The following is a 49,646-nucleotide window of genomic DNA, read 5'->3' on the forward strand; positions in this document are numbered from 1 at the left end:
GTGCGCTGGTTCTGGCGCTTGCCGCCGTGCAGGCCGCCCGACTTGACGCCGACCCTGGCCAGCTGCTTGCACAGACGGTCGACGCCGTGCTGGGTGCGGACGAAGATGATCGTCCGGCCCTCGCGGTTGGCGATCTCGGCGGTGATGTCGAACTTGTCGTCGCGCGTCACCTGCAGCACGTGGTGCTCCATGGTGTCGACCGGGGAGGTCGCGGGGGCGACGGAGTGCGTGATCGGGTCCTTGAGGAAGCGGCGCACGAGCTTGTCGACGTCGCCGTCGAGCGTGGCCGAGAACAGCAGCCGCTGCCCGTCGGCCGGCGTCTGCGCGAGCAGCTCGGTGACGACGGGGAAGAAGCCGAGGTCGCACATGTGGTCGGCCTCGTCGATGACGCTGACCTCGATGTCGGACAGCGAGCACTCACCCTGGCGGATGAGGTCGCCGAGACGGCCGGGCGTGGCGATGACGACGTCGACGCCGCGGCGCAGCGCCTCGATCTGCTTGCCCATGGACATGCCGCCGACGATGACCTTCATGCGCAGGCCCAGGCCGCGGCCGAGCGGCTCGAGGGCGTCGTGCACCTGCAGGGCGAGCTCGCGGGTGGGGACGAGGATCATGGCGCGGGGACGGCCGGGGGCCGGCCGCACTCCGGCGATGCGGGCCATGGTCGGCAGACCGAAGGCGAGCGTCTTGCCGGAGCCGGTCTGGCCGCGGCCGAGCACGTCGGCACCGGCCAGCACGTCGGGGATGGTCGCGCTCTGGATGGGGAACGGGCTGGCGATGCCCTGCTTGGCCAGCCCGGTGATGAGCGGCTTGGGCAGGCCCAGCAGCTCGAACTCGGACGGGCCCTGCTCGGGGGTGAGCTCGGGCAGGACAGCATCAAGCATGGTCACGAAAGTCGTGCCTTTCAGTCGAAGTGGCGCGTCACTTCTGCGAAAGGACGAGCCGGGGCGTACGGCAGTGCCGTACTTCGTTTGCGTTCGCGGGAATTCGGACCCGCTGGGTGGGGACTGGCCCGAAGTGACGGGCCGTCTACGCGCACCCCATTGCCGGCCGCAGGCGGCGATAACGCACATTGGTGCGCCAGGTGCACGTGGTGCCAACGCGGGGAAAACACCGTGTATTCCCCGGCTAGTCCGATTATCGGACTTTAGCACGCTGACACGGCCGACGCCGAGACGTCAGCCGTTCAGCAAAGATCAGACATTGAAGCCTAGCATACGCAGCTGCTCACGACCCTCATCAGTGATCTTGTCGGGCCCCCACGGCGGCAGCCAGACCCAGTTGATCTTAACGTCGGAGACCATGCCGTCGAGCGCCGAATGGGCCTGGTCCTCGATCACGTCGGTCAGCGGGCAGGCGGCGCTGGTCAGCGTCATGTCGATGGTCGCCACCGGGCGGCCGCCGTCGCAGGGGTCGAGGTTGAGGCCGTAGATCAGGCCCAGGTCGACGACGTTGATGCCCAGCTCCGGGTCGACGACGTCCCTCAGCGCCTCCATGACCTCGTCGACGCTGACGTCGCCGTCGACCCCGGTAGGCGTCTCCACCGGCTTGCTCATGGCATCCTCCTCAAGACGTGAGCGAACTCACGACACCCGCTCATCGGCTCGCTCACAGAGCAGCACTCCTCACAACAGCGTCCTTGTAGGCCATCCAGGACAGCAGCGCGCACTTCACCCGCGCCGGAAACTTCGCCACGCCCGCGAACGCCACCGCGTCGCCCAGCACGTCCTCGTCGGCCTCCACCTGCCCCCTGCCCTGCATGAGGCGGGTGAACTCGTCGACGACCGACAGGGTCTCCTCGACCGTCGAGCCGGTGGTCAGCTCGTGCAGCACCGAGGCGGCCGCCTGGCTGATCGAACAGCCCTGGCCGTCGTAGGAGACGTCCTCGATGCGGCCCGCGGCGCCCACCCTGACCCTGAGCGTGATCTCGTCGCCGCAGGTCGGGTTCACATGGTGAACCTCGGCGTCGTACGGCTCACGCAGCCCCCGGCCCTGCGGGTGCTTGTAGTGTTCCAGGATCAGCTCCTGGTACATCGACTCGCCGATCATGGCTATCCGAACACCTTCTGAACATGATGGAGGCCGCGGACCAGGGCGTCGATCTCGCCCGTGGTGTTGTACAGATAGAACGACGCCCGGGTGGTCGCCGGTATTCCGAACCTCAGGTGCAGCGGGCGGGCGCAGTGGTGACCGACGCGCACCGCGATGCCGAACGCGTCGTCGAGGATCTGGCCCACGTCGTGCGGGTGGATCCCCTCCAGCGTGAACGACAGGGTGCCGCCGCGCCGCTCAAGGGAGTCGGGCCCGATCAGCCGCAGCGTGGGCACCTCCCGCAGCGCCTCCAGCGCGTAGGCCGTCAGCGAGCGCTCGTGGGCCTCCACCGCCTCCATGCCGACTCCCTGGAGGTAGTCGACGGCCGCGCCGAGACCGATGGCCTCGACGATCGGCGGGGTGCCGGCCTCGAACTTGTGCGGGATCGGCGCGTAGGTCGAGTGGTCCATCCAGACGGCCTCGATCATCTCGCCGCCGCCCAGGAACGGGGGCATCGCCTCAAGGAGCTCGCCCCGCCCCCAGAGGACGCCGATGCCCGAGGGGCCGAGCATCTTGTGACCCGTGAAGGCCACGAAGTCGACGCCCAGCTCGGCGATGTTCACCGGGTGGTGCGGCACCGACTGTGAGGCGTCGAGCATCATCAGCGCGCCCACCTCGCGGGCCCGCGCCAGCACGTCGGCGACGGGGTTGACGGTGCCGAGCACGTTGGACTGGTGGGCGATCGACACGATCTTCGTTCGCTCGGTCACCAGCTCAGAGATGCCGGACAGGTCGAGCCGGCCGTCGTCGGTCACGCCGAACCACTTCAGCGTCGCCCCGGTGCGCTGCGCGAGCAGCTGCCACGGCACGATGTTGGAGTGGTGCTCCATCTCGGAGATGACGATCTCGTCCCCGGGGCCGAGCGTGAAGCGGGGATCGGTGTCGGCCGCGCCGCCCCACAGATGCCGCCCGAAGGAGTAGGCGACCAGGTTGAGCGCCTCGGAGGCGTTCTTGGTGAAGATCACCTCGTCGCGCGACGGGGCGCCGACGAAGGCGGCCACCTTGTCGCGTGCTGCCTCGAAGGCCTCGGTCGACTCCGCGCCGAGCACGTGCATCGCGCGCCCGACGTTGCTGTAGTGCATCGCCAGGTGCTCACGGATGGTCTCGACGACCGGCGTGGGCTTCTGGGAGGAGTTGCCCGAGTCGAGGTAGACGAGCGGACGCCCGCCGGGCAGCTCGCGGGAGAGAACCGGGAAGTCCTTCCTGATCCTCTCCACGTCCAAGCTGGTGGAAGTCATGCACTCGCCTTCGTGTACTGCTCGTAGCCCTCGGCTTCGAGCTTCTCGGCCAGCTCCGGCCCGCCTTCCTCGACGATCCTGCCACCGGCGAAGACGTGCACGAACTCGGGCGTCACGTAGCGCAGGATGCGCGTGTAGTGGGTGATGAGCAGCACGCCCGTCTCACCCGAGGCGCGGAAGCGGTTGATGCCCTCGGACACCACGCGCAGCGCGTCGACGTCGAGGCCGGAGTCGGTCTCGTCGAGCACCGCGATCTTCGGCTTGAGCAGCTCGAGCTGGAGGATCTCGTGGCGCTTCTTCTCACCGCCGGAGAAGCCCTCGTTGAGGTTGCGCTGGGCGAACGCGCCGTCGATGGCCAGGGCGTCCATGCCGGACTTGAGGTCCTTGGCGAACTGGCGCAGCTTGGGCGCCTCGCCGCGGATCGAGGTGACGGCCGAGCGCAGGAAGTTGGACACCGACACGCCGGGGACCTCGACGGGGTACTGCATGGCGAGGAACAGCCCGGCCCGGGCGCGCTCGTCGACGGACAGCTCGAGCAGGTCGACGCCGTCGAGCAGCACCTGGCCGCCGGTGATCGTGTACTTGGGATGACCGGCGATGGCGTAGGCGAGCGTGGACTTGCCGGAGCCGTTGGGGCCCATGATGGCGTGGGTCTCGCCCGACTTCACGGTGAGGTTGACGCCGCGCAGGATTTCCTTGTCCTCGACGGCGACCTTCAGGTCACGGATCTCTAGGGTGGACATGCGTTATGACTCCTTCGAGAGCGAGACGAGCACGTCATCGCCGTCGATCTTGACTGTGTAGACGTTCACGGGTTTGGTGGCGGGAGGCCCGGTGGGCTTGCCCGAGCGGACATCGAAGCACGAGCCGTGCAGCCAGCACTCCAGAGTGCCGTCGTAGACCTCGCCCTCGCTGAGCTTCACCTCGGCGTGGGAGCACACGTCGTGCAGCGCGAAGATCTCCTCGCCCTTGCGCACCAGCGCGACCGGCGTCTCCCCCACCTCGACGCCGATGACCCCGCCGTCGGGGATGTCGCCGATGCGGCACACCTTTTCGAAACTCATCGCGCGAGCTCCGCCTCCACCGCGCTCATCACGCGCTCGCGGAGCTCATCGATCTGGATCTTCTCGATGAGCTGGCCGAGGAATCCCCTGATGACCAGGCGCCGGGCCTCGTCGAACGGGATGCCGCGGGCCTGGAGGTAGAAGATGTGCTCGTCGTCGAGGCGCCCCGACGTCGAGGCGTGCCCCGCGCCGGCCACCTCGCCGGTGAGGATCTCCAGGTTGGGCACCGAGTCGGCGCGGGCGCCGTCGGTGAGGATGAGGTTGCGGTTGAGCTCGTAGGTGTCGGTGCCCTCGGCCTCGACCCTGATGATCACGTCGCCGATCCAGACCGTGTGGGCGTCCTCGCCCTGCAGGGCGCCGCGGTAGTCGACGTTGCTCTTGCAGTTGGGCTGCGAGTGGTCGACCAGCAGGCGGTGCTCCAGGTGCTGGCCGGCGTCGGCGAAGTAGACGCCCGACAGGTCGGCGTCGCCGCCGGGGCCGGTGAAGGAGACGCTGGGCGACAGCCGTACGAGATCTCCGCCCAGGGTCACCGCGAAGGCGCGGAACGTCGCGTCCCTGGCCAGCTGGGCGTGGTGGTGGGAGACGTGGACGGCGTCGTCGGCCCAGTCCTGCAGGGTGACGACCTTGAGCGAGGCGCCGTCGCCGACCACGAACTCGATGTTGTCGGCGTAGATCGCGCTGCCCTGGTGCTCGATGACGACCAGCGCCTCGGCGAGCGCCTCGACCTTGACCACGATGTGTCCGTAGGAGGCGCCGTCGGCGCCGCCGCCGCGCACCTCGACGCGGATCGGCTCGCCGAGCAGCGACTCCTTGGGCACGGTGATGACCAGCGCCTTCTCGAAGGAGTTGTACGCCTGCGCGCTGACCCGGTCGGCCGGCACGTACGCCCGGCCGATCCGCGGGTCCTCGCGCCCGACCCACTCGGCGGTCACGCCGGCCGGGGTGTAGGCCTGCACCAGCGCCTGACCGGTGACCTCCGCCTTGCCGTTGTGCAGCCCTCTCAGGCGTGACAGCGGCGTGAAGCGCCACGCCTCCTCGCGCCCGGTCGGGACCTCGAAGTCGTCCAGGTCGTAGGACGCCTTCTCGTGCAGGGTCGACAAGGGCTTCTCGTTCAGGCCCATCAGCCGACGGCTCCTTCCATCTGCAGCTCGATGAGGCGGTTGAGCTCGAGCGCGTACTCCATCGGCAGCTCGCGCGCGATCGGCTCCACGAAGCCGCGCACGATCATCGCCATCGCCTCGTCCTCGTCGAGCCCGCGGCTCATGAGGTAGAACAGCTGGTCTTCGCTGACCTTGGAGACCGTGGCCTCGTGACCCATCCGGACGTCGTCCTCGCGGACGTCGACGTAGGGGTAGGTGTCGGAGCGGCTGATCTGGTCGACCAGGAGCGCGTCGCACTTGACCGTGCTGGCGCTGCCGTGGGCGCCCTCCTCGATCTGCACGAGACCGCGGTAGGAGGTGCGGCCGCCGCCACGCGCGACCGACTTGGAGATGACGCTGGAGCTCGTGTGGGGAGCAAGGTGCACCATCTTCGAGCCGGCGTCCTGGTGCTGGCCCTCGCCCGCGAAGGCGACGCTCAGCGTCTCGCCCTTGGCGTGCTCGCCCATCAGGTAGACGGCGGGGTACTTCATCGTGACCTTGGAGCCGATGTTGCCGTCGATCCACTCCATGGTCGCGCCCTCGTAGGCCACGGCGCGCTTGGTGACCAGGTTGTAGACGTTGTTGGACCAGTTCTGGATGGTCGTGTAGCGGCAGCGGGCGTTCTTCTTCACGATGATCTCGACGACCGCGGAGTGCAGCGAGTCGGACGAGTAGATCGGCGCGGTGCAGCCCTCGACGTAGTGGACGTAGCTGTTCTCGTCGACGATGATCAGGGTCCGCTCGAACTGGCCCATGTTCTCGGTGTTGATCCGGAAGTAGGCCTGCAGCGGGATCTCGACCTCGACGTTCGGCGGCACGTAGATGAACGAGCCACCCGACCACACGGAGGTGTTGAGCGCGGCGAACTTGTTGTCGCCCACCGGGATGACCGAGCCGAAGTACTCCTTGAAGAGCTCCTCGTGCTCCTTCAGGCCCGTGTCGGTGTCGACGAAGATGACGCCCTTCTCCTCGAGGTCCTCACGGATCTTGTGGTAGACGACCTCGGATTCGTACTGGGCGGCGACACCGGCGACGAGGCGCTGCTTCTCCGCCTCGGGGATGCCGAGCTTGTCGTAGGTGTTCTTGATGTCGGCGGGCAGCTCTTCCCAGGAAGCGGCCTGCTTCTCGGTCGAGCGCACGAAGTACTTGATGTTGTCGAAGTCGATGGCCGTGAGGTCGGCTCCCCAGGTCGGCAGCGGCTTCTTGTGGAACAGCCGGAGGCCCTTCAGGCGAAGGTCCAGCATCCACTCCGGCTCGTTCTTGAGCTCGGAGATGTTGCGGACGACCTCTTCGGACAGGCCACGCCTGGCCGTCGCCCCGGCGACATCCGAGTCGGCCCAGCCGAACTTGTAATTCCCGAGGCCTTCCAGCTCCGGGCGGTCGGTGACAGTCACCTTCCGGTCTCCTTGCTCTTGTCTCTATGTGCGGGATCACCCAGCGATTGCGGGCTCACATGTGTCGTGCAGACCCCGTCGCCGTGGGCGATGGTGGCCAGGCGCTGCACCGGCGTGCCGAGCAGCTGCGCGAACGCCTCCGTCTCGGCCTCACACAGCTGCGGGAACTCCGCCGCCGCGTGCGCCACCGGGCAGTGATGCTGGCAGAGCTGGTCGCCGCCGGACTTGGCCTTGCTGGCCGAGGCGGCGTATCCCTCTGCCGACAGCGCCTGCGCCAGCACCTGCACGCGCTGGTCAGCCGGCACCGTCCGCATGACCGGCTCCAGCCGCGTCAGCAGGCCCGAGACCTGTGAGCGGGCGAAGTCGGCCACTGCTTCATGTCCCATGCGCTCGGCCAGGAAACGCAGCGCGCTCCCGGCCAGGTCGTCATAGGCGTGCTCGAAGGCACTGCGCCCCGCGTCGGTGATGGCGAACAGCTTGGCCGGCCGCCCCCGCCCGCGCTGACCGCGCGGTCGTGCCGTGCGAGGCTCGATCATCCCGTCGGTCAGCAGCGCGTCGAGGTGGCGGCGGACGGCCGCGGGCGTGAGCCCGAGCCGCTCGCCCAGCGCGGCGGCCGAGACGGGACCGTGCTCCAGAATCAGCCTGGCGACGCGGGCGCGGGTGCCGCGCTCGCTGCCTGGCTCAATAGTGGGCACGTAGTTCATCGGTCGCTCACCACTCCTCGTTCGCTCGCGGGAAGCTCGTGTGGGCGGCGCCCCCCACTTCGCTCACTGCGTCGGGTTCGCTCCCTGTTTTGACAACATCAGTGTGCCGTAATTCCTTCCCCGCCGACAAACGGATCCGCACACTCAGTCAATGCAATTTCTCACGCAGGTAAGGCTTACCTAACAAAATGCCGGCCGAGAACGGTGAACATCACGGCGGAAAGCGCGAGGAGGCCGAGCATGACCCCGGCCATCGGCACCGCCGTACCCGATCCCGCGAGGCCGACCAGCGGCGCGGCGAACGCGCCCAGCGCGAACTGGAGCACGCCCAGCAACGCCGAGGCGCTGCCCGCGACCTGCGGCGGCTGGCCCGCGAGCGCCAGCGCGCCGGTGCCCGGCAGCACCAGGCCCTGACCGCACATGATGACGAACAGCCCCGCCACGACGCCCGCCAGGCCGATCCCGGTGACCGCGGCGACCAGCAGCGCGCAGGCGCCCACCAGGGAGACGACCAGGCCGATGAGGACCAGGCGCTCCGGCGCCACCCGGCCCGCGAGCCGCCCGCCGACCTGCGCCATGAGGGTCAGGCCGAGCGCGTTCAGCCCGAAGACCAGCGAATACTGCTGCGGCGTGGCGTCGTACACCTCCTGCAGGACGAACGGCGAGCCGGAGATGTAGGCGAACATCGCGGCGAACGACATGCCGGCGGTGAGCGCGCTGCCCATGAACGGCCGGTCGTGCAGCAGGCGCCAGAAGGTGAGCGCGGTGTGCCGCAGGCCGCCGCCCTCACGCTTGCCGGCGGGCAGGGTCTCGCGGACGCCGGGGATCACGGCCAGCAGCAGCGCCAGCCCGGCCAGGCTGAGCGCGACGAACACCCCGCGCCAGGAGGTGAAGGCCAGCAGCTGGGCGCCCGCGATCGGGGCGAGGATCGGGGCCAGGCCGCTGACGAGCATGAGCGTGGCGAAGACGCGGGCGATGGCGGCGCCCTCGTACAGGTCGCGCACCACGGCCCGGACGATCACCAGGGCCGCGCCGCCGAGGATGCCCTGGAGCAGCCGGAACACGATCAGCATCGGCACCGACGGGGCGAAGGCGCACAGCAGGGAGGCGATCGCGAACCCGGCCACACCGACGATCAGCGGCATCCTGCGCCCGCGCACGTCACTCACCGGCCCCGCGATCACCTGGCCTACCGACACGCCGATGAGGCAGGCGGTCAGGGTCAGTTGCACCTGGGCGGGGACGCTGAGCATCTCGTCGGTGATGGCGGGCAGCGCGGGGAGGTACATGTCGATCGAGAGCGGCCCGATGGCCGAAAGGGCCCCCAGGATGAACAGCAGCAGTCCGCGAGGGCGGCCTCTCTCGTTGGTGGCGGCCGGCGCGGCTTCTGCCACGGACATGCGTGAACACCTCTCCCTCGTGGGCTGTGGCCCACGAGGGCCGAGGGATCAAACCGGAATCCGGTCCTCCTAATTCCCGAATATCTGACTTTTCATTCGATTTCGTGAAGTTGGATGACAGAAAGGGCGGCGCCCTGTGGATCCACGAACATCCCGAACCGCCCCGGAGGGGCGTCCGTCGAGTCGACGAGCACGTGCGCGCCGAGACGCCGCGCGGTGCCGACGGTGGCGTCCAGATCGGCGACCGCGAAGTAGACCATCCAGTGGGAGGGCGTCTCCGCCGGGTAGGAGGGGGTCATCTCCATCATGCCGGCGATGCCCCTGCCGTCCACCCGCCACTCGGTGTAGCCGACGCCGTCGAGCTCCTGCAGGTGGGGCGTCCAGCCGAAGACGGCCTGGTAGAACCGCTCGGCGGCGGCGACGTCGCGGGTGACGAGCTCGTTCCAGCAGAACGAGACGGGCTCGTTGACCAGCTCGGCGCCGTGGTGCCGGTCGGCCTCCCAGACCGACACGAACGCTCCGTCGGGCCCCTGGAAGACGGCCATCGTGCCCTCGTCGAACACCCTCATGGGGTCCACGACGACGGTGCCGCCGGAGTTCTTGACCCGGTCGGCGGTGGCGGCGGCGTCCCGGGTGGCGATGTAGGTGTTCCAGGCCGGGGCGCCCTCCTCTCCGGACACGGGTCCCACCCCGGCGACCTTCCTGCCGTCGTAGGTGAACTGGCCGTAGCCGCCGGCTCGGGGGTCGTCGATCATCTCGACTCCCCAGCCGAAGACCTCGCCGTAGAAGCGGACGGACGCGCCGACGTCGGTGCTCGACAGATCCACCCAGCACGGAACGCCCGGTTCGTAGCCGCTGCGCTGTGACATTGCTACCTCCTGTGACGTGGACCTCGTCATCAGACTTTCACCCCGCGCAGGGGCCTGCCGAGAAAAGACGAGTCAACACATGTCCATATCCGGCCACGCCGGGGTGCGAGCCGGACCACGCCGGACAGTCCCTAAACTCGTCCCATGGACTCCCCAGCCGTCGAGATCACCGACCTGGTCAAGCGCTACGGCGGCGCCACCGCGGTCGACGGCTTGTCCATGCGCGCCGAGGTCGGCGCGATCACCGCCGTGCTCGGCCCCAACGGAGCCGGCAAGACGTCCACGATCGAGATCTGCGAGGGGTTCCGCAGGGCCGACTCGGGCACCGTCCGGGTGCTGGGCGAGCCGCCCGCCGCGCCGGGGCTGCGCCCTCGGGTGGGCGTCATGCTGCAGGCCGGCGGCGTGCCGCCGGCGATGCGCTGCGCCGAGTGGCTGCGCCTGGTGTCCCGCTTCCACGCCCACCCGCTGGACCCGCGGGCGCTGCTGGCGCGGCTGGGCCTGGCCGAGCACGCCCGCACGCCCTACCGCCGCCTGTCCGGCGGACAGCAGCAGCGGCTCTCGCTGGCCGCCGCGGTCATCGGCAGGCCCGAGCTGGTCTTCCTCGACGAGCCGACGGCCGGGCTCGACCCGCAGGCCAGGCACGCCTGCTGGGACCTGGTGAGCGAGCTGCGCGCCGCCGGGGTCTCGGTGGTCCTCACCACGCACCACATGGACGAGGCCGAGCGCCTGGCCGACCAGGTGGTGATCATCGACAGGGGCCGGGTGGTGGCCGAGGGCAGCCCCGCCTCGCTCACCGGGGCCGAGCGCCAGCTGCGCTTCCGCGCCCGGCCCGGCCTCGCGCTGGAGGAGCTGCTCAACGCGCTGCCGGTGGGCAGCGCGGCCAAGGAGTCGCCCGCCGGCCACTACATCATCGAGGGTCTGGTCGATCCCGAGCTGCTGGCCACCGTGACCGCCTGGTGCGCGGCCGAGGGCGTCACGGCCGACGACCTGCGCATCGAGCGCCGCACCCTGGAAGACGTCTTCCTCGAGCTGACCGGCAGGGAGCTGCGATGACCACGCCGACCACGCTCGACCTCACACCCGCGCCGGGCGCGGCGCCGCTGCCGCGCATGGTGCTGGCGCAGGCGGGCGCCGAGATGCGCGCGACGCTGCGCAACGGCGAGCAGCTCCTGCTGACGCTGATCATCCCGGTCCTGCTGCTCGTCGGCTTCTCGCTGGCGCCGCTGGTCGACATCGGCGGGGGCAGCCGGGTCGACTTCCTCGCGCCCGGCGTCCTCGCGCTGGCGATCATGTCGACGGCGTTCACCGGGCAGGCGATCGCGACCGGGTTCGAGCGCCGCTACGGCGTGCTCAAGCGGCTGGGCGCCACCCCTCTGTCGCGGCCGGGGCTCATGCTGGCCAAGACACTGGCCGTGCTCGCGGTGGAGCTGGTGCAGGTCGTGGTGATCGTGACCGTGGCCCTGGCGCTCGGCTGGCGGCCGCAGGGCTCCTTCCTGGCCGCGGCGTTGCTGATCGTGCTCGGCACCGCGGCCTTCAGCGGGCTCGGGCTGTTCATGGCGGGCACCCTGCGGGCCGAGGCGACGCTGGCTGCGGCCAACCTCGTCTACCTCGTGCTGCTGGGCGTGGGCGGGGTGGTGTTCCCGCTGTCGAAGTTCCCGTCCGGCATGCGGTCCGTGCTGGAGCTGCTGCCGATCTCGGCGCTGACCGGCGGCTTGCGCGCGGTGCTCACCGCGGGCGCGCTGCCGCTGGGGGCGATCGCCGTGCTGGCCGCCTGGGCGGTCGTGTCACTGGGCCTGGCCTCCCGTTTCTTCCGCTGGGAGTGAGCCGTAACGGTGCCTGCCGACGGCGGCCACCACGGTCAGCGGCAGCGCGACGGCCGCCGCCACGCCGAACAACAGCGGATACGAGCCGTTGCCCGCCAGCGGGCCGCCGGCCCAGGAGGAGACCGCGCTGCCGACGAACAGGGCCGCCGCGAAGAAGGCCACGGAGGTGCCTCTGGCCTGCGGCGTGACGGACGTCACCCAGGTCTGCAGCGACGAGTGCATGAACGACCAGCCGCCGCCGAACAACAGCGCGGCCACCATCACCGTCGTGAGGCCCACGTGGGCCGCGACGAGGGCGTAGCCCGCGCACAGCTGCGTCCCCCCGACGGCGATGAGCACCGGCGCCGGCCAGCTGCGTGACAACCGCTTGACCAGCCGGGTGAGCAGCCACAGGCCCACCCCGTAGACGGCCGTCGCGAGCCCGGCCACGGCGGCGGTGACCCCGTCGTGCTGCAGCGCGGGCGCGAGGAACGGCATGACGCCGAGCAGCACGGCGCCCTCCCCGAAGGCCAGGGCGAACACCAGTAACGCCCAGCGGTGCCTGAGCACCGCGCCGACGTGCGTGCCGAGCCGGCCGCTCGGGCCGCGGGGCGGCTCGGGCACCCAGCGCAGCCAGATCACGCAGGCCAGCGCCAAGACCGCGGGCACGGTGAAGACCAGGCGCCAGTCGACCAGGTCGGACAGCACGCCGCCGAGCCCGGTGGCCGCGGCGGTGCCGAGCGCGGTGGCGCCCATGAGGTCGGTCAGGGCGCGCTGGCGGATCGAGGGCTCGACCGTGTCGCCGACGTAGGTGAGCGAGGTGGGGATCACCGCGCCGAAGCAGGCGCCGGCGACGATCCGGGCGGCGATGAGCGCGCCGAGCGCCGGCATCAGGGCCGAGACGATCCCGGCGACCGCGGCGCCGAGCAGGGCCGCCCGCATCACCGGCACCCGTCCGAAGCGGTCGGACAGCACGCCCCACAGCGGCTGCGACAGGCCGTAGGCGAGGAAGTACCCGCTGGCCGCCGCCACGGCCGCGGCCAGCGGCACGCGCAGGTCCAGCGCGATCAGGACCAGCATCGGGCTCACGGCGAACCGGTCGAAGCTGCTGACGAAGGACGCCACGGACAGGGCGAGCGGTGGCCGTGCGAGCGTGATGGGTGGGGCGAGTGCCGTCATGCCTCCATGGTCGGGGGAACCGCGCCTCGTGATCCAGATACCCGGTAGTACCACCCTAAGTGCAGAAATATCGCCACCACGGGCTAGCCTCTAGCGATTGCCCTTAGCAATTGCCCCTGTTGTCCTGCGAGGAGTTCCGTGACCGCCTTCGCCCTCGACGATCCCCTGGACCGCGGCTCCGGTCTGCCACGGCCGGGGACCCTGCTCCGCACGGCGGCCGACTCGATCCCGCCGTCCGGGCTGGTGCTGCTGGCGATCTTCTCCGCGCAGCTCGGCGCCGGGTTCGCCAAGGATCTGTTCACGGCGCTGCCGCCGAGCGCGGTGGTGTTCGTGCGCATCGCGGCGGGCGCGCTGATCCTGGGGGCGGTGGCACGGCCGAAGCTGAAGGGCATGTCCTGGCGCGACTGGGCGCTGGGGCTGGCCTTCGGCGCGACGCTCGCGCTGATGAACCTGTCGTTCTACGAGGCGCTGTCCAGGCTGCCGCTGGGCATCACCGTGGCCATCGAGTTCCTCGGGCCGCTCGGCGTGGCGGTGGCGGCGTCGCGGCGGCGGCTCGACCTGGTCTGGATCGGGCTCGCGGGGCTGGGTGTGGCGCTGCTCGCGCCGTGGGGCGACTCGGAGACGGTGAGCTGGGCGGGCATCGGCTTCGCGATGGTGGCGGGCGCCTGCTGGGCGGCGTACATCCTGCTGTCGGCCGCGGCGGGGCAGCGCTTCCCCGGCACATCGGGGCTGTCGTTCGCGATGATCGTGTCGGCCGTGCTCATCGCGCCCGTGGGCGTCACGACGGGCGGCGCGAGCCTGCTCCAGCCGGAGCTGCTGCTGATCGGGGTGGGGGTGGGGCTGCTGTCGTCGGTGATCCCGTACTCACTGGAGCTGCAGGCGCTGCGGCACATGCCCAAGCACGTGTTCGGCATCCTGATGAGCCTGGAGCCCGCGGTGGCCGCGCTGATCGGCGTGCTGGTGCTGAGCGAGATCCTGCACGCGCAGCAGTGGGCCGCCATCGTCTGCATCGTGGCCGCCAGCCTCGGCTCGACCCGGGCCCCCCGGTCAGGATGAGGCCGAACCCGCCCAGATGCCGCGGACGTGGTGGATGTGCTCGGCCATGATGTGCCCCACGGCCGCCTGGTCGCCCTCGGCCAGCGCGTCGAGCATGGCCAGGTGCTCGCGGGCCGCGTCGGCCAGCCCGCCCCGCGTGGCCAGCTGTGACAGGCCGTAGAGGCGGGCCCGGTTGCGCAGGTCTCTGACCACGGCCACCAGGTGGGAGTTGCCCGACAGGGCCAGCAGCTCCACGTGGAAGCGCAGGTCGGCGTCGACGTAGCCGAGCAGGTCGGCGCGTTCGGCGGCGGCGACGATCTCCTCGGCGAGCGGCCTGAGCCGCTCGAAGTCGGCGGCGCGCGAGGCGTCGGCCAGGCGGGTCACGGTCGGCACCTCGATCAGCCGCCGGATCTCGGTCAGCTCGTCGAGATCGCGGTCGGACAGCTCGGTCACCCGGAAGCCCTTGTTGCGCACGGCCTCGACCAGGCCCTCCTTGGCCAGGTCGAGCATCGCCTCACGGACCGGCGTCGCGGAGACGCCGAACTGCTGGGCCAGCATCGGCGCGGAGTAGACCACGCCGGGCCGCATCTCGCCGGTGATCAGCGCGGCACGGAGCGCGTGCGCCACCTGCTCGCGCAGGCTCTGCCGCTCACCCACCGTCGGCAGGTCGAGCCGGTCAGCCATCCGCTCATCCCTTCCCTGCGTTCCACGCTTCGTACGCGGCCGCCGCGACCACCAGGTCCTCCCAGGCCATGCCCGTGCCCTTGAACACGCGGGGCCCGGAGCCCACGGAAACCCGGCCGCCGACCAGGTCGGCGAGGTTTCCGGCAAGATGACCAGTGGTGATCGTACCGTGGCGGATCGGGACGATCACATCGCCGGCTTCGGCCAGGGCGGCCGATCTGGCCTCGACGACCAGGGTGGCGCGGGCGATCAGGTCGCCGTCGAGCTCTCGGGCGTCGGGCTCGTGTGAGCCGATCGCGACGACGGTGGCGCCGTCTCGGGCGAGCTTACCGGGGAACAACGGCTCCCTCGCGGTCGTGCAGCAGGCGATGAGGTCGGCCCCGGCCAGCGCCTCCGCGAGGGCCTCGTCCACCTCCGCGGCAGGAGGCGCCTCCCGGCCGCCGCCCTGAGCGGGAGCCCGCGGCCCGCCGTGCAGGGCGCGGGTGATCAGCCCGCGCTCGCGGCAGCGGTCCGCGAGCGCCTCCGTACGCCCGCGGTCGCGGCCGACGACGGTCACGCGCTCGACCGGCCGTACGGCGCCGAGCGCGACGATGTGCCCCCACGCCTGTGGCCCCGTGCCGAACACCACCAGGTCGCGGGCGTCCGGCTCGGCCAGGTGCCGGACGGCCAGCGCGGTGACGGCGGGCGTGCGCGACGAGGTGAGCGCGATGCCGTCCAGGGCGGCCAGCGGGGCCAGGGTCTCGCCGTCGAACAGCAGGTAGGTGCCCTGGATCCGGGGCAGGTCGCGTCCGGCGTTGCCGGGCGCGATGGTGACCGCCTTGACGCCGGCGTACCGTCCCGCCGCGGCGGGCATCAGCAGGAGCTGCCCGGCGGGCAGCTCGACCACGGGCCGTTGCGGCGTGGCCTCGGGATCGAGCCCGGCGCGCAGGGCGTCCTCGAGGAGCTGCACGGCCCGGGCCACGGGCACCAGGCGGTCGATGGTGGCGGCGTCGAGAAAGGGCAGGGCGTTCATGACCGGCATCATCGCAGGGTGAATCCGGTGCCGATGGGATCGCCGGGGTCCAGCTCGAAGACGTGCCTGCCGGTGCGGTAGGCCATGCCCTCGATCTCGGGCACGACGCCCTCGCCGGTCACCCGCGCGACCCGGGCGCGGAAGGTGCTGCCGACGATGCTGTCGTGCACCAGCGGGTCGCGCACGCCCTGGTCGTGGAGCAGCGCGAGCCTGGCGGCCGTGCCGGAGCCGCACGGCGAGCGGTCCACCTCGCCGTCGGCGAAGACGGTGACGTTGCGCTGGCGGACGTGGCCGTCGCCGCCGGGCAGCTCGTCGTAGAAGATCACGCCGTAGACGCCGGACAGCCGGTCGTCGCCCGGGTGACGGGTGGCCGGATGGCCGGCCAGGGCGGCCTTGACGCGGCGGCCGTGGGCGATCAGCTCGGTCAGGTGCCCCGGCTCGACCGCCAGGCCGAGCGCCCCGGCCGGCACGGAGGCGTAGATCGCTCCGCCGTACGCGAGGTCGGCCTCGACACCGGCGACCGGGACGGCGCGGGCGATCACGTACGACGGGACGTTGACGAACGTGACGGACCGGACGCGCCCGGCCGAGCAGCGCACCCGGGCGGTGACGCGGCCCGACGGCACGTCGACGACCACGTCGGTGTCGCCGTCGGGATCGGCCTCGACCAGGCCCTCCTGGACGGCGTGCACCCCGAGCGCGATCGTGCCGTGGCCGCAGGCGGTGGAGTAGCCGTCCTTGTGCCAGAACAGCACGCCCAGGTCGGCGCCGTCGTCGTCGGGCGGGACGAGGAAGCAGCCGTACATGTCGGCGTGGCCGCGCGGCTCGTGGCAGAGCAGCCGGCGCACCCGGTCGATCTCCGGCGCGCCGGCGTTGGCGCGGCGGTCGAGCACGGTGGCGCCGGGGATCTCGGGCACGCCGCCGGTGACGATCCGGAACGGCTCGCCGCCGGTGTGGTAGTCGACGGTGGTGACGGTCACAGCTCGAACCCTTCAGGGAACGGGTCACGCGGATCGAGGAAGTACTGGGCGGTGCCGGTCACCCAGGCGCGGCCGGTGATCGACGGCACCACGGCGGGCGCGCCGCAGACCGTGGCCTCCTCCAGCAGCCTGCCGACGAAGCGGGTGCCGATGAACGACTCGTTCACGAAGTCGCGGCCCAGCGGGAGCTCGCCGCGGGCGTGCAACTGGGCCATCCGGGCGCTGGTGCCGGTGCCGCAGGGCGAGCGGTCGAACCAGCCCGGGTGGATGGCCATCGCGTGGCGCGAGCGGTGGGCGTCGGAGCCGGGGGCCGCGAAGTAGACGTGGTGGCAGCCGCGGATGCGCTCGTCCTCGCGGTGGACGGGCTCGTCGGCGGCGTTGATCGCCTCCATCGTGGCCAGGCCGGCGGCCAGGATCTCGTTCTTGGCCTTGCGGTCGAAGGGCAGGCCGTAGGAGTCGAGCCCGACGATGGCGTAGAAGTTGCCGCCGTAGGCCAGGTCGTAGCGGATCTCGCCGTAGCCCGGCACGGTCACCTCGGCGTCGAGCCGGTCGCTGTAGGAGGGCACGTTGCGCAGCGTCACCGACAGGGCCATGCCGTCCTGGACGGCCACGTCGGCCACGACGAGCCCGGCGGGCACCTCCAGCCGCACGGTGGTGACGGGCTCGACGACCTCCACCATGCCGGTCTCGACCAGGACGGTGGCGACGCCGATGGTGCCGTGGCCGCACATCGGCAGCAGCCCGGACACCTCGATGAACAGCACGCCCCAGTCGGCGTCGGGCCTGGTGGGCGGCTGCAGGATGGCGCCGCTCATGGCGGCGTGACCGCGCGGCTCGTTCATCAGCAGCCTGCGAATGTGGTCGAGGTGGTCGCGGAAGTGGACGCGCCGCTCGGCCATGCTCGCGCCGGGGATCACGCCCACGCCGCCGACGACGACCCGCGTCGGCATGCCCTCGGTGTGCGAGTCGACGGCGTGGAAGACCCGCCCGGTCCTCACCGCAGCCCCTCGGCCAGGGCCTTCTCGGTCACGGCGCGGACGGCCGCCGCCTGCTCGTCCGTCAGCGGCGCGCGGGGCTGCCTGCAGGGCCCGCCGTGCCTGCCCGCGAGGTCCATGGACAGCTTGATGGCCTGGACGAACTCGGTCTTGGAGTCCCAGCGCAGCAGCGGGTGCAGCTTCCGGTACAGCGGCAGCGCGGTGTCCAGGTCGCCGGCGAGCGCCGCCCGGTAGAGCTCCACGCTGGAGGCGGGCAGCGCGTTGGGGTAGCCCGCGATCCAGCCGACGGCTCCGGCCAGCGCCAGTTCGAGCAGCACGTCGTCCGACCCGATCAGCAGGTCGAGCCGCGGAGCCAGCTCGGCCAGCTCGTAGGCCCTGCGGGGGTCGCCGGTGAACTCCTTCACCGCCACGATCAGGCCCTCGTCGAACAGCCGGGCGAGCAGCGCGGGCGTCAGGTCCACCTTGGTGTCGTACGGGTTGTTGTAGGCCACGATGGGCACGCCCGCCCTGGCCACCTCGCGGTAGTGCTCCACCACGGTCCGCTCGTCGGCCCGGTAGGCGTTGGGCGGCAGCAGCAGCACCGACCCGCAGCCGGCCTCGCCCGCCTGCTCGGCCCAGCGCCGCGACTCGGCCGCGCCGTACGCGCCGACGCCCGGCATCACGTTGGGCCCGCCGACGGCCTCGACGGCGGTCAGCACCACCCTGGCCCGCTCCTCGGCGGTGAGGGTCTGGTACTCGCCCAGCGAGCCGTTGGGCACCACGCCGTCGCAGCCGTTGGCGGTCAGCCAGCGGCAGTGCCCGGCGTAGCCGTCGAAGTCGACGGACAGGTCGTCTCGGAGAGGGAGGGCGGTGGCCACCATGACGCCCTGCCACGGTTTGACGCGTTCGATCACGACAGATCCTTCCAGGTGAGGGGTTCGGGATGGTCGGCCAGGGTGCCGAGGCCGACGGGCTGGACGATGGGACGGCGCGGCGGGCCGGGCGGCTCTCCGGCGAGGCGGGCGACGGCGTAGCCGCAGACGCGGCCCTGGCACCAGCCCATGCCGGGCCTGGCCAGCAGCTTGACCGAGCGGGCGTCGGTGGCGCCGAGCCGCCGCGCCTCGCGGATCCGGCCGAGCGGCACCTCCTCGCACCGGCACACCAGGGTGTCGTCGCGCAGCCACCCCTGCCAGCCCGGCCTGATCGGGTACGCCTCCAGCAGCGCCCGCCCGAACGCCCGCAGCCGCCCGCGCCTCCTGACCAGCACGTCCGGCACCCGCGCGACGGCTTGACCGGCGACCCGGGCGACGCCGTTGGCGCCGGGCCGGGCCGCGACGCCGGCTCCGGCCAGGGCGGCGTGGGCGGCGGCGATGCTCAGGCCCGCCATGCGGCCTTCGAGCTCGGCGAGCCGCCACCCGCCGACGCCGGTGGGCTCGCCGGCGGCCCAGACGCCCTCGATCGAGGTGCGCTGCGCGGCGTCGACCGCCAGGACGGGACTGCCGTCCACGTCGGCGCGCGTGTCGCAGCCGAGCTGGACGCCGAGGTCGATCTGGGGCACGAAGCCGTAACCGACGGCCAGGGTGTCGCAGGCGATCCGGCGGGTGGCCCGCACGTTCCAGTCGCGGTCGAGCCGGGCCACCGTGACGGCCTCCAGCTCGCGCTCGCCGTGCGCGGCGACCACCGCCCGGCGGGTCAGGTACGGCACGCGGTGCCGGGCCAGGGCCAGTCCGTAGCCCGCGGCCTCCCCGGCCCTGGACAGCGCCCGCAGCGGATGCCGGGCCAGGCCGAGGCCGCTGTTCGCCTCGAACACCCCGAGCACCTCGGCGCCCGCGCCGGCCAGGCCCGCGCCGACGGGCAGCAGGAAGGGCCCGGTGCCGGCCACGACGATCCGCCGCCCGGCCACCACGCCGTCGCCCTTGAGCAGCGCCTGCGCGCCGCCCGCCGTGAGCACTCCGGGCAGGTCCCAGCCGGGGAACGGCAGCGGCCGGTCATGCGCCCCGGTGGCGATGAGCAGGTGGCGGCAGCGCACGGCGACCGCCTCGCCCCCGGGGGCCAGGCAGTGCGCGACCAGGTCGCCGTCCCGGCTCACGGCCCACACCTGGTGCCGGAGCAGGACGCGGGCCTGCCTCCCGAGGGCGCGCGCCTGCCGGGCGAAACGGTCGAACCCCGGCGTGGCGGGCCGGGCGGGGGCGGCGGGGTGGCGGAAGTACTGGCCGCCGAGCCGCGCGCCGGAGTCGAGGAGCACGACGCGCAGGCCGCGCCGCGCCGCGGCGAGCGCGCCCGCCACTCCGGCCGGTCCGCCGCCGATCACCGCGAGGTCGCAGGTCACCACATCGGCGCCGCTCCCGTCCGAAGCGGGCCGCGGCGACACGGGCCGGGGCGTCATGACGTGGTCACCTCGTCGCCGGGGCGGGCGTCCAGCAGGCAGGCGCGTTCCGGCGGCCGGCCGTTCACGGTGACCAGGCAGTCGAAGCAGACCCCGATCCCGCAGAACAGCCCGCGCGGCCGCCCGCCGAAGCGGGTGGTGCGCCACGAGCGGATGCCCGCGGCGTGCAGGGCCGCGCCGACCGTCTGGCCGCGTGTCACGGGCACCGGCCGGCCGTCGACGGTGATCTGGAAGGCGTCGCTCACGCGGGCTCCTCGAATCGGTCGGGACGGAAGGGGTGCAGGTCCAGCTCGGGTCGCCGGCCGGTGATGACCTGGGCGAGGAGGTGGCCGGTCGCCGGCGCGAGCCCGATGCCCGCGCCCTCGTGGCCGCAGGCGTGATACAGCCCGGGCGCGCGCGGGTCGGGGCCGATCACCGGCAGGTGGTCGGGGCAGTACGGCCGGAACCCGCAGTAGGACCTGATGGCCCGCACCTCGCGCAGCGCCGGGAACAGGGCGACGGCCTGCGCCGCCAGCCGGGACAGCACCGGCACCGACGTCGTGCGGTCGAAGCCGACCCGTTCCCTGCTGGCCCCGATGAGCACGGTCCCGGCGGGAGTGCCCTCCACCACGGCCGAGGTCTCGAGGCCGGCCGCGTCGCTGGCCACGTTCGTGACGTAGGCGGCGGTGTAGACCTTGTGCCGGATCAGCGGCTCGGGCAGCGGCTCGGTGACGAGGATGAAGCCGCGCCGGGGCAGGATGGGCAGCTCGACGCCGGCCAGGGCGGCGACCTCGCCGCCCCACGTGCCGGCCGCGTTGATCACCGCGCCGGCGGGCAGGTCGCCCCGGTCGGTGCGCACACCGGTGATCCGGTCGCCGGAGCGCGTGAACCCGGTCACGGTGACGCCGGTGCGCACGCGGACCGCGCCGTGGCCGAGCAGCCGGGCGGCGGCCAGCATGGGCTGCACCTGGGCGTCCTGCGGGTAGTGGACGCCGCCCGCGAGCCCGTCCGCCAGGTGCGGCTCGTAGCCGTGCAGCTCCCCGCCCGCCACCACGGTGTGCTCGACGCCCTGCTTGGCGGCCAGTTCGGCCAGCCTCAGCCGGATCTCGGGGGTCTCGGCGACGACCAGGCCGCCCTTGCGCTCGTACTCGAAGCCGCCGGGCTCCGCGAGCTCCGGCTGCTCGGCGAGCGAGCGCCACAGGCGGGCGGACAGCACCGCGAGGTCCAGCTCGGGACCGGGTTCCTTGTCGGAGACCAGCACGTTGCCCTCGCCCGAGCCGGTCGTGCCGCCCGCGACGGGTCCCCGGTCGACCACGGTCACGTCGAGCCCGGCCCGCGCCGCGTAGTGGGCGCACGCCGCGCCGACCACCCCGGCGCCGATGACGATCACGTCCGGCATCACACCTCCCATCGGTAATATGTCACATACCTTTGCGCTTGAGAAGCGCGTTCCCGGTGACGGGACCGGCCGACCAGGCCCATACCATCGATGTCGTGAAGCTATCCACCGACCATCCCCGTGCGCTCGTCCGGCGGCTGTTCTCGTTCTGGGCTCCCACCGCCGCGTCGATGCGGGGCTGGGCGCTGGCGGCCGTGGTGGTCAACGCGGGCATCACGGTGACGGGCGCCGCCGTGCGGGTCACCGGCTCCGGGCTCGGCTGCCCGACCTGGCCGAAGTGCACGCCCGACAGCTTCGTGCCCATCGCGCACCCCGAGGTCTCCCCGATCAACATGGCGGTCGAGTTCGGCAACCGGCTGCTCACCTTCCTGGTGCTCGCCGTGGGGTTCGCCTGCGTGGTCGCCGCCCTGCGGCTGGCCCCGCGCCGCCGGTCCCTGCTCCTGCTCGCCTGGCTGCAGCCGGTGGGCATCGTCGCGCAGGCGCTCTGGGGCGGGCTGGTGGTGCGGACCCTGCTCAACCCGTTCACCGTCAGCATGCACTTCCTGCTGTCGATCGGGCTGATCGCGGCCTGCTGGATGCTCTACCGGCGCGCGTCCGAGGGCGACGGCCCCGCGCGCGAGCTGGTCCACCGCGACGTCCGCCGCCTCGGCCACGTCCTGGTCGCGGCGGTGTTCGTGCTGCTCGTCGCCGGGGTCGTGGTGACCGGCACCGGTCCTCACTCGGGTGACGCGCTGGCCTCGCGGTTCGACCTCGACATCGAGAGCATGGCGCGGCTGCACGCCGACCTCGTCTACCTGGTGGTCGGGCTGACGTTCGCGCTGCTGTTCGCGCTGCGCGTGACCGATGCGCCCCGTCCCGCCCGCCGGGCCGCGCTGGCCCTGCTCGTGATCGAGCTCGCGCAGGGCGTGATCGGCTACACCCAGTACTTCCTGGCCGTCCCCGCCTTCCTGGTGGGGCTGCACGTGCTGGGCTCGACCCTGGTGTGGATCGCCGCGCTGCGCACCGTCACCGCGCTGCGCGGCCGCGGCACTCCGAAAGTCGCGCCCCGCCCCTCCCCCGCCGAAGTGGCCGCCATAACCTGAGCCGCTGTGCCAGGCTATGGGGACATATGTCGGCCACTCCCCCACCGATGCGAGGTGACGTTTGCGGGGATTAGTCCGCCCCTCTCGCACAGCCCTCCGGCGCGCCTACCAGGGTCTGGTGCTGCTCAGCGTGCTCGCCCTGGCGCCGATGACCTGGGCCTGGCTCGGCAGCTCCGGCCATCGGGTGGTCGCCGGCACCGACGGCTGGCTGGCCCGCGTGCCCACCTCGCAGGCCGCCCTGGTGCTCGGCGCCGGCCTGTACGGCGGGCGGCCCACATCCATGCTGGCCAGCAGGCTCGACATCGCCGCCGAGCTGTACCACGCGGGCAAGGTCAGCGCGCTGCTGCTGTCCGGCGACAACGGCCGCGCCGACTACGACGAGCCGACGGCCATGCGCGACCACCTGCGGGCCAGGGGCGTGCCCGACGCGGTGATGGTGCTCGACTACGCCGGATTCGACACCTGGGACTCGTGCGTGCGGGCGCGTGAGGTGTTCGGCGCCGAGCGGGTGACCGTGGTCACGCAGGAGTTCCACCTGCCACGGGCGGTGACGCTGTGCCGTACGGCGGGGCTGGACACGTTCGGGGTGGGCGACGACTCGACCAGGCAGTGGGCCACCACCACCTACGTCTACGCCGCCCGCGAGCTCCTCGCGACCGCCAAGGGCCTCGCCGACGCGCTCGTGCTGCACTCCGACCCGGTCTTCCCGGGCCCGCGCGAGACCTCGCTCACCACGATCCTGGCCCGGAACGCTCAGCCGGGAGCGCCCGGGGCGTAACCCGGCGGCGGCATGCCACGGGCCGCGGCCCGCAGATGGGCGGGCGGGAGCGGGAAGTCGGCCCGCGCGGTGCTCATGCACTCGAGCAGCGCCCGCTGCTCCTCATGGAAGGTCTGCTCGTCGACCATCCGCCGGGCGGCCCGCTCGTGCAGCAGGCCCAGCTCGGTGGCGGCCAGCTGGTAGTCCTTCATCGCCCGCAGACCCCGCTTGCCGCCGTGGGCCTTGGCCCACTGCCTGGCCTGCCGGCGCCGCTGCAACGCCGACAGCATGTGGATGTCGGCCCTGTTGACCAGCTTGGTCGGCTCGTACGGCGGCAGGTAGCGCTGGATGAGGGCGACGATGCGCCGCCGGTCGCGGAACACCACCATGATCAGCACGATGAGCACGACCAGCAGCGCCAGGTAGGCGATCACGAGACCGGGGAACCCGCCGTAGGAGACCAGGCCGTTCCACAGGCCGTGCAGGATCATCGCCCCGACCCAGCCGGCCATGATGTAGAAGACCCGCTCGGGCCCGTGGCGCTGGGCGGCGTAGGCGACGGCCACGCCGATCATCGAGGTGAACAACGGGTGCGCGAAGGGCGACAGGACACCGCGCAGCACCACCGTGACGGCCAGCCCCATCGCGCCCGTCTCGGAGTTGAGGGCGGCGACGTAGTAGCTGACGTTCTCGCTCATGGCGAAGCCGAGGCCGACCATGCTGGCGTAGATGACGCCGTCGGTGGGCCCGTCGAGCTCGGCCCGGCGAAACCTGAGCAGCCCGAGCAGCACCAGGCCCTTCATCGTCTCCTCGACCACGGGCGCGCCGAAGGTGGCGGCGATGTTGCGCGCGCTCGGCTCCGACAGCTTGGCCGTGTCGATGATGTAGTGCAGGTTGAGCGAGTTGATGACGCCCGCGACGAGCACCGCGACGCCCGCTCCCCACGCGAAGGCGAAGACCAGGTTGCTGCGCGGCTCCGGCTCCATGCGGTCGAGCGCGAGCACGGCGGCCAGCAGCAGCGGCACCGGCGCCAGGGCGAGCACGAGCGCGATGAAGAACTGCACCGGCGCGCCGTTGAGCACGTCGAAGGAGAACGAGACGAGCGCGCAGATGCCGGTCGCGACCAGCCCGATGATCAACGTGAACGACGGGCGGTCCTTCAACACCCAGCGTGGATCACGGGACGCCATACGGTGACTGTAACGGATCAAAAAGGCCGTGTCCCATCGAGCCGGCGAGGCCCGGGAGGGCTCACGCGGGGGCGGGCTCAGGCCAGCAGCGGGTCGATCGCCACGGCCAGGAAGAGCAGCGCCAGGTAGGCGTTGGACCAGTGGAAGAAGCGCATCGGGCGCAACGCGACACCGGTCAGGCCGGAGTTGAGGCGCGCCAGCAGGCGGTGCACCTCCCACAGGCACAGGGCGCCCAGCACCGCGGCCACGGCCGGGTAGAACAGCGTGGTGCCCGCGACCGGCCAGAGCGCCAGCGAGCAGAGCACGGTGGCCCAGGTATAGGCGATCGACTCGAGGATGACCCTGCGCTCGGTGGCCACCACCGGCAGCATCGGCACCTCGGCCGCCGCGTAGTCGTCCTTGTAGCGCATGGCCAGGGTCCAGGTGTGCGGCGGTGTCCAGAAGAACACCACGCCGAACAGCACCAGCGGCGCCCAGTCGAGCCGCTCGGTGATGCCCGCCCAGCCGATCAGCACCGGCATGCAGCCGGCGATGCCGCCCCACACGATGTTCTGGGCGGTGCGCCGCTTGAGGATCATCGAGTAGACGAGGACGTAGAACAGGATCGCCCCGGTGGACAGCACGGCGGCCAGCCAGTTGGTGGTCAGCCACAGTCCAAGGGTCGACAAAATTCCGAGCACGACGCCGAAGACGAGCGCGCCCTTCGGTGACACCTGGTGCCGGGCCAGCGGCCGTCGCCTGGTGCGGCGCATCTTCTGGTCGATGTCGCGATCCACGTAGCAGTTGAGCGCGTTGGCGCTGCCCGCCGACAGGGTGCCGAACACCATGACCCAGATAGACGTCCACAGCGGCGGCAGACCCCCCGCGGCGAGGAACATCACCGGAAGGGTCGTGATGAGCAGCAGCTCGATGATCCGCGGCTTGGTGAGCGCGATGTAGGCCTTGACGACCGTGACGATCGTCCGCGGCTCCTCGGCCGCGGTGGCGGGGGCCGTCGTCTGCCTGTTGGTCAGCACCGTCAAGGCGCTTCCAGCACGTGCGGAGTCAACGCGTAACCTCTGAATAGAGCGGATCCGTGGATGGGCGCCGTGACGCCCCTGCGAACAACCAAACTGTAGTCGCAGGGACGGCCGGTCCGGCCAATGGGGGGCTTCGGCCATTCACGGACCTGCATGAGTGGATATGGAATGGATCGCCAGCTCCACTCGGTTAGGGTCCGGTGTGGGCGGGAGATGCCAACCGGCACCACCAATGACAACTAGATTCCGGAGACCGAGCACTTGAGCACCGAACTCGTGCCAGCCCTCGAATGGACCGACCTCGACAAGAGAGCGGTCGACGTCGTTCGAGCCCTGGCGATGGACGCAGTGGAGAAGGCGGGCTCGGGTCATCCCGGCACCGCCATGAGCCTGGCCCCCGCCGCATACCTGTTGTTCCAGCGTACGATGCGTCACGACCCGACCGATCCCACCTGGATCGGGCGTGACCGCTTCGTGCTGTCGTGCGGGCACAGCAGCCTGACGCTGTACATCCAGCTGTTCCTGTCGGGCTACGGCCTCAACCTGGACGATCTGAAGCGGCTGCGCCAGTGGGACAGCGTGACGCCCGGCCATCCGGAGCACGGGCACACGGCCGGCGTGGAGACCACCACGGGGCCGCTCGGCCAGGGCCTCGGCAACGCGGTGGGCATGGCGATGGCGGCCCGCCGTGAGCGCGGCCTGTTCGATCCCGACGCCGCGCCCGGCGCCTCGCCCTTCGACCACCACATCTGGTGCTTCGTCAGCGACGGCGACATCGAGGAGGGCATCAGCCACGAGGTCAGCGCGATGGCCGGCCACCAGAAGCTGGGCAACCTCACCGTCGTCTACGACGACAACCACATCTCGATCGAGGACGACACGCTGATCGCCAAGTCCGAGGACGTGGTCAAGCGTTACGAGGCCTACGGCTGGCACACGCTGAGCGTCGACTGGACCCGGACCGGCGACTACGTCGAGGACGTGGCGGCGCTGCACGCGGCCCTGGAGGAGTCTCGCGCGGAGACCGACAGGCCGACCTTCATCCAGCTGCGCACGATCATCGGCTGGCCCGCGCCCAACAAGCAGAACACCGGCAAGATCCACGGCAGCGCGCTCGGCGCCGACGAGGTCGCCGCCACCAAGACCATCCTCGGGATGGACCCGGCCCTGAGCTTCGAGGTGCCCGGCGACGTGCTCGACCACGCCCGCGACGTCGCGCGGCGCGGCCACGAGGCCCACGCCCAGTGGGAGAAGTCCTACACCGCCTGGCGGCAGGCCAACCCGGAGCGCGCGGCCGAGCTCGACCGCATCTCCCGCCACGAGCTGCCCGGCGGCTGGGCCTCGGCGCTGCCGTCGTTCGAGCCCGGCGCCTCCATCGCCACCCGCAAGGCCTCCGGCGAGGTGCTCAGCGCGCTGGCGCCGGTGCTGCCCGAGCTGTGGGGCGGCTCGGCCGACCTGGCCGACTCCAACAACACCACGATGAAGGGCGAGCCGTCGTTCATCCCGGAGGAATACCAAACCAAGGAGTTCCCCGGCAACCGCTACGGCCGCACCCTGCACTTCGGCATCCGCGAGCACGGCATGGGCGCCATCCTCAACGGCATCGCGCTGCACGGCGGCACCCGCCCCTACGGCGGCACGTTCCTGGTCTTCTCCGACTACATGCGCCCGGCGGTGCGCCTGGCGGCGCTGATGAAGCTGCCGGTCGTCTACGTGTGGACGCACGACTCCATCGGCCTCGGCGAGGACGGCCCGACACACCAGCCGATCGAGCACCTGTGGGCGCTGCGCGCCATCCCCGGCCTCGACGTGGTGCGCCCCGGCGACGCCAACGAGACGGCCCACGCCTGGAAGACGGTGCTGGAGCACAGCGACAGGCCCGCGGCGCTCGCCCTGACCAGGCAGAACCTTCCCGTCTTCGAGGGCACCAGCGCCGACGGCGTGGCCCGCGGCGGCTACATCCTGCACGAGGCGTCCGACGGCCGTCCCCAGGTGATCCTGATCGCCACCGGCAGCGAGGTGGAGCTGGCCGTCAACGCCCGCGAGCTGCTCGAGGCGCAGGGCGTCCCGACGCGCGTCGTGTCGATGCCGTGTGTCGAGTGGTTCCAGGGGCAGGACATCGCGTACAAGCAGACCATCCTGCCTTCGTCGGTCAAGGCCCGGGTCGCGGTCGAGGCGGGGGTCGCGCTGGGCTGGCGCGAGTTCGTCGGCGAGTGCGGCGAGGTGGTCGGCCTCGAACACTTCGGCGCGTCGGCGCCGTACAGAACGCTGTACGAGCAGTTCGGCCTGACGGCCGAGCGCGTGGCGGCGGCGGCCAGGTCCAGCCTGGCCAAGCTGGGCCACGACAAGGGCGAGACGACGGGAAACTGAAAATGAGCGAGATCCTCAACAAGCTCTCCGGCCAGGGTGTGTCCATCTGGCTCGACGACATCAGCCGCGAGCGGCTGCGCACGGGCAACCTCGAGCAGCTGATCCGCGAGAAGAACGTGGTCGGGGTCACCTCCAATCCGACGATCTTCGCCGGGGCGCTCGGCAAGGGCGACGCCTACGACGCGCAGCTGCACGACCTGGCCGTGCGCGGCGTCGACGTGGGCGAGGCGGTGCGCGCCATCACCACCTACGACATCCGGTGGGCGGCCGACGTCCTGCGGCCGGTCTACGACTCCACCGGCGGCACCGACGGGCGGGTCTCTCTGGAGGTCGACCCGCGCCTGGCACGCGACAGCGACAAGACCGTCGCCGAGGCGCGCGCGCTGTGGTGGCTGGTCGACCGGCCCAACCTGTTCATCAAGATCCCGGCGACCCTGGAGGGCCTGCCGGCGATCACCCAGGCCATCAGCGAGGGCATCAGCGTCAACGTCACGCTGATCTTCTCGCTGGAGCGCTACCGCCAGGTCATGGACGCCTGGCTGACCGGCCTGGAGGCCGCGCTGGCCAAGGGCCTCAACCTGGCCACGATCGACTCGGTGGCCTCGTTCTTCGTCAGCCGCGTCGACACCGAGATCGACAAGCGGCTCGACGGGCTGGGCAGGCCCGAGCTGAAGGGCAAGGCGGGCGTCGCCAACGCGCGCCTGGCCTACGCGGCGTTCGAGGACGTGATGAACTCCGAGCGCTGGCAGACGCTGCGCGCCGCGGGCGCCCGCCCGCAGCGCCCGCTGTGGGCCTCGACCGGCGTCAAGAACCCCGACTACCCCGACACCATGTACGTCGACGAGCTGGTCGCCCCCGGCACGGTCAACACCATGCCGGAGAAGACGCTCGACGCGGCCGCCGACCACGGCCAGATCTCGGGCGACACCATCCGCCCCTTCTACGAGCAGGCCTGGAACATCATGGCCCAGCTCAAGGAGGCGGGGGTCGACTACGACGACGTCGTCCGGGTGCTCGAGGACGAGGGTGTGGACAAGTTCGAGGCGTCCTGGAACGAGCTGCTGGAGAGCGTCGCCAAGAACCTGGTCCCTTGATGGATGTCACCTACCGCGAGCAGGAGGTGGCCGACTCGGCCGCCTCCGCCGCGGGGCGGCTCGTCGCCGACGGCGTGCCCGCGCGGCTCGCCGGCGGCGATCCCACGCTGTGGGGCGAGGACACCGCGCCGGTGGCGGCCGCCCGCCTGGGCTGGCTCGCGCTGCCGCGGGTCTCTCGTGAGCTGCTGCCCGAGCTCGGCGCGCTGGTGCGGCGCACCCGCGCCGAGGGGCTGACCACCGTGGTGCTGGCCGGGATGGGCGGCTCGTCGCTCGCGCCCGAGGTGATCTGCGCCTCGGCCGACGTGCCGCTGACCGTCCTCGACACGACCGACCCCGATCAGGTGCGCCGGGCGCTGGCCGAGGGCCTGGACTCCACGGTCCTGGTCGTGGCCGGCACGAGCGGTTCGGCGATCGAGACCGAGGCTCTGCTGCGCGTCTACGAGCGGGCCTTCCGCGACGCGGGCATCGACCCGGTCACGCGCGTCACGGTCGTCACCGACCCCGGCTCCCCGCTGGAGCGGGCGGCGGCCGAGGCCGGCTACCACCTGATCCTGGCCGCGCCCGGCGTGGGGGGCCGCTACTCCGCGCTGTCGGCGTTCGGCCTGGTGCCGAGCGCGCTGGCGGGCGCCGACGCGGGCAGGCTGCTGGACGAGGCCGGCGAGGTGCTGCCACTGCTGTCGAAGGACTCCGGCAACCCCGGGCTCGACCTCGGCGCGGCGCTCGGCGGCGCGGCCCTCGGCGGCCGTGACAGGCTGCTCCTGGACGACCGCCTGTCGGCCGCCACCGGGCTGCCCGACTGGATCGAGCAGCTGGTCGCCGAGTCGACCGGCAAGCGCGGCAGGGGCATCCTGCCCGTCGTCGGCGGTGAGCCGCAGGGCACCGGCGACGAGCTGCTCGTGGCGATCGACGCGGGCGACGGCGACGTGCGGGTCGACGGCCCGCTCGGCGCGCAGTTCCTGGTCTGGGAGTACGCCACGGCCGTCGCCGGGCTGCTGCTCGGCGTCGACCCGTTCGACGAGCCGAACGTCACCGAGTCGAAGGCCGCCACCGGCCGGCTGCTGGCCCTGCCCGAGCTGCCGGTGGGCGAGCCCGCGCTGGTCGACGGGCCCGTCGAGGTCTACGGCCGCACCCGGGCCAAGGACCTGCCCGGCGTGCTGACCGAGCTGCTGCGGTCGGTGCCTGACGACGGCTACCTGGCCGTCATGGCCTACCTCGACCGGCTGGCGGCCTTCGACGCGCCGGTGCCCGAGGGCGCCGACTTCGAGCTGATGACCGACGCGTGGATGGCGGCCGACCCGGCCACGCTGCGCCCGCTGCTGGCCCTGCGCACCGACCGGCCCGTGACGTTCGGGTGGGGACCGCGTTTCCTTCACTCCACCGGGCAGTACCACATGGGAGGGCCGCAGAACGGGGTGTTCCTCCAGGTCACCGGTGCCGTAGCCGACGACGTGGCGGTGCCTGGCAGGCCCTACACCCTGGGCACGCTCCAGCTGGCCCAGGCGCTCGGCGACCTCGACGCGCTGGAGCACCGCGGGCGGCCCGCCGTACGCGTGCATCTGACCGACCGCGCGGCGGGAGTCGCGCACCTGCTCGCAGCCGCACAGGAGGCTTGAGATGACAGACCCGGCAGCGTCCGTGCCCGAGGCCGCGACCATCGCGGCGGCGGTGGCGGCCACCTCCACGACGCTGGAGGTGGAGGCGGCCAACCCGCTGCGCGATCCGCGCGACAAGCGGCTGCCCAGGGTGGCCGGGCCGTGCGTGCTGGTGTTGTTCGGCGTGACGGGAGACCTGGCCAAGCGCAAGCTGCTGCCGGCGATCTACGACTTGGGCAACCGGGGGCTGCTGCCGCCGGGGTTCTCCCTGGTCGGGTTCGCCCGTCGTGACTGGAAGGACCAGGATTTCGCCAGGCTCACGCATGACGCCGTCAAGGCGCACGCCAGGACACCGTTCCGTGAGGAGGTCTGGAAGCAGATCTGCGAGGGCATCCACTTCGTGCCCGGAGAGTTCTCCGACGACGGCGCGTTCGACGCGCTGGCGATGGCCTTGAAGGAGATCGACGAGACCCGCGGCACGGGCGGAAACTATGCGTTCTACCTGTCGGTGCCGCCGAAGTTCTTCCCCGTGGTGGTGGAACAGCTCAAGCGCACCGGCGTGGCCGACGCGCCGCCCGGGTCGTGGCGCCGGGTGGTCATCGAGAAGCCCTTCGGCCACGACCTGAAGTCGGCCCACGAGCTCAACGAGATCACCACGTCGGCCTTCCCCGAGAGCTCGATCTTCCGGATCGACCACTACCTGGGCAAGGAGACGGTCCAGAACATCCTGGCGCTGAGGTTCGCCAACAACCTCTACGAGCCGATCTGGAACCGGAGCTACGTCGACCACGTGCAGATCACCATGGCCGAGGACATCGGCATCGGCGGCCGGGCCGGCTACTACGACGGCATCGGCGCCGCCCGCGACGTGATCCAGAACCACCTGCTCCAGTTGCTCGCGCTGGTGGCCATGGAGGACCCGACGTCCTTCGACGCCTCGGCGCTGCGGCGCGAGAAGGAGAAGGTGCTCAAGGCGGTGCGGCTGCCGGCCGACCTGGTGGCCAACACCGCGCGCGGTCAGTACGCCGCGGGCTGGCAGGGCGGCGAGAAGGTCGTCGGCTACCTGCAGGAGGAGGGCATCCCGGCCGACTCCATCACCGAGACCTACGCGGCCGTCAAGCTGGAGATCGCCAACCGGCGCTGGGCGGGTGTGCCGTTCTACCTGCGCACCGGCAAACGGCTGGGCCGCCGGGTGACCGAGGTGGCCGTGGTGTTCCAGCGGGCGCCGCACCTGCCGTTCTCCAAGGACGACACCGAGATCCTGGGCCAGAACGCCCTGGTCATCCGGGTGCAGCCGGACGAGGGCATCACGGTGCGGTTCGGCTCCAAGGTGCCGGGCACCCAGATGGAGGTGCGCGACGTGTCGATGGACTTCGCCTACGGCGAGTCGTTCATGGAGTCCTCGCCCGAGGCGTACGAGCGGCTGCTGCTGGACGTGATGATCGGCGACCCGCCGCTCTTCCCGCACCAGCGCGAGGTCGAGCTGTCGTGGAAGATCCTCGACCCGATCGAGGACCTGTGGGCCACGCTGGGCCAGCCCGAGCCCTATCCGTCGGGCTCGTGGGGGCCGCCGTCGGCGGACGCCATGATGGCACGCGACGGGCGCGTGTGGAGGAGGCTCTAGTGGGCGAGCGTAGCGAGACAGCGATGAGACACGGCACGGCCGTCGTCAGGAGACCGGCGAAGGAGCGCGCATGACGACCTTCATGCTGGCCGACACGACGGCCGGGAAGATCTCGTCCCAGCTCATGATGCTGCGCCACCAGATGGGCGCGCCCGCCGTCGGCATGGTGCTGACACTGGTCGCGGTCTGCGAGGAGCGTGACCAGTACGACTCGCTGCGCGCGGCCACCGAGGCGGCGCGCGAGCACCCGTCGCGCATCCTCGTGGTGATCAAGCGTGAGACCGACGAGCCGACCCGGCTCGACGCGGAGCTGCGCATCGGCGAGTCCACACCGGGCGAGGTGGTGGTGCTGCGCCTGTACGGCGAGCTGACCCAGCACGCCGACTCGGTGGTCAGCCCGCTGCTGCTGCCCGACACGCCGGTCGTGGCGTGGTGGCCGGGCCCGGCGCCCATGGTGCCGTCCAGTGACCCGATCGGGATGCTGGCCCAGCGGCGCATCACCGACGCCACGGGCGCGGACGGCGACGGCGTCAAGGCGCTGGCGACCAGGGCCAAGGGCTACGCCCCGGGCGACACCGACCTCGCCTGGGCGCGGCTGACGCAGTGGCGCAGCCTGCTCGCGGCGGCCTTCGACCAGCCCGTGGGCAAGGTGCGCAGGGGGGTGGTCGAGGCGTCGCCCGGCAATCCGAGCGCCCCGCTCATGGCGGCCTGGCTGTCGGAGCGCCTCGGCACGCCGATCAAGGTCGCCGACTCGGCCGGTCCCGGGCTCACCTGCGTGCGGCTCAGCACGGCCGACGGGGACCTCTCGGTGGCCAGGAACGACGCCCGGCTGGCGACGCTGTCGCGCCCGGGGCAGCCTGACCGGAACGTCGCGCTGGCCAGGCGGCACACCTCCGAGCTGCTGGCGGAGGAGCTGCGGCGGCTCGACTCCGACGAGATCTACGCGGCGGCGGTCAAGCGGCTGGCCCGCTCGTACAAGCCCTGACCGGGCGCCGATTGCCCGTGAATGATCAACCCGTGAATGTTTTACCGGTGAAAGAGTTGGTCGCGTGAGCGTTCCCACCATTGTCGTCCACCGCGATGCCGACGTGCTGGCCAAGGCCGTGGCCGCGCGGATCATCACCCGGCTGGTCGATGCGCAGTCGGCCACCGGTTCGGCGTCTCTGGTGCTGACCGGGGGCACGGTCGGCATCGCGACGCTGGCCGCGATCGCCGCCACGCCCGCCCGTGACGCGGTCGACTGGCCGCGGCTCGACATCTGGTGGGGCGACGAGCGCTTCCTGCCCTCCGGCGACCCCGAACGCAACGAGACCGGGGCCCGCCGGGCGCTGCTCGACCACGTAGACGTCGATCCGGAGCGGGTGCACGTGATGCTCGGCCCCGACTCGGGCCTGACGGCGGAGGAGGCGGCCGACGCCTACGCCGGCGAGCTGCGCAAGGCGGCCAGGCCGGAGGATCACGGCCCGGCGCCGTCGTTCGACGTGATGCTGCTCGGCATGGGCCCCGACGCGCACGTGGCCTCGCTGTTCCCCGGCATGCCCGCGCTCTACGACACGCGCCCGGTGGTGGCGGTGCACGGCTCACCCAAGCCGCCGCCCACGCGCATCTCGCTGACGCTCCCGGTCATCCAGGCCTCGCGCGAGGTGTGGGTGGTGGCGGCGGGCGAGGAGAAGTCGGGCGCCGTACGACTCGCGCTGTCCGACTCGGGCCCGTTCCAGGTGCCGGCGGCGGGGGCGCGCGGCCGGGGCCGGACGTTGTTCCTGCTGGATCGGGCGGCCGCCGGCAAGATCCCGCCGGGGATGGGCCGCATCGCCTCTCCCTAGCCCGTCGCGACGAGCGCGTCGATCTCGGCCAGGAGCGCCCGCTTGCGGTCCGGGGCCAGGTAGGACGCGGTCACGCCGTTGCGGGCGAACCAGGCCAGCCGCTCCCTGCCGAACCCGAAGACGCGGGCCGCGGTCCGATACTCCTCGGCCAGCGTGGTGGCGAACATGGGCGGGTCGTCGCTGTTGAGCGTCACGAACAGGCCCTGCTCCAGCAGCCGCGGCAGCGGGTGGTCCTCGATGCGGGCGACCTGGCCGGTGCGGACGTTCGAGGTCGGGCAGACGTCCAGCGGGAGCTGCCTCTCGCGCAGGTGGGCCACCAGCCGGTCGTCCTGGAGGCAGGCGATGCCGTGTCCGACGCGCTCGGCGCCGAGCCCGTCGATCACCTCCCAGATCGTCTCGGGACCGGTCATCTCGCCGCCGTGGGGGACGCTGTGGAGCCCCGCGTTGCGGGCCGCGGCGAACGCGTCGCGGAAGACGTCACGGTAGGGCGGGCGCTTTTGCTCGATCCCGCCCAGGCCGAAACCTACCAGCGCGGCGGGAGGTTCCTCCAGCGCGTGGGCCACGGTGACGGCCGCGGCCTCGGCGCCGTACTCGCCGGGGATGTCGAAGATGTAGGCCATCTCGACGCCGTACTCGGCGGGCGAGCGGCGGGCCGCGATGTCCAGCGCCTCGGTCACCTCGCGCATCGGGATGCCGACCAGGTGGTGCGCGTAGGGGGTGACCTGGAGCTCGGCGTAGCGGGCGCCCTGCTCCGACAGGTCGCGGGCCAGGCCGAGCACCAGGGCGGCCACGTCCTCCGGCTCCCTGACCAGGGCGTTGACGGCCGCGTACACCCGCGCGAAGTGGGGGAAGTCGGTGAAGGCGTAGAAGGCGCGCAGCTCCTCCTCGGTGGTGGGCACGTCGCCGTCCGGGTGGCGGCGGGCCAGCTCCAGGACCGTGGTGACGGAGGCGGAGCCGACCAGGTGGACGTGCAGGTCGACCTTGGGCAGCGCGTCGATGAAGGCGTCCAGTGACGGATCGAGGGTCATGGCCCCGACCCTAGGCCGCGCCTTCGCCCTGCCGACAGCAATTGGGCGGAAATCTCACATCAAATTGTTAGCTTCTGTGCGTCAGGGTTCCAGCCGCGCCCGCGCGAGCCGCTCCTCACGCCGGGCCACCTCCAGCCGCTGCTCGGTCTCGCCGAGCTTCCTGCGCGCCTTGGCCAGCTTCTTCTCGATCCTGGCGACCTTCTCGGCGCGTGCGCGCTGCTCCTGGGCGGCCGCGGCCACCGCGTCCCGCCACTCCTCGTAGACGGCCTCGGCCTCCTGCCGCTCCCGCGCCCGGCGCTCCTCGGCCTCCTGCCTGGCTCTGGCCGCCGCGACCTCGTCCTCGGCGCCGGGCTTCCTCTTCCTGGCCGCGGGCCCGCCCCGGGGGACGGGAGCCGGGGCGAAGCCGCTGTAGCTGAGCGGCTTGACCAGGCGGCCCCGCCGCACCTGGTCGGCCGCCTCGGCGTCCACCACGGCCGCGTCGAGCGTCTGGTCCACCTCGGCGGCGGCCGCGGACGACAGGCCGGCGCCCTCCTGGACCAGGCGGCTCACCCTGCCGGTGATGACGCCGCGCCGCCGGGTGAGCTCGGCCAGCGCGTCGGCGTCGTGTTCCTCCCACGCGGCTCGCAGCTCCCGTCCCAGGTCGAACAGCTCCTGGAGCTCGCCGGGGTGCCGGCGGGCGGCCCGGTTCAGCGCCCAGGCCGAGACCGTGGGCTTGCGCAGCCCGGCTATGTCGCGGGCCAGCCGCGTCTCGCCGGCGTCCTTGGCTGCGCGAGCCTCGGCCGCACGGGCGGCGGTGAACTCCGGCGGCGGGAGCGCGTAGAGCCGGTCGGCCACCTCGTCAAGATCCACACTGGTGAGATACCCCACATTCGCCGTTTTGTAGCGCATAGTGGGTGCAGGCCATTCGAACGGAGGCCGCACGTGTTCGAGCGCTTCACCGACCGCGCCCGCAGGGTCGTCGTCCTCGCCCAGGAGGAGGCCCGGACGATGAACCACGTGCACATCGGCACCGAGCACCTCCTGCTCGGCCTCCTCCACCAGGGCGAAGGGGTGGCCGGCACGACCCTGAAGAGCCTGGGCGTGGACCTGGCCGGCGTGCGCGCCTACGTCGAACGCGAGGCGGGACACGGCGACGAGGGACCGGGCGACCACATCCCGTTCACCCCGCGGGCCAAGAAGGTGCTGGAGCTCTCGCTGCGCGAGGCGCTGCAACTGCGGCACAACTACATCGGCACCGAGCACATCCTGCTGGGGCTGCTCCGCGAGGGCGAGGGACTCGCCGCCCGGGCGCTGACCGACGCCGGCGCCGACCTCGCGGAGGTGCGCCACCGCGTGATCGAGCGCGTGGGCCGCCACAGCGACAAGCCGGGCGACATCTTCCTCACCGGCGGCTCGATGGTGGCCGAGCGGCTCGCGCAGATCCAGGAAAGCCTCGACCGCATCGAGCGCCACCTCGGCATCCGGCGGCCGGCCGGACCGCGCGCCCCGGAGGGGGACGAGTCAGGCTGACGCCAGCGCGCCGACGGGCAGCCGGGCCTCCAGCACGCCGGGGTCCTCGGTGTGGCCGATCGTGGCGCCCAGCGAGCTCAGCAGCCTGCGCATGCGTACGTTGTCGGACAGCATCGAGGCCTTGACCTCGGCGTAACCGAGGTCGCGCGCCTCCCTCACCAGCATCCTGGCCAGCGCCCTGCCCAGACCGCGCCCCTGCCAGCGGTCCTCGACCAGGAAGGCCATCTCGGCGATGCCCGGATCCGGGGTGAACATCAGGTTGACCATCGCGACCACCTGCCCGTCGTGCCCGGCGACCAGGGACTGGCCGCGGCTGCGGTCGCAGAGCCGGTCGAACATGCGCGGCGGGAGTGTCGGCATCGAGGTGAAGTAGCGGAACCTGCGCGCCTCAGGCGAGCACCGGTCGTGCAGGTCTCGCACGGACTCGCGGTAGATCGTGGTGAGCGGGCGGACGGTGACCTCCGCGCCGTCGTCCAGCTTGACCGAACGCTCGGCGCCCGCCCGCTCCACCGGCGGCTGCGCGAGCCTGGCGAAGGAGGCCGCCCTGGCGGCCTCGGTCAGCGTGAACGGCAGCTCCACGCGGCGCAGGCGCACGGCGCGCCTGGCCGCCACGGGCACGATGAGCTGGGTCGGATCGGGCAGGTCACTCACGGCTTCACCATAGATCCACCGCGCGTCGTCCGCGCGCAGCAGCTCGGCCAGCAGCTCGGGCAGCCGCCACGGCATGGACCTCAGCCTGGAGGCCAGCAGCAGGGCGCGGGTCGGCTCGTCGGTCAGCTCGTGGGCGGTGGCGGGGACGACCTGCACCCTGCGCCCGCCCGCCGCCTCCAGCGCCTCACGAACGGTCTCGGGGGTCGCGGGGATGTCGGCGACGAACTCGTCGACGGTGCCGTCGGCGTCGGACTGGACGCTCAGGCCGAGAATGTTGCCGCCCCGTGCGGCCAGGGCGGCGGCGAGGGAGGCGAGCCGTCCGGGCCGCTCGTCAACCGTGGTGCGGATGCGCAAGAATCCCATGCGAAGAGCATGCCGGGGCGCTGTTACACAGCCGCTACCGTCGCGTTTCGTGTAGCAATATAAGTGGCTAAAACGTGTATATGTCTCTTCGTCCGGATTGACCGACGGTGAGGGGCTTCTTCCCGGCCGTACGGTCCACCCGATGCCCCCGCTCCCCCGGCGCCGGACCGCAGCGACCCTCCGACCGTGCCCTGACGGCCACGGCGAACACCTCTAGACAGGAGACCGATGGACATCCTCTTCCGGGGCGGCCGCGCCTTCACCCCGACGGGCGGCTTCGCCGAGGCCGTGCTGGTCCGCGACGGCCTGATCGCCGCCGTGGGCGACGAGCGGGAGCTGGCACGGCTGGCTCCGGCGCACGAGAGCGTCGACCTGGCGGGCGGGCTGCTGGTGCCGGGGTTCACCGACGCGCACGTCCACCCGGTGCAGGCCGGGCTGGAGCGCGCCAAGTGCGACTTGTCGGAAATTTACGGACTCGACGCGTACATAGAGAAGATCGCGGACTATGCGGCGAAAAATCCTGAGAAAGAGTGGATCGATGGCGGCGGCTGGGACATGTCGGCGTTCCCGGGTGGGCTGCCGCACCGGACCCAGCTCGACTTCGCCGGCCGGCCCGTCTACCTGATCCAGCGCGACCACCACGCCGCCTGGGTCAACACCCGCGCGCTCGAACTGGCCGGGATCACCCGCGACACCCCCGACCCGGCCGACGGCCGCATCGAGCGCGACCCCGACGGCGCTCCCAGCGGCGTGCTGCACGAGGGCGCGATGGACCTGGTGGGGCTGCTCACCCCCCGCCCCACGGCCGCCGACCTGGACGCGGCGCTGGCGGAGGCCGAGCGCCACCTGTTCTCGCTGGGTGTCACCGGCTGGCAGGACGCCATCGTGGGCTCCTACGCGGGCTCCGACGACCAGTTGCCCACCTACCTGTCCGCGGCCGGCTCAGGCAGGCTCAGGGCGCGCGTGGTGGGGGCGCTGTGGTGGGACAGGACCCGCGGCCTCGACCAGATCGAGGAGCTCGTCGCCCGGCGCGCCTCGGCCGAGGGGCTCGACCGGTTCGCGGCCACCTCGGTGAAGATCATGCAGGACGGCATCACCGAGAACTTCACGGCCGCCACGCTGGAGCCCTACTGCCGGTGCGGCGGCACCGGCCTGTCCTACGTGGACCCGGCCAAGCTCAAGGAGTACGTCGCCGAGCTCGACCGGCTCGGCTTCCAGGTGCACTTCCACGCGATCGGCGAGCGGGCGGTGCGCGAGGCGCTCGACAGCTTCGAGGGCACCGACCCGGCCAACCGGCACCACATCGCCCACCTGCAGATCATCGAGCCGTCCGACCTGCCGCGCTTCGCCGCCCTCGGCGTCACGGCCAACCTGCAGCCGCTGTGGGCCACCCACCACGCCCAGATGGACGAGCTGACGCTGCCGTACCTCGGCGAGCCGCGCTCGTCCTGGCAGTATCCGTTCGCCGGCCTGCTGTCCCACGGCACCAGGTTCTGCGCGGGCAGCGACTGGCCGGTGTCGAGCGCCGACCCGCTGCAGGGCCTGCACGTGGCGGTCAACCGCACCGAGCCGGGAGGTTCGGTGCACGCCGGCTACCCGACCGCGCAGACGGCCTTCCTGCCCGGCCAGCGCATCGACCTGGCGACCGCGCTGAGCGCCTACACGGCGGGCTCGGCGTGGATCAACCGCTCGCCGGCCGGCGCCATCGAGCCGGGCCGCCCGGCCGACCTCGTCGTGCTCGACCGCGACCCGTTCGCGCTGCCCGCCAAGGACATCTGGACCACCGAGGTCGCCATGACGTTCGTCGACGGCGAACCCGTCTACCGGCGTCCGGGCGCGTAGCGCACGCGAGAGGCCCCGGCACACCGCCGGGGCCTCTCGGTCGACCGTCCTACCAGGGGGACTTGGTGTTGCGCAGGCGCTCGAGCGCCTCCTCGAGGATCGCCTTGCCGTCCTTGTCGCTCCTGCGCTCCTTCACGTAAGCCAGATGCGTCTTGTACGGCTCGTTCTTGGGCGGGGCAGGCGGGGCCTGCTCGTCCTGTCCGGCCGGGAGGCCACAACGCGGGCAGTCCCACATCTCGGGAACCGCCGCGTCACTGGCGAAACTGGGACGCGTCTCATGCATGTTGGCGCACCAGAACGAGACCCGCACTCTCGGAGCTGCCTCGCCGCGCTCGGCCTCCCCCATCGGGCCGGCGCCGACACGGCTGCCACGGATCGCGTTGCCACTACCCACGGATGAACTCCTCGCTCGATCGCCCCGCACGAGGCGGGGAGAGAATCACTGTCACGCGTCAGACGGCTCAGGGCCTCACCAGCAGGCCGAGAGCGATGATGCAGATGAACCAGATCACGCCCGTGATGACCGTCAGCCGGTCGAGGTTGCGCTCCACCACGGAGGAACCTCCGAAGTTCGACGAGAAGCCACCGCCGAACATGTCAGACAGCCCGCCACCCTTGCCCTTGTGGAGCAGGACGAGCAGGATCATGAGAAGGCTCGCCAGGATGAGGGCGATGGAGATTCCGAGTTCCACGGTATGCCTGTTCCTTCAATGCTCTATGACGCGCGACGATTCAAACTTGCTTCTAGAGGGTACGGCCTGCTGTCAAGTCGCACCCTCCGAACGACTCAGTTAGCCGGGCATATCGGAAAACCGGCAGATCTTGACGAACTCACCGGCGTCGATGCTGGCACCGCCTACGAGTGCGCCGTCGACATCGGGTTGAGCCATGATGCCGGCGATGTTGCCTGACTTGACCGATCCTCCGTAAAGGATACGTACCCTTGAGGCCACTTCGGGGTCGTACAGCTCAGCGAGTCTCTCTCGCAGAGCCGCGCCGACCTCCTGGGCGTCCTCGGGGGTGGCCACCTCGCCGGTGCCGATCGCCCACACGGGCTCGTAGGCCACCACCGTCGATTGTGCCTGCTGGGCCGAGACCTTGCGCAACGCGCCCTCGAGCTGGGCCACCGTGTGCGCCACCTGCTCGCCCGCCCGGCGCACCGCCAGCCCCTCGCCCACGCACAGGATGGGAGTGAGGGAGTGCCGATAGGCCGCCTGCACCTTGAGATTGACGACGTCGTCGTCCTCGTGATGATACTGCCGCCGCTCCGAGTGGCCGACCACCACGTAGGTGCAGCCGAGCTTGGCCAGCATGGCGCCGGAGATCTCACCGGTGTAGGCCCCGGCGTCGTGCTCGGACAGGTCCTGCGCGCCGTAGACGACGCGCAGCTTGTCGCCGTCGACCAGCGTCTGCACGCTGCGCAGATCGGTGTACGGCGGCAGGACCGCGACCTCAGCCCTGTCGAAGTCCTTGTCGGTGAACGCGAAGGCCAGTTTCTGGACCAGCGCGATCGCCTCGAGGTGGTTGAGGTTCATCTTCCAGTTGCCGGCGATGAGCGGCTTTCGCACGTCAATCCTCCAGGGCGGCGAGTCCGGGGAGGGTCTTGCCCTCAAGGTATTCGAGGCTTGCCCCGCCACCGGTCGAGATGTGGGAGAAGCCGTCTTCGGGCAGGCCCAGCTTGCGCACGGCCGCCGCGGAGTCGCCGCCGCCGACCACGGTGAACGCCTCGGAGCCGATCAGCGCCTCGGCCACCGCGCGGGTGCCGCCGGCGAACTCGTCGAACTCGAACACGCCCATGGGGCCGTTCCAGAAGACGGTGCGGGCGTCGGCCAGCTTGGACGCGAACAACTCGCGGGTCCGGGGGCCGATGTCGAGCCCCTGCCGGTCGGCCGGGATCGCGTCGGCCTCGACCACGTCATAGGGCGCGTCCTCGGCGAAGTGGGTGGCGGCCAGCACGTCGACCGGCAGCACCAGGTCGACGCCCCGCTTGGCGGCCTCGTTGAGGAAGCCCCGCACCTGGTCGAGCTGGTCGTCCTGGAGCAGCGAGCCGCCGACCTCGTAGCCCTGGGCCTTGAGGAAGGTGTAGGCCATGCCGCCGCCGATGAGCAGCCGGTCGACCTTGGTCAGCAGGTTGGCGATGACGCCGAGCTTGTCGGAGACCTTCGCGCCGCCGAGCACGACCACGTAGGGCCGCTCGGTGGCCTCGGTGAGCCTGCGCAGCACCTCGACCTCGGCCACGACCAGCCCGCCCGCGGCGTGCGGCAGCAGCCGGGGCACGTCGTAGACGCTGGCGTGCTTGCGGTGCACGGCCCCGAACCCGTCGCCGACGTACAGCTCGGCGAGCCCCGCCAGCTCGGCGGCGAACGCCTCGCGCGTCGCGTCGTCCTTGGACTCCTCGCCCGGCTCGTACCTGAGGTTCTCCAGCAGGGCGACCTGCCCCTCCTGGAGCTCCTCGACAGTGCTCCGGGCGCTCGGGCCGGCCACGTCGGTGGCGAAGGCCACGTCCTGGCCGAGCAGCTCGCCGAGGCGCCGGGCCACCGGCCGCAGCGAGAACTCGGGCTTCACCTGCCCCTTGGGACGGCCCAGGTGGGCGCAGACGATGACCTTCGCGCCCCGGCCGGCCAGGGCCCGGATCGTCGGCACCGACGCGCGGATGCGCCCGTCGTCGGTGATCGTCTCACCGTCGAGGGGGACGTTGAGGTCGGCGCGCACGAGCACCCGCCGCCCTTTCACGTCGAGATCGTCAAGGGTGCGCAACTGTGCTCCTTCGTGCGTCATCGCCGCGGCGCGACCCCGCCCGCACACCTGGTGCCGGGCTTCGCCGCGGATCCACCTGCTTCGTCACAGGTCGGCGCCCACCAGCTCGATGAGGTCGACGAGGCGGTTGGAGTAGCCCCACTCGTTGTCGTACCAGCCGACGACCTTGACCTGGTTGCCGATGGCCTTGGTCAGGCCGGCGTCGAAGATGCAGGAGGCCGGGTCGGTGACGATGTCGGAGGAGACGATCTCGTCCTCGGTGTAGGAGATGATGCCCTTGAGCGGGCCTTCGGCAGCGGCCCTCACCGCGGCGTTGACCTCCTCGGCCGTGACCTCGCGGCCGAGGTCGACGGTGAGGTCGGTGGCCGAGCCGGTGGGGATCGGCACCCGCATCGCGAAGCCGTCGAGCTTGCCCTTGAGCTCGGGCAGCACCAGGCCGATGGCCTTGGCGGCGCCGGTGGAGGTGGGCACCACGTTGAGCGCGGCGGCGCGGGCGCGGCGCAGGTCCTTGTGCGGGCCGTCCTGGAGGTTCTGGTCCTGCGTGTAGGCGTGGATCGTGGTCATCAGACCCTTTTCGATGGTGAAGGTGTCGTGGAGCACCTTCGCCATCGGCGCCAGGCAGTTGGTGGTGCAGGACGCGTTGGAGATGATCGTGTCGGTGGCCGGGTCGTAGGAGCCCTGGTTGACACCCATCACGATCGTGATGTCTTCGTTCTTGGCCGGGGCCGAGATGATGACCTTCTTGGCGCCGTTCTCGGCGTGCACCCTGGCCTTGTTGGCGTCGGTGAACAGGCCGGTCGACTCGACCACCACGTCGACACCGAGGTCGCCCCAGGGCAGCTTGGCCGGGTCACGCTCTTCGAAGACCTTGATCGCCTTGCCGTCGACGGTGATCTCGTCGCTGGACGCCTTCACCTCGTAGGGCAGGCGGCCGAGGATGCTGTCGTACTTCAGCAGATGGGCGAGCGTCGCGTTGTCGGTCAGGTCGTTGACCGCGACGATCTCGATGTCTTTACCGCTGGCGGCGACAGCACGCCAGAAGTTGCGACCGATACGGCCGAAGCCGTTGACGCCTACGCGGATGCTCACGGAAACCGATCTCCTCGTGCATGTTGCGGGCCTAATCCTCAACCATGAACCCTATCGGACCTGAATTGGTTTAGACCACGCGCACCCCTGTTACCTGAATCGCGGTTCGGCGAGCGTAATTTGTGAGCTTCGAGTAAAGTGCCCGACTCGTCAGAGTAAATTCCGGCATTCTCTGGGGGGCTGAGATGTCACAACGCCGGTCTGGCCTGCTGTCTGGCCTGGTCATGGGTTTTATCGCGATGCTCGTCTGCGCCGTAGGCCTCGGGTCCGTGCTCGTGTTCTGGGAGTACCTGCCGGTGTTCCCGCGGACTTTCGGTGACGGGCTGCCGCTGATGACCGGGCTCGCGCTCGTCATCGGCCTGCTGGTCGGCTGGGCGATCCGCCTGGTCAGGGCGCGCAGCCTGGCGCTGCCCTGGGCCTCGGCGCTGTATGCGACGGCGGCCGTGCCGCTGGGCTGGATCGGGGGATCCGCGCCGTACAGCCGGCCGGTGCTCCAAGGGGGCCGGGCCGATCCGCTCGCGCTGACCGTCGACGACTTCCTGAACGGCCTGCCCTACGCGGCGCAGAGCCTCTGGAGGGCGCTCACCACCTCGTGGGAGCCATGGGCGCCGCTGCCCGCCGCGGCCATCCCGGCCTTCGTCCTCGTGCTCGCCCGCGCGCTGCGCATGCGGCGCGGCACCCGGGCAGCGGCGAAGGACGCCTCGAAGGACGGGCCGGTGGAGGCTCAGCCCGAGCCGGAGTATCGGGCTCCCTTCGAACCGGCCCAGTCCACCGGCACGCCGGTCCCGCCCGTGGGCGACCTGTTCGCCCCCCGAAAGCCCTCCCACGAGTGATCCGCCGCGGAGCGCCAAGCCCCGCCCAAACCAGGGCCACATGGGCGCCACGCCCGGCCGCGACCGTGCCTGCCCGGCAACGGACGAGCACGGCCGGGAGGCGGTCAGGGAGCCAGCATGTCCACGGTGAGATTGGCCTCGGTGTTGGGGATGCCCAGGTCGGAGGCGCGCTTGTCGGCCATGGCCAGCAGCCTGCGGATGCGGCCCGCGATGGCGTCCTTGGTCAGCGGCGGGTCGGCGATCTGCCCCAACTCCTCCAGGGACGCCTGCTTGTGCTCGACCCGCAGCCGCCCGGCCACCACCAGGTGCTCCGGCGCCTCGTTGCCGAGGATCTCCAGGGCCCGCTGCACCCGGGCGCCCGCCGCCACCGCGGCCCGCGCCGAGCGCCGCAGGTTGGCGTCGTCGAAGTTGGCCAGCCGGTTGGCCGTCGCCCGGACCTCCCGGCGCATCCGGCGCTCCTCCCAGGCGAGCACGCTGTCGTGCGCCCCCAGCCGGGTCAGCAGCGCGCTGATCGCGTCGCCGTCGCGCACCACGACCCGGTCGACGCCGCGCACCTCGCGGGCCTTGGCGTGGATCTTCAGCCGCCGCGCCGACCCCACCAGCGCCAGCGCCGCCTCCGGCCCCGGGCAGGTGACCTCGAGCGACATGGAGCGGCCCGGCTCGGTGAGCGACCCGTGCGCGAGGAACGCCCCCCGCCAGGCGGCCTCGGCGTCGCAGGAGGCTCCCGCCACCACCTGGCGGGGCAGCCCGCGCACGGGCCGGCCGTGGTTGTCGATCAGGCCCGTCTGCCGGGCGAGCGCCTCACCGTCGCGGTAGACGCGTACGACGTAGCGAGATCCCTTACGCAGCCCGGCGGGCGCGAGCACGAGCACCTCCGCCTTGTGACCGAACACCTCGCTGATGTCCTTGATCAGCCGCCGCGCGGTGGCGTTGGTGTCGAGCTCCGCCTCGATCACGATGCGCCCGCCCACCAGATGCAGGCCGCTGGCGAACCGCAGCAGCGTGGAAACCTCGGCCTTTCGGCAGCACGGCTTCAGCACCGGCAGTCGACTCAGCTCATCCTTGACCACACCCGTCATCGCCATAAGCGTTAGTCCTCCCCCATTCAGACCGGCTCCCAGCAGTCTCTCGTACCTTTAAGGCCCGCCGACCAGGATCAACGCTTCTGGAGGAAAATCTCGTCCAGGACGGAGGCAAGACGTCGTGGGTCATGCCGGGGCGAGCCGTCGGAGGCGGCCACCTCGGCCATGACGAGCCGTCCGCCGAGCGCGCCGGCGGCCTTCTCCAGCGCGCCGAGGTCGTCGACCACGCCGGTGTCGGCGAGCACGACGTCCACGGAGAGGTCGGGGGCGTGCTGTCCGAGCACCTCCAGGTGCTGCTGGGGGGAGAAGTCGTCGGTCTCGCCGGGCTGCGGGGCGAGGTTGAGCGTGACGAGCCGCCTGGCCCTGGTCTCGTGCAACGCCCTGGCCAGCTCGGGCACCTTGAGGTGCGGCAGCACGCTGGTGAACCAGGATCCGGGCCCGAACACCACCCAGTCGGCCTCCAGGATCGCCTGCACGGCCTCGGGACGTGCGGGCGGATCCTCCGGGACCAGCGAGATGGCCTGCACCCTGCCGGGGGTGAGCGCGCACGCCACCTGCCCGCACACGGTGGAGATGACGCCGTCGAGCTCCACCTCGGCCACGATGTCGAGCGGCACCGACGCCATCGGCAGCACCCGCCCCCGCGCGCCGAGCAGCCGCCCCACCCAGTCGAGGCCCGCCACGGGGTCGCCGAGCAGCTCCCACAGCGCCACGATCAGCAGGTTGCCGACGGCGTGGCCATGCAGGTCGCCCTCGCTGCGGAACCGGTGCTGGACGACCTCGCTCCAGGTGATGCCCCACTCGTCGTCGCCGCAGAGCGCGGCCAGGGCCATCCGCAGGTCGCCGGGCGGCAGCACGCCGAGCTCCCGCCTGAGCCTGCCGCTGGACCCGCCGTCGTCGGCCACGGTCACGACGGCCGTGAGGGCGTCGGTCACCGACCGCAGCGCGGACAGCGAGGCGTACAGGCCGTGCCCGCCTCCCAGCGCGACCACCCGCGGGCCTCGCGCCCCGGATCGCGGTGGCGGCGCCTCCTCGCCGGTCGCGCTGACGGTGGCGGCGTCCGCCGGGACGCCACGCGGGGGAACGCTCGCCGTGGCGGGCCGGAGAGGGTGGGCCAAGAACGGGTCCGCGGGCGCCGCGGGGGGACGCGCGGCGCCCAGGCCTTCGCTGTCAGCGCCTAGGCCTTCGCTGTCATCGGTCACTCCCGGCCCACATCCCGGTGACTCACCTGGACCTCCATCCCGCGGTCACGCAGCCGCGCGGAGACCTGCTCGGCCATGGCCACGCTGCGGTGCTTGCCGCCCGTGCAGCCCACCGCCAGGGTCGCGTAGCTCTTGCCCTCGCGGGCGTAGCCGGTCGCGACCACCCGCAGCACCTCCTCGTAGGCGTCGAGGAACTCCTTGGCCCCGGGCTGGCCGAGCACGTAGTCGCGGACGGGCGCGTCGAGGCCGTTCATCGGCCGCAGCTCCGGCACCCAGTGGGGGTTGGGCAGGAACCGGCAGTCGACGACGAGGTCGGCGTCGACCGGCAGGCCGTACTTGAACCCGAACGAGACCACGTTGAGCCGCAGTCCCGGACGGTCGTCGCCGCCGAAGAAATTGACGATCTTGTTGCGCAGCTCGTGCACGTTGTGCGAGGAGGTGTCGATGACCAGGTCGGCGTTGGCCCGCACCTCGCGCAGGATGCCCCGCTCGCGGGTGATGCCGTCGACCAGCCTGCCCTCGCCCTGCAGCGGGTGGGGGCGGCGGACGTTCTCGAAGCGGCGCACCAGCTCCTCGTCGCTGGCCTCGAGGAACACCACGCGCACGCGCACGCCCCGGGCTTCGAGCTCTTCGATGGCGGCGTTGAGGTCGGTGGTGAAGGCCAGGCTGCGCACGTCGACGACCGCGGCCACCTTGTCAGCGGCGAGCTTGACCCTGCCCGCCTCCTCGGCCATGGCGAACAGCAATCCGGGCGGCAGGTTGTCGATGACGAACCAGCCGAGATCCTCCAGGGCCTTGGCCGCGGTGCTGCGCCCCGCCCCCGACATGCCGGTGACGATGACGAACGCCGGCTCCATGCTCATGGTTCACTCCTGCTCATTGCCGAACTCCGCTCGGCGGCTCGGTCGCTGAGCTCCGGCGTCTTCCCTCGTCACTCCGGGCGCTCCGCTCCCTGCGCTCCTCAGGCGAGACGCCGGCGCTCCCTCGCGGGGGGTGCTCATGGTGACTTCCCCTTCAGCGTTGACGAGATCACCTCGGCGGTCGACGGGCCGATGCCGGGGACCTGGCAGATCTCGGCGACGGTGGCCTCGCGCAGCTTCTTCACGGAGCCGAAGTGCTTGAGCAGCGCCTGCCGCCGCGCCGGTCCGAGACCCGGCACGCTGTCGAGCGCGCTCTCCTTGACGGACTTCGACCTCTTGGAACGATGGTAGGTGATGGCGAACCGGTGTGCCTCGTCCCTGACACGCTGCAGCAGGTAGAGGCCCTCGCTCGACCGCGGCATGATGACCGGCTGGTCGTCGCCGGGCAGCCACACCTCCTCCAGCCGCTTGGCCAGGCCGCAGACGGCGATGTCGTCGATGCCGAGCTCGTCGAGCGCCCGCTGGGCGGCGGCCGCCTGCGGCCCGGCGCCGTCGACCACGACGAGGTTGGGCGGGTAGGCGAACTTGCGCGGCTTGCCCGTCTCGGGGTCGATGGGGCTGTGGGCGTCGTCGTCGGGGGCCAGCTCGCCCGTGGCCGAGCGTTGCTCGAGGTAGCGCCGGAACCGCCGCATGATCACCTCGTAGATCGAGGCGACGTCGCCTTCCTTGGTCTTGACGGCGAAGCGGCGGTATTCGCTCTTGCGGGCCAGGCCGTCCTCGAAGACCACCATGGACGCCACGACGTTCTCGCCCTGCAGGTGGGAGACGTCGTAGCACTCGATGCGCAGCGGGGCCTGGTCGAGGTCGAGCGCGTCGGCGATCTCCTGCAGCGCCTTGCTGCGCGTGGTCAGGTCGCCGGCCCGGCGGATCTTGTGCTGCGCGAGCGACTCCTTGGCGTTGCGCTCGACGGTCTCCATCAGCGCCTTCTTGTCGCCCCGCTGCGGCACCCGCACCTCGACCCTGGCCCGGCGCTGCTCGGCCAGCAGCTCGGTGACCGCCTCGGCGTCGGGCGGCAGCGCGGCCACGAGCACCTCGCGGGGCATCGACTCGGGGCTGGCCTCGCCGTACATCTGCAGCAGGAACTGCTCGACCAGCTCACCGGGCGAGGTCTCCTCGACCTTGTCGACGACCCAGCCGCGCTGGCCGCGGATGCGGCCGCCGCGCACGTAGAAGACCTGGACGGCGGCCTCGAGCGGGTCTTCGGCGAGCGCGATCACGTCGGCGTCGGTGGCCTCGCCGAGCACGACCGCCTGCTTCTCCAGGGCTCGCTGCAGCGCCTGGATGTCGTCGCGCAGCCTGGCCGCGCGTTCGTACTCCTGCTCGCTCGCGGCCTCGCGCATCTCCTTCTCGAGCCGCCTGATGAAGCGGCTCGTGTTGCCCGCCATGAAGTCGCAGAAGTCCTCGGCCAGCGCGCGGTGCTCCTCGGGGGTGACCCGGCCGACGCAGGGCGCCGAGCACTTGTCGATGTAGCCGAGCAGACAGGGCCGGCCGATCTGGCCCGCCCGCTTGAACACGCCCGCGCTGCACGTGCGGACGGGGAAGACGCGCAGCAGCAGGTCGACGGTCTCACGGATGGCCCAGGCGTGGGAGTAGGGGCCGAAGTAGCGGGTGCCCTTGCGCTTGGCGCCGCGCAGCACCTGCACGCGCGGGAAGTCCTCGCCCATCGTGACGGCGAGGTAGGGGTAGGACTTGTCGTCGCGGTATTTGACGTTGAAGCGGGGGTCGAACTCCTTGATCCAGGAGTATTCGAGCTGCAGCGCCTCGACCTCGGTGCCCACGACGGTCCAGTCGACCCCGGTCGCGGTGTTGAGCATCGTCTGCGTGCGCGGATGGAGCGCGGTGAGGTCGGCGAAGTAGGAGTTGAGCCGCTGCCTGAGGCTCTTGGCCTTGCCGACGTAGATCACGCGGCCGTGACCGTCCCGGAACCGGTAGACCCCCGGGGAATCGGGGATCGAGCCTGCTTTGGGCCGGTAACTCAAGGAACTGCCCGCGGATCTCACCACGACCAAAGCCTAACGGCCCACACCGACAGGACGGCCCGCCGTACGTTTTGTCCAGATAAACCTGGTCCAGGTACGGCTCGTCCGGGTACGGCGGGCACGAGGTCAGGCCAGCGTGATCTGGTCGCCCTCCACGTTGATCGCCGTCTCGGCGAGCGGCCCCTTGGGTGGCCCGCCCGCCACGGAGCCGTCCTCGATCTTGTACTTGCCGCCGTGACACGGGCATTCGATCAAACCGTTGTCGACGCCCGCGACCGTGCAGCCCTGGTGGGTGCAGACCGCGGTGTACGCCTTGAAGTCGCCCGCGGTGGGCTGCGTCACCACGATCTTCCGGTCCTTGAAGACCGTCCCCCCGCCCACGGGGATGTCGGTGGTCTTGGCCAGCGCGCCCCAACCGGGTGAGCAGGCTCGTCGAGCCGGACCTGTCGGCCGCCGCATGGTTGTTCGAGCTGGTCCTCGACTACGGCGAGCACGACCGGGACGATCCCCG

The 49,646-nt window shown here is 71.6% G+C and carries 49 protein-coding genes and 1 pseudogene (1 of these 50 running past the window's edge); 15 read left to right on the forward strand and 35 right to left on the reverse strand.

The window, feature by feature from the left end; all coding sequences use genetic code 11:
• The 11 genes from AB0C16_RS25585 to AB0C16_RS25635 all read right to left on the reverse strand — a co-directional run.
• Positions 1-884: the start of a DEAD/DEAH box helicase gene (locus AB0C16_RS25585; RefSeq protein WP_357686438.1), read on the reverse strand. 1,054 nt of this gene lie to the left of the window's left edge; only the first 884 of its 1,938 coding nucleotides appear in the window; the start codon lies at positions 882-884; its stop codon lies beyond the left edge, outside the window.
• 312 nt (positions 885-1,196) lie between these two features.
• Positions 1,197-1,556: a metal-sulfur cluster assembly factor gene (locus AB0C16_RS25590; protein WP_357686439.1), complete on the reverse strand. Its 360-nt coding sequence runs from the start codon at positions 1,554-1,556 to the stop codon at positions 1,197-1,199.
• A gap of 52 nt (positions 1,557-1,608) precedes the next feature.
• Positions 1,609-2,049 carry a Fe-S cluster assembly sulfur transfer protein SufU gene (gene sufU / locus AB0C16_RS25595; RefSeq protein WP_357686440.1) on the reverse strand — a complete coding sequence of 147 codons (441 nt, stop codon included), beginning with the start codon at positions 2,047-2,049 and terminating at the stop codon, positions 1,609-1,611.
• A gap of 2 nt (positions 2,050-2,051) precedes the next feature.
• On the reverse strand, positions 2,052-3,329 hold the full coding sequence (locus AB0C16_RS25600; protein ID WP_357686441.1) for a cysteine desulfurase: 1,278 nt from the start codon (positions 3,327-3,329) through the stop codon (positions 2,052-2,054).
• Positions 3,326-4,072 carry a Fe-S cluster assembly ATPase SufC gene (sufC, locus tag AB0C16_RS25605; protein WP_357686442.1) on the reverse strand — a complete coding sequence of 249 codons (747 nt, stop codon included), beginning with the start codon at positions 4,070-4,072 and terminating at the stop codon, positions 3,326-3,328. The genes AB0C16_RS25600 and sufC overlap by 4 nt, the downstream gene beginning before the upstream one ends.
• A gap of 3 nt (positions 4,073-4,075) precedes the next feature.
• Positions 4,076-4,393 (reverse strand): non-heme iron oxygenase ferredoxin subunit, encoded by a 318-nt coding sequence (locus AB0C16_RS25610; protein WP_357686443.1) that lies wholly within the window; start codon positions 4,391-4,393, stop codon positions 4,076-4,078.
• Positions 4,390-5,514, reverse strand: coding sequence for a Fe-S cluster assembly protein SufD (sufD, locus tag AB0C16_RS25615; protein ID WP_357686444.1), 1,125 nt, complete (start codon positions 5,512-5,514; stop codon positions 4,390-4,392). The genes AB0C16_RS25610 and sufD overlap by 4 nt, the downstream gene beginning before the upstream one ends.
• The gene (sufB, locus tag AB0C16_RS25620; RefSeq protein ID WP_357686445.1) at positions 5,514-6,926 is read right to left on the reverse strand and encodes a Fe-S cluster assembly protein SufB; all 1,413 of its coding nucleotides are present in this window, start codon (positions 6,924-6,926) and stop codon (positions 5,514-5,516) included. The genes sufD and sufB overlap by 1 nt, the downstream gene beginning before the upstream one ends.
• Positions 6,923-7,630 carry a metalloregulator ArsR/SmtB family transcription factor gene (locus tag AB0C16_RS25625; protein ID WP_357686446.1) on the reverse strand — a complete coding sequence of 236 codons (708 nt, stop codon included), beginning with the start codon at positions 7,628-7,630 and terminating at the stop codon, positions 6,923-6,925. Before AB0C16_RS25625 ends, sufB begins: the two co-directional genes overlap by 4 nt.
• 176 nt (positions 7,631-7,806) lie before the next feature.
• Positions 7,807-9,030: a multidrug effflux MFS transporter gene (locus AB0C16_RS25630; protein ID WP_357686447.1), complete on the reverse strand. Its 1,224-nt coding sequence runs from the start codon at positions 9,028-9,030 to the stop codon at positions 7,807-7,809.
• A gap of 92 nt (positions 9,031-9,122) precedes the next feature.
• Positions 9,123-9,899: a VOC family protein gene (locus AB0C16_RS25635; RefSeq protein WP_357686448.1), complete on the reverse strand. Its 777-nt coding sequence runs from the start codon at positions 9,897-9,899 to the stop codon at positions 9,123-9,125.
• Between the two features lie 144 nt (positions 9,900-10,043).
• On the opposite strand from AB0C16_RS25635, the gene AB0C16_RS25640 reads away from it, so the two are divergent.
• Entirely contained in the window at positions 10,044-10,952 is a 909-nt protein-coding gene (locus tag AB0C16_RS25640; RefSeq protein WP_357686449.1) for an ABC transporter ATP-binding protein, read from the forward strand.
• Complete coding sequence (locus AB0C16_RS25645) at positions 10,949-11,722, forward strand: ABC transporter permease (RefSeq protein WP_357686450.1); 774 nt, start codon at positions 10,949-10,951, stop codon at positions 11,720-11,722. The genes AB0C16_RS25640 and AB0C16_RS25645 overlap by 4 nt, the downstream gene beginning before the upstream one ends.
• Here AB0C16_RS25645 and AB0C16_RS25650 read toward each other — a convergent pair.
• Complete coding sequence (locus AB0C16_RS25650; protein ID WP_357686451.1) at positions 11,684-12,880, reverse strand: MFS transporter; 1,197 nt, start codon at positions 12,878-12,880, stop codon at positions 11,684-11,686. The genes AB0C16_RS25645 and AB0C16_RS25650 overlap by 39 nt on opposite strands.
• Before the next feature lie 138 nt (positions 12,881-13,018).
• Between AB0C16_RS25650 and AB0C16_RS25655 the strand changes: the two genes are divergently transcribed.
• A complete protein-coding gene (locus AB0C16_RS25655; RefSeq protein ID WP_357686452.1) occupies positions 13,019-13,936 on the forward strand; it encodes an EamA family transporter in 918 nt (305 codons plus the stop codon).
• On the opposite strand, the gene AB0C16_RS25660 is transcribed toward AB0C16_RS25655, so the two are convergent.
• From AB0C16_RS25660 to AB0C16_RS25695, 8 genes are read right to left on the reverse strand one after another with little or no spacing between them, the layout of a single operon-like run.
• Positions 13,928-14,599, reverse strand: coding sequence for a GntR family transcriptional regulator (locus AB0C16_RS25660; RefSeq protein ID WP_357686453.1), 672 nt, complete (start codon positions 14,597-14,599; stop codon positions 13,928-13,930). The genes AB0C16_RS25655 and AB0C16_RS25660 overlap by 9 nt on opposite strands.
• 4 nt (positions 14,600-14,603) lie before the next feature.
• Positions 14,604-15,611 (reverse strand): ornithine cyclodeaminase family protein, encoded by a 1,008-nt coding sequence (locus AB0C16_RS25665; protein WP_357686454.1) that lies wholly within the window; start codon positions 15,609-15,611, stop codon positions 14,604-14,606.
• 8 nt (positions 15,612-15,619) lie between these two features.
• A complete protein-coding gene (locus AB0C16_RS25670; protein WP_357686455.1) occupies positions 15,620-16,591 on the reverse strand; it encodes a proline racemase family protein in 972 nt (323 codons plus the stop codon).
• On the reverse strand, positions 16,588-17,589 hold the full coding sequence (locus AB0C16_RS25675; RefSeq protein ID WP_357686456.1) for a proline racemase family protein: 1,002 nt from the start codon (positions 17,587-17,589) through the stop codon (positions 16,588-16,590). The genes AB0C16_RS25670 and AB0C16_RS25675 overlap by 4 nt, the downstream gene beginning before the upstream one ends.
• Positions 17,586-18,479 (reverse strand): dihydrodipicolinate synthase family protein, encoded by an 894-nt coding sequence (locus AB0C16_RS25680; RefSeq protein WP_357686457.1) that lies wholly within the window; start codon positions 18,477-18,479, stop codon positions 17,586-17,588. Before AB0C16_RS25680 ends, AB0C16_RS25675 begins: the two co-directional genes overlap by 4 nt.
• Entirely contained in the window at positions 18,476-19,951 is a 1,476-nt protein-coding gene (locus tag AB0C16_RS25685) for an NAD(P)/FAD-dependent oxidoreductase (RefSeq protein ID WP_357686458.1), read from the reverse strand. The genes AB0C16_RS25680 and AB0C16_RS25685 overlap by 4 nt, the downstream gene beginning before the upstream one ends.
• Positions 19,948-20,196 carry a (2Fe-2S)-binding protein gene (locus AB0C16_RS25690; RefSeq protein ID WP_357686459.1) on the reverse strand — a complete coding sequence of 83 codons (249 nt, stop codon included), beginning with the start codon at positions 20,194-20,196 and terminating at the stop codon, positions 19,948-19,950. Before AB0C16_RS25690 ends, AB0C16_RS25685 begins: the two co-directional genes overlap by 4 nt.
• Positions 20,193-21,329 carry an FAD-binding oxidoreductase gene (locus tag AB0C16_RS25695; RefSeq protein ID WP_357686460.1) on the reverse strand — a complete coding sequence of 379 codons (1,137 nt, stop codon included), beginning with the start codon at positions 21,327-21,329 and terminating at the stop codon, positions 20,193-20,195. Before AB0C16_RS25695 ends, AB0C16_RS25690 begins: the two co-directional genes overlap by 4 nt.
• 95 nt (positions 21,330-21,424) lie before the next feature.
• Between AB0C16_RS25695 and AB0C16_RS25700 the strand changes: the two genes are divergently transcribed.
• Together AB0C16_RS25700 and AB0C16_RS25705 are read left to right on the forward strand one after the other, a co-directional pair.
• Positions 21,425-22,411 (forward strand): COX15/CtaA family protein, encoded by a 987-nt coding sequence (locus tag AB0C16_RS25700; RefSeq protein WP_357686461.1) that lies wholly within the window; start codon positions 21,425-21,427, stop codon positions 22,409-22,411.
• Positions 22,412-22,472: 61 nt separating this feature from the next.
• Positions 22,473-23,189 (forward strand): ElyC/SanA/YdcF family protein, encoded by a 717-nt coding sequence (locus AB0C16_RS25705; protein ID WP_357686462.1) that lies wholly within the window; start codon positions 22,473-22,475, stop codon positions 23,187-23,189.
• On the opposite strand, the gene AB0C16_RS25710 is transcribed toward AB0C16_RS25705, so the two are convergent.
• Together AB0C16_RS25710 and AB0C16_RS25715 are read right to left on the reverse strand one after the other, a co-directional pair.
• The gene (locus AB0C16_RS25710) at positions 23,165-24,358 is read right to left on the reverse strand and encodes a PrsW family intramembrane metalloprotease (RefSeq protein WP_357686463.1); all 1,194 of its coding nucleotides are present in this window, start codon (positions 24,356-24,358) and stop codon (positions 23,165-23,167) included. The genes AB0C16_RS25705 and AB0C16_RS25710 overlap by 25 nt on opposite strands.
• Before the next feature lie 77 nt (positions 24,359-24,435).
• Entirely contained in the window at positions 24,436-25,380 is a 945-nt protein-coding gene (locus tag AB0C16_RS25715) for a heme o synthase (protein WP_357686464.1), read from the reverse strand.
• A 336-nt stretch (positions 25,381-25,716) separates the two neighbouring features.
• Between AB0C16_RS25715 and tkt the strand changes: the two genes are divergently transcribed.
• The 6 genes from tkt (at position 25,717) to pgl (ending at position 33,880) form a co-directional block, all read left to right on the forward strand.
• The gene (gene tkt, locus AB0C16_RS25720) at positions 25,717-27,747 is read left to right on the forward strand and encodes a transketolase (RefSeq protein ID WP_357686485.1); all 2,031 of its coding nucleotides are present in this window, start codon (positions 25,717-25,719) and stop codon (positions 27,745-27,747) included.
• 2 nt (positions 27,748-27,749) lie between these two features.
• On the forward strand, positions 27,750-28,841 hold the full coding sequence (gene tal, locus AB0C16_RS25725; RefSeq protein ID WP_357686465.1) for a transaldolase: 1,092 nt from the start codon (positions 27,750-27,752) through the stop codon (positions 28,839-28,841).
• On the forward strand, positions 28,841-30,454 hold the full coding sequence (locus tag AB0C16_RS25730) for a glucose-6-phosphate isomerase (RefSeq protein WP_357686466.1): 1,614 nt from the start codon (positions 28,841-28,843) through the stop codon (positions 30,452-30,454). Before tal ends, AB0C16_RS25730 begins: the two co-directional genes overlap by 1 nt.
• 1 nt (position 30,455) lies before the next feature.
• A complete protein-coding gene (gene zwf, locus AB0C16_RS25735) occupies positions 30,456-32,057 on the forward strand; it encodes a glucose-6-phosphate dehydrogenase (protein WP_357686467.1) in 1,602 nt (533 codons plus the stop codon).
• A 70-nt stretch (positions 32,058-32,127) separates the two neighbouring features.
• Positions 32,128-33,042 carry a glucose-6-phosphate dehydrogenase assembly protein OpcA gene (locus AB0C16_RS25740; RefSeq protein WP_357686468.1) on the forward strand — a complete coding sequence of 305 codons (915 nt, stop codon included), beginning with the start codon at positions 32,128-32,130 and terminating at the stop codon, positions 33,040-33,042.
• A 64-nt stretch (positions 33,043-33,106) separates the two neighbouring features.
• Complete coding sequence (gene pgl / locus AB0C16_RS25745) at positions 33,107-33,880, forward strand: 6-phosphogluconolactonase (RefSeq protein WP_357686469.1); 774 nt, start codon at positions 33,107-33,109, stop codon at positions 33,878-33,880.
• Here pgl and add read toward each other — a convergent pair.
• Together add and AB0C16_RS25755 are read right to left on the reverse strand one after the other, a co-directional pair.
• Complete coding sequence (add, locus tag AB0C16_RS25750) at positions 33,877-34,908, reverse strand: adenosine deaminase (protein ID WP_357686470.1); 1,032 nt, start codon at positions 34,906-34,908, stop codon at positions 33,877-33,879. The genes pgl and add overlap by 4 nt on opposite strands.
• Before the next feature lie 81 nt (positions 34,909-34,989).
• On the reverse strand, positions 34,990-35,757 hold the full coding sequence (locus AB0C16_RS25755; protein WP_357686471.1) for a hypothetical protein: 768 nt from the start codon (positions 35,755-35,757) through the stop codon (positions 34,990-34,992).
• A gap of 72 nt (positions 35,758-35,829) precedes the next feature.
• On the opposite strand from AB0C16_RS25755, the pseudogene AB0C16_RS25760 reads away from it, so the two are divergent.
• A pseudogene (locus AB0C16_RS25760) lies at positions 35,830-36,249 on the forward strand (Clp protease N-terminal domain-containing protein); the annotation flags it as partial.
• A 159-nt stretch (positions 36,250-36,408) separates the two neighbouring features.
• Here the strand turns inward: AB0C16_RS25760 and AB0C16_RS25765 are convergent.
• Positions 36,409-37,431: a GNAT family N-acetyltransferase gene (locus tag AB0C16_RS25765; RefSeq protein WP_357686472.1), complete on the reverse strand. Its 1,023-nt coding sequence runs from the start codon at positions 37,429-37,431 to the stop codon at positions 36,409-36,411.
• 228 nt (positions 37,432-37,659) lie between these two features.
• Here AB0C16_RS25765 and AB0C16_RS25770 point away from each other — a divergent pair, with 228 nt between their 5' ends.
• The gene (locus AB0C16_RS25770; protein WP_357686473.1) at positions 37,660-39,273 is read left to right on the forward strand and encodes an amidohydrolase; all 1,614 of its coding nucleotides are present in this window, start codon (positions 37,660-37,662) and stop codon (positions 39,271-39,273) included.
• A gap of 49 nt (positions 39,274-39,322) precedes the next feature.
• Here the strand turns inward: AB0C16_RS25770 and AB0C16_RS25775 are convergent, their stop codons facing one another.
• The 5 genes from AB0C16_RS25775 to gap all read right to left on the reverse strand — a co-directional run bounded on the left by AB0C16_RS25775 (position 39,323) and on the right by gap (position 43,119).
• A complete protein-coding gene (locus tag AB0C16_RS25775; RefSeq protein WP_113703949.1) occupies positions 39,323-39,667 on the reverse strand; it encodes an RNA polymerase-binding protein RbpA in 345 nt (114 codons plus the stop codon).
• A 67-nt stretch (positions 39,668-39,734) separates the two neighbouring features.
• Positions 39,735-39,965, reverse strand: a complete 231-nt coding sequence (secG, locus tag AB0C16_RS25780) for a preprotein translocase subunit SecG (RefSeq protein ID WP_357686474.1) — start codon at positions 39,963-39,965, stop codon at positions 39,735-39,737.
• Between the two features lie 99 nt (positions 39,966-40,064).
• On the reverse strand, positions 40,065-40,847 hold the full coding sequence (gene tpiA / locus AB0C16_RS25785) for a triose-phosphate isomerase (RefSeq protein ID WP_357686486.1): 783 nt from the start codon (positions 40,845-40,847) through the stop codon (positions 40,065-40,067).
• The gene (locus AB0C16_RS25790; protein ID WP_357686475.1) at positions 40,843-42,030 is read right to left on the reverse strand and encodes a phosphoglycerate kinase; all 1,188 of its coding nucleotides are present in this window, start codon (positions 42,028-42,030) and stop codon (positions 40,843-40,845) included. Before AB0C16_RS25790 ends, tpiA begins: the two co-directional genes overlap by 5 nt.
• A gap of 84 nt (positions 42,031-42,114) precedes the next feature.
• Positions 42,115-43,119, reverse strand: coding sequence for a type I glyceraldehyde-3-phosphate dehydrogenase (gap, locus tag AB0C16_RS25795; protein ID WP_357686476.1), 1,005 nt, complete (start codon positions 43,117-43,119; stop codon positions 42,115-42,117).
• 224 nt (positions 43,120-43,343) lie between these two features.
• Here gap and AB0C16_RS25800 point away from each other — a divergent pair, with 224 nt between their 5' ends.
• A complete protein-coding gene (locus AB0C16_RS25800) occupies positions 43,344-43,952 on the forward strand; it encodes a hypothetical protein (RefSeq protein WP_357686477.1) in 609 nt (202 codons plus the stop codon).
• A 104-nt stretch (positions 43,953-44,056) separates the two neighbouring features.
• Here AB0C16_RS25800 and whiA read toward each other — a convergent pair whose 3' ends face one another.
• The 5 genes from whiA to AB0C16_RS25825 all read right to left on the reverse strand — a co-directional run bounded on the left by whiA (position 44,057) and on the right by AB0C16_RS25825 (position 49,594).
• The gene (gene whiA / locus AB0C16_RS25805; RefSeq protein WP_357686478.1) at positions 44,057-45,037 is read right to left on the reverse strand and encodes a DNA-binding protein WhiA; all 981 of its coding nucleotides are present in this window, start codon (positions 45,035-45,037) and stop codon (positions 44,057-44,059) included.
• Positions 45,038-45,108: 71 nt separating this feature from the next.
• Positions 45,109-46,026 carry a uridine diphosphate-N-acetylglucosamine-binding protein YvcK gene (gene yvcK / locus AB0C16_RS25810; protein WP_357686487.1) on the reverse strand — a complete coding sequence of 306 codons (918 nt, stop codon included), beginning with the start codon at positions 46,024-46,026 and terminating at the stop codon, positions 45,109-45,111.
• A 206-nt stretch (positions 46,027-46,232) separates the two neighbouring features.
• Positions 46,233-47,099, reverse strand: coding sequence for an RNase adapter RapZ (gene rapZ / locus AB0C16_RS25815; protein ID WP_357686479.1), 867 nt, complete (start codon positions 47,097-47,099; stop codon positions 46,233-46,235).
• Between the two features lie 134 nt (positions 47,100-47,233).
• The gene (gene uvrC / locus AB0C16_RS25820; RefSeq protein ID WP_357686488.1) at positions 47,234-49,135 is read right to left on the reverse strand and encodes an excinuclease ABC subunit UvrC; all 1,902 of its coding nucleotides are present in this window, start codon (positions 49,133-49,135) and stop codon (positions 47,234-47,236) included.
• Positions 49,136-49,261: 126 nt separating this feature from the next.
• Entirely contained in the window at positions 49,262-49,594 is a 333-nt protein-coding gene (locus tag AB0C16_RS25825) for a Rieske (2Fe-2S) protein (RefSeq protein WP_357686480.1), read from the reverse strand.
• On the opposite strand from AB0C16_RS25825, the gene AB0C16_RS25830 reads away from it, so the two are divergent.
• On the forward strand, positions 49,555-49,646 hold a 92-nt coding region (locus tag AB0C16_RS25830), incomplete at its 3' end, for a SpvB/TcaC N-terminal domain-containing protein (protein WP_357686489.1). The two genes, AB0C16_RS25825 and AB0C16_RS25830, sit on opposite strands and share 40 nt — an antisense overlap.

Source organism: Nonomuraea sp. NPDC048916, from assembly GCF_040649575.1.
In the GTDB taxonomy this organism is placed as follows: domain Bacteria; phylum Actinomycetota; class Actinomycetes; order Streptosporangiales; family Streptosporangiaceae; genus Nonomuraea.

Excerpts from the sequence above, each read along its gene's own strand:
- AB0C16_RS25590 (WP_357686439.1), bottom strand. The coding sequence starts at position 1,556 with ATGAGCAAGCCGGTGGAGACGCCTACCGGGGTCGACGGCGACGTCAGC.
- sufU (WP_357686440.1), bottom strand. The coding sequence starts at position 2,049 with ATGATCGGCGAGTCGATGTACCAGGAGCTGATCCTGGAACACTACAAG.
- AB0C16_RS25600 (WP_357686441.1), bottom strand. The coding sequence starts at position 3,329 with ATGACTTCCACCAGCTTGGACGTGGAGAGGATCAGGAAGGACTTCCCG.
- sufC (WP_357686442.1), bottom strand. The coding sequence starts at position 4,072 with ATGTCCACCCTAGAGATCCGTGACCTGAAGGTCGCCGTCGAGGACAAG.
- AB0C16_RS25610 (WP_357686443.1), bottom strand. The coding sequence starts at position 4,393 with ATGAGTTTCGAAAAGGTGTGCCGCATCGGCGACATCCCCGACGGCGGG.
- sufD (WP_357686444.1), bottom strand. The coding sequence starts at position 5,514 with ATGGGCCTGAACGAGAAGCCCTTGTCGACCCTGCACGAGAAGGCGTCC.
- AB0C16_RS25625 (WP_357686446.1), bottom strand. The coding sequence starts at position 7,630 with ATGAACTACGTGCCCACTATTGAGCCAGGCAGCGAGCGCGGCACCCGC.
- AB0C16_RS25630 (WP_357686447.1), bottom strand. The coding sequence starts at position 9,030 with ATGTCCGTGGCAGAAGCCGCGCCGGCCGCCACCAACGAGAGAGGCCGC.
- AB0C16_RS25635 (WP_357686448.1), bottom strand. The coding sequence starts at position 9,899 with ATGTCACAGCGCAGCGGCTACGAACCGGGCGTTCCGTGCTGGGTGGAT.
- AB0C16_RS25640 (WP_357686449.1), top strand. The coding sequence starts at position 10,044 with ATGGACTCCCCAGCCGTCGAGATCACCGACCTGGTCAAGCGCTACGGC.
- AB0C16_RS25645 (WP_357686450.1), top strand. The coding sequence starts at position 10,949 with ATGACCACGCCGACCACGCTCGACCTCACACCCGCGCCGGGCGCGGCG.
- AB0C16_RS25650 (WP_357686451.1), bottom strand. The coding sequence starts at position 12,880 with ATGACGGCACTCGCCCCACCCATCACGCTCGCACGGCCACCGCTCGCC.
- AB0C16_RS25660 (WP_357686453.1), bottom strand. The coding sequence starts at position 14,599 with ATGGCTGACCGGCTCGACCTGCCGACGGTGGGTGAGCGGCAGAGCCTG.
- AB0C16_RS25665 (WP_357686454.1), bottom strand. The coding sequence starts at position 15,611 with ATGAACGCCCTGCCCTTTCTCGACGCCGCCACCATCGACCGCCTGGTG.
- AB0C16_RS25685 (WP_357686458.1), bottom strand. The coding sequence starts at position 19,951 with ATGACGCCCCGGCCCGTGTCGCCGCGGCCCGCTTCGGACGGGAGCGGC.
- AB0C16_RS25695 (WP_357686460.1), bottom strand. The coding sequence starts at position 21,329 with ATGCCGGACGTGATCGTCATCGGCGCCGGGGTGGTCGGCGCGGCGTGC.
- AB0C16_RS25710 (WP_357686463.1), bottom strand. The coding sequence starts at position 24,358 with ATGGCGTCCCGTGATCCACGCTGGGTGTTGAAGGACCGCCCGTCGTTC.
- tkt (WP_357686485.1), top strand. The coding sequence starts at position 25,717 with ATGGACGCAGTGGAGAAGGCGGGCTCGGGTCATCCCGGCACCGCCATG.
- tal (WP_357686465.1), top strand. The coding sequence starts at position 27,750 with ATGAGCGAGATCCTCAACAAGCTCTCCGGCCAGGGTGTGTCCATCTGG.
- AB0C16_RS25730 (WP_357686466.1), top strand. The coding sequence starts at position 28,841 with ATGGATGTCACCTACCGCGAGCAGGAGGTGGCCGACTCGGCCGCCTCC.
- zwf (WP_357686467.1), top strand. The coding sequence starts at position 30,456 with ATGACAGACCCGGCAGCGTCCGTGCCCGAGGCCGCGACCATCGCGGCG.
- AB0C16_RS25740 (WP_357686468.1), top strand. The coding sequence starts at position 32,128 with ATGACGACCTTCATGCTGGCCGACACGACGGCCGGGAAGATCTCGTCC.
- add (WP_357686470.1), bottom strand. The coding sequence starts at position 34,908 with ATGACCCTCGATCCGTCACTGGACGCCTTCATCGACGCGCTGCCCAAG.
- AB0C16_RS25765 (WP_357686472.1), bottom strand. The coding sequence starts at position 37,431 with ATGGGATTCTTGCGCATCCGCACCACGGTTGACGAGCGGCCCGGACGG.
- AB0C16_RS25770 (WP_357686473.1), top strand. The coding sequence starts at position 37,660 with ATGGACATCCTCTTCCGGGGCGGCCGCGCCTTCACCCCGACGGGCGGC.
- AB0C16_RS25800 (WP_357686477.1), top strand. The coding sequence starts at position 43,344 with ATGGGTTTTATCGCGATGCTCGTCTGCGCCGTAGGCCTCGGGTCCGTG.
- whiA (WP_357686478.1), bottom strand. The coding sequence starts at position 45,037 with ATGGCGATGACGGGTGTGGTCAAGGATGAGCTGAGTCGACTGCCGGTG.
- rapZ (WP_357686479.1), bottom strand. The coding sequence starts at position 47,099 with ATGAGCATGGAGCCGGCGTTCGTCATCGTCACCGGCATGTCGGGGGCG.
- AB0C16_RS25825 (WP_357686480.1), bottom strand. The coding sequence starts at position 49,594 with ATGCGGCGGCCGACAGGTCCGGCTCGACGAGCCTGCTCACCCGGTTGG.